The organism is Saccharopolyspora sp. NPDC002376, from assembly GCF_053593195.1.
In genome coordinates, this window is sequence record NZ_JBSFBZ010000063.1 from 1 (window position 1) to 43,591 (window position 43,591).

44 protein-coding genes and 2 pseudogenes are annotated in these 43,591 nt (G+C 66.4%); 26 read left to right on the top strand and 20 right to left on the bottom strand.

Annotation, left to right across the window (positions count from 1 at the left end; all coding sequences use genetic code 11):
• Positions 1-99 precede the first annotated feature (99 nt).
• Positions 100-468, top strand: a complete 369-nt coding sequence (locus ACWCO2_RS30785) for a hypothetical protein (RefSeq protein WP_450131295.1) — start codon at positions 100-102, stop codon at positions 466-468.
• 58 nt (positions 469-526) lie between these two features.
• A complete protein-coding gene (locus ACWCO2_RS30790; protein ID WP_450131296.1) occupies positions 527-1,015 on the top strand; it encodes a DUF309 domain-containing protein in 489 nt (162 codons plus the stop codon).
• A 58-nt stretch (positions 1,016-1,073) separates the two neighbouring features.
• Here ACWCO2_RS30790 and ACWCO2_RS30795 read toward each other — a convergent pair whose 3' ends face one another.
• Positions 1,074-1,730 (bottom strand): phosphate signaling complex PhoU family protein, encoded by a 657-nt coding sequence (locus ACWCO2_RS30795; protein ID WP_450131297.1) that lies wholly within the window; start codon positions 1,728-1,730, stop codon positions 1,074-1,076.
• A gap of 100 nt (positions 1,731-1,830) precedes the next feature.
• On the opposite strand from ACWCO2_RS30795, the gene ACWCO2_RS30800 reads away from it, so the two are divergent.
• Positions 1,831-2,058, top strand: a complete 228-nt coding sequence (locus tag ACWCO2_RS30800; protein WP_450131298.1) for a hypothetical protein — start codon at positions 1,831-1,833, stop codon at positions 2,056-2,058.
• An 11-nt stretch (positions 2,059-2,069) separates the two neighbouring features.
• On the opposite strand, the gene ACWCO2_RS30805 is transcribed toward ACWCO2_RS30800, so the two are convergent.
• Both ACWCO2_RS30805 and ACWCO2_RS30810 read right to left on the bottom strand, forming a co-directional pair.
• Positions 2,070-2,570, bottom strand: coding sequence for an Asp23/Gls24 family envelope stress response protein (locus ACWCO2_RS30805; protein ID WP_450131299.1), 501 nt, complete (start codon positions 2,568-2,570; stop codon positions 2,070-2,072).
• Between the two features lie 477 nt (positions 2,571-3,047).
• Positions 3,048-3,239: a hypothetical protein gene (locus tag ACWCO2_RS30810; protein ID WP_450131300.1), complete on the bottom strand. Its 192-nt coding sequence runs from the start codon at positions 3,237-3,239 to the stop codon at positions 3,048-3,050.
• 33 nt (positions 3,240-3,272) lie between these two features.
• Here ACWCO2_RS30810 and ACWCO2_RS30815 point away from each other — a divergent pair, with 33 nt between their 5' ends.
• Positions 3,273-3,548 carry a GlsB/YeaQ/YmgE family stress response membrane protein gene (locus ACWCO2_RS30815; RefSeq protein WP_168588640.1) on the top strand — a complete coding sequence of 92 codons (276 nt, stop codon included), beginning with the start codon at positions 3,273-3,275 and terminating at the stop codon, positions 3,546-3,548.
• Between the two features lie 518 nt (positions 3,549-4,066).
• On the opposite strand, the gene ACWCO2_RS30820 is transcribed toward ACWCO2_RS30815, so the two are convergent.
• Together ACWCO2_RS30820 and ACWCO2_RS30825 are read right to left on the bottom strand one after the other, a co-directional pair.
• Positions 4,067-4,294 carry a hypothetical protein gene (locus ACWCO2_RS30820; protein WP_450131301.1) on the bottom strand — a complete coding sequence of 76 codons (228 nt, stop codon included), beginning with the start codon at positions 4,292-4,294 and terminating at the stop codon, positions 4,067-4,069.
• A 92-nt stretch (positions 4,295-4,386) separates the two neighbouring features.
• Positions 4,387-4,563 (bottom strand): hypothetical protein, encoded by a 177-nt coding sequence (locus ACWCO2_RS30825; protein ID WP_450131302.1) that lies wholly within the window; start codon positions 4,561-4,563, stop codon positions 4,387-4,389.
• A 582-nt stretch (positions 4,564-5,145) separates the two neighbouring features.
• Here ACWCO2_RS30825 and ACWCO2_RS30830 point away from each other — a divergent pair.
• From ACWCO2_RS30830 to ACWCO2_RS30880, 11 genes are all read left to right on the top strand, one after another.
• The gene (locus ACWCO2_RS30830; RefSeq protein ID WP_450131303.1) at positions 5,146-5,763 is read left to right on the top strand and encodes an RNA polymerase sigma factor; all 618 of its coding nucleotides are present in this window, start codon (positions 5,146-5,148) and stop codon (positions 5,761-5,763) included.
• The gene (locus tag ACWCO2_RS30835) at positions 5,760-6,392 is read left to right on the top strand and encodes an Asp23/Gls24 family envelope stress response protein (RefSeq protein WP_450131304.1); all 633 of its coding nucleotides are present in this window, start codon (positions 5,760-5,762) and stop codon (positions 6,390-6,392) included. Before ACWCO2_RS30830 ends, ACWCO2_RS30835 begins: the two co-directional genes overlap by 4 nt.
• A gap of 205 nt (positions 6,393-6,597) precedes the next feature.
• A complete protein-coding gene (locus tag ACWCO2_RS30840; RefSeq protein ID WP_450131305.1) occupies positions 6,598-7,104 on the top strand; it encodes an Asp23/Gls24 family envelope stress response protein in 507 nt (168 codons plus the stop codon).
• A gap of 14 nt (positions 7,105-7,118) precedes the next feature.
• Positions 7,119-7,424 (top strand): hypothetical protein, encoded by a 306-nt coding sequence (locus ACWCO2_RS30845; RefSeq protein WP_450131306.1) that lies wholly within the window; start codon positions 7,119-7,121, stop codon positions 7,422-7,424.
• A 13-nt stretch (positions 7,425-7,437) separates the two neighbouring features.
• Positions 7,438-7,626 carry a hypothetical protein gene (locus ACWCO2_RS30850; protein WP_450131307.1) on the top strand — a complete coding sequence of 63 codons (189 nt, stop codon included), beginning with the start codon at positions 7,438-7,440 and terminating at the stop codon, positions 7,624-7,626.
• Positions 7,623-8,084, top strand: a complete 462-nt coding sequence (locus tag ACWCO2_RS30855) for an Asp23/Gls24 family envelope stress response protein (protein WP_450131308.1) — start codon at positions 7,623-7,625, stop codon at positions 8,082-8,084. The genes ACWCO2_RS30850 and ACWCO2_RS30855 overlap by 4 nt, the downstream gene beginning before the upstream one ends.
• The gene (locus tag ACWCO2_RS30860; protein WP_450131309.1) at positions 8,081-8,626 is read left to right on the top strand and encodes a DUF6286 domain-containing protein; all 546 of its coding nucleotides are present in this window, start codon (positions 8,081-8,083) and stop codon (positions 8,624-8,626) included. The genes ACWCO2_RS30855 and ACWCO2_RS30860 overlap by 4 nt, the downstream gene beginning before the upstream one ends.
• On the top strand, positions 8,626-9,198 hold the full coding sequence (locus tag ACWCO2_RS30865) for an alkaline shock response membrane anchor protein AmaP (protein WP_450131310.1): 573 nt from the start codon (positions 8,626-8,628) through the stop codon (positions 9,196-9,198). Before ACWCO2_RS30860 ends, ACWCO2_RS30865 begins: the two co-directional genes overlap by 1 nt.
• 246 nt (positions 9,199-9,444) lie before the next feature.
• Entirely contained in the window at positions 9,445-10,728 is a 1,284-nt protein-coding gene (locus ACWCO2_RS30870) for an ATP-binding protein (protein ID WP_450131336.1), read from the top strand.
• A gap of 819 nt (positions 10,729-11,547) precedes the next feature.
• Positions 11,548-12,153 (top strand): reverse transcriptase domain-containing protein, encoded by a 606-nt coding sequence (locus tag ACWCO2_RS30875; protein WP_450131337.1) that lies wholly within the window; start codon positions 11,548-11,550, stop codon positions 12,151-12,153.
• A 220-nt stretch (positions 12,154-12,373) separates the two neighbouring features.
• Positions 12,374-12,526 (top strand): hypothetical protein, encoded by a 153-nt coding sequence (locus ACWCO2_RS30880; protein WP_450131311.1) that lies wholly within the window; start codon positions 12,374-12,376, stop codon positions 12,524-12,526.
• Positions 12,527-12,657: 131 nt separating this feature from the next.
• On the opposite strand, the gene ACWCO2_RS30885 is transcribed toward ACWCO2_RS30880, so the two are convergent.
• Positions 12,658-13,248: an isochorismatase family protein gene (locus tag ACWCO2_RS30885; protein WP_450131312.1), complete on the bottom strand. Its 591-nt coding sequence runs from the start codon at positions 13,246-13,248 to the stop codon at positions 12,658-12,660.
• Between the two features lie 118 nt (positions 13,249-13,366).
• Positions 13,367-13,573 carry a tyrosine-type recombinase/integrase gene (locus tag ACWCO2_RS30890; protein ID WP_450131313.1) on the bottom strand — a complete coding sequence of 69 codons (207 nt, stop codon included), beginning with the start codon at positions 13,571-13,573 and terminating at the stop codon, positions 13,367-13,369.
• A gap of 94 nt (positions 13,574-13,667) precedes the next feature.
• On the opposite strand from ACWCO2_RS30890, the gene ACWCO2_RS30895 reads away from it, so the two are divergent.
• Entirely contained in the window at positions 13,668-14,606 is a 939-nt protein-coding gene (locus ACWCO2_RS30895; RefSeq protein WP_450131314.1) for an IS630 family transposase, read from the top strand.
• 1,686 nt (positions 14,607-16,292) lie between these two features.
• Here ACWCO2_RS30895 and ACWCO2_RS30900 read toward each other — a convergent pair.
• Positions 16,293-17,129 carry a terminase large subunit domain-containing protein gene (locus ACWCO2_RS30900; protein ID WP_450131315.1) on the bottom strand — a complete coding sequence of 279 codons (837 nt, stop codon included), beginning with the start codon at positions 17,127-17,129 and terminating at the stop codon, positions 16,293-16,295.
• On the bottom strand, positions 17,036-17,635 hold the full coding sequence (locus ACWCO2_RS30905) for a phage terminase small subunit P27 family (protein ID WP_450131316.1): 600 nt from the start codon (positions 17,633-17,635) through the stop codon (positions 17,036-17,038). The genes ACWCO2_RS30900 and ACWCO2_RS30905 overlap by 94 nt, the downstream gene beginning before the upstream one ends.
• 728 nt (positions 17,636-18,363) lie before the next feature.
• Here ACWCO2_RS30905 and ACWCO2_RS30910 point away from each other — a divergent pair.
• Together ACWCO2_RS30910 and ACWCO2_RS30915 are read left to right on the top strand one after the other, a co-directional pair.
• Positions 18,364-18,921 carry a hypothetical protein gene (locus ACWCO2_RS30910; protein WP_450131317.1) on the top strand — a complete coding sequence of 186 codons (558 nt, stop codon included), beginning with the start codon at positions 18,364-18,366 and terminating at the stop codon, positions 18,919-18,921.
• Positions 18,922-19,934: 1,013 nt separating this feature from the next.
• Positions 19,935-20,198: pseudogene (locus tag ACWCO2_RS30915) on the top strand (transposase); the annotation flags it as partial.
• A 59-nt stretch (positions 20,199-20,257) separates the two neighbouring features.
• Here the strand turns inward: ACWCO2_RS30915 and ACWCO2_RS30920 are convergent.
• From ACWCO2_RS30920 to ACWCO2_RS30950, 7 genes are read right to left on the bottom strand one after another with little or no spacing between them, the layout of a single operon-like run.
• Complete coding sequence (locus tag ACWCO2_RS30920) at positions 20,258-20,923, bottom strand: SRPBCC family protein (RefSeq protein WP_450131318.1); 666 nt, start codon at positions 20,921-20,923, stop codon at positions 20,258-20,260.
• Positions 20,920-23,304 (bottom strand): xanthine dehydrogenase family protein molybdopterin-binding subunit, encoded by a 2,385-nt coding sequence (locus ACWCO2_RS30925; protein ID WP_450131319.1) that lies wholly within the window; start codon positions 23,302-23,304, stop codon positions 20,920-20,922. Before ACWCO2_RS30925 ends, ACWCO2_RS30920 begins: the two co-directional genes overlap by 4 nt.
• Positions 23,301-23,804 (bottom strand): (2Fe-2S)-binding protein, encoded by a 504-nt coding sequence (locus tag ACWCO2_RS30930; protein WP_450131320.1) that lies wholly within the window; start codon positions 23,802-23,804, stop codon positions 23,301-23,303. The genes ACWCO2_RS30925 and ACWCO2_RS30930 overlap by 4 nt, the downstream gene beginning before the upstream one ends.
• A complete protein-coding gene (locus tag ACWCO2_RS30935) occupies positions 23,801-24,694 on the bottom strand; it encodes an FAD binding domain-containing protein (RefSeq protein WP_450131321.1) in 894 nt (297 codons plus the stop codon). The genes ACWCO2_RS30930 and ACWCO2_RS30935 overlap by 4 nt, the downstream gene beginning before the upstream one ends.
• Positions 24,691-25,497, bottom strand: a complete 807-nt coding sequence (locus ACWCO2_RS30940) for a CoA-transferase subunit beta (protein ID WP_450131322.1) — start codon at positions 25,495-25,497, stop codon at positions 24,691-24,693. The genes ACWCO2_RS30935 and ACWCO2_RS30940 overlap by 4 nt, the downstream gene beginning before the upstream one ends.
• Positions 25,494-26,459 carry a CoA transferase subunit A gene (locus ACWCO2_RS30945; protein ID WP_450131323.1) on the bottom strand — a complete coding sequence of 322 codons (966 nt, stop codon included), beginning with the start codon at positions 26,457-26,459 and terminating at the stop codon, positions 25,494-25,496. Before ACWCO2_RS30945 ends, ACWCO2_RS30940 begins: the two co-directional genes overlap by 4 nt.
• Positions 26,456-27,409 (bottom strand): LLM class flavin-dependent oxidoreductase, encoded by a 954-nt coding sequence (locus tag ACWCO2_RS30950; protein WP_450131324.1) that lies wholly within the window; start codon positions 27,407-27,409, stop codon positions 26,456-26,458. Before ACWCO2_RS30950 ends, ACWCO2_RS30945 begins: the two co-directional genes overlap by 4 nt.
• 330 nt (positions 27,410-27,739) lie before the next feature.
• Here ACWCO2_RS30950 and ACWCO2_RS30955 point away from each other — a divergent pair, with 330 nt between their 5' ends.
• Together ACWCO2_RS30955 and ACWCO2_RS30960 are read left to right on the top strand one after the other, a co-directional pair.
• The gene (locus ACWCO2_RS30955) at positions 27,740-29,407 is read left to right on the top strand and encodes a PucR family transcriptional regulator (RefSeq protein ID WP_450131325.1); all 1,668 of its coding nucleotides are present in this window, start codon (positions 27,740-27,742) and stop codon (positions 29,405-29,407) included.
• A gap of 409 nt (positions 29,408-29,816) precedes the next feature.
• Complete coding sequence (locus ACWCO2_RS30960; RefSeq protein WP_450131326.1) at positions 29,817-30,983, top strand: NRAMP family divalent metal transporter; 1,167 nt, start codon at positions 29,817-29,819, stop codon at positions 30,981-30,983.
• A 23-nt stretch (positions 30,984-31,006) separates the two neighbouring features.
• On the opposite strand, the pseudogene cofH reads toward ACWCO2_RS30960, so the two are convergent.
• A pseudogene (gene cofH, locus ACWCO2_RS30965) lies at positions 31,007-33,551 on the bottom strand (5-amino-6-(D-ribitylamino)uracil--L-tyrosine 4-hydroxyphenyl transferase CofH).
• Between the two features lie 20 nt (positions 33,552-33,571).
• Positions 33,572-34,267, bottom strand: a complete 696-nt coding sequence (gene npdG, locus ACWCO2_RS30970) for an NADPH-dependent F420 reductase (RefSeq protein WP_450131327.1) — start codon at positions 34,265-34,267, stop codon at positions 33,572-33,574.
• A gap of 549 nt (positions 34,268-34,816) precedes the next feature.
• On the opposite strand from npdG, the gene ACWCO2_RS30975 reads away from it, so the two are divergent.
• From ACWCO2_RS30975 to ACWCO2_RS30985, 3 genes are read left to right on the top strand one after another with little or no spacing between them, the layout of a single operon-like run.
• Positions 34,817-35,575, top strand: coding sequence for a LamB/YcsF family protein (locus tag ACWCO2_RS30975; protein WP_450131328.1), 759 nt, complete (start codon positions 34,817-34,819; stop codon positions 35,573-35,575).
• Positions 35,576-35,580: 5 nt separating this feature from the next.
• Positions 35,581-36,207 (top strand): 5-oxoprolinase subunit PxpB, encoded by a 627-nt coding sequence (pxpB, locus tag ACWCO2_RS30980; RefSeq protein WP_450131329.1) that lies wholly within the window; start codon positions 35,581-35,583, stop codon positions 36,205-36,207.
• Positions 36,204-37,085, top strand: coding sequence for a 5-oxoprolinase subunit C family protein (locus ACWCO2_RS30985; RefSeq protein ID WP_450131330.1), 882 nt, complete (start codon positions 36,204-36,206; stop codon positions 37,083-37,085). The genes pxpB and ACWCO2_RS30985 overlap by 4 nt, the downstream gene beginning before the upstream one ends.
• 43 nt (positions 37,086-37,128) lie before the next feature.
• Here the strand turns inward: ACWCO2_RS30985 and cofC are convergent, their stop codons facing one another.
• Positions 37,129-37,746 (bottom strand): 2-phospho-L-lactate guanylyltransferase, encoded by a 618-nt coding sequence (gene cofC, locus ACWCO2_RS30990; RefSeq protein ID WP_450131331.1) that lies wholly within the window; start codon positions 37,744-37,746, stop codon positions 37,129-37,131.
• Between the two features lie 294 nt (positions 37,747-38,040).
• Positions 38,041-38,955 carry a LysR family transcriptional regulator gene (locus ACWCO2_RS30995; protein WP_450131332.1) on the bottom strand — a complete coding sequence of 305 codons (915 nt, stop codon included), beginning with the start codon at positions 38,953-38,955 and terminating at the stop codon, positions 38,041-38,043.
• Between the two features lie 91 nt (positions 38,956-39,046).
• Between ACWCO2_RS30995 and ACWCO2_RS31000 the strand changes: the two genes are divergently transcribed.
• From ACWCO2_RS31000 to ACWCO2_RS31010, 3 genes are all read left to right on the top strand, one after another.
• Positions 39,047-40,174: a diaminopropionate ammonia-lyase gene (locus ACWCO2_RS31000; RefSeq protein ID WP_450131333.1), complete on the top strand. Its 1,128-nt coding sequence runs from the start codon at positions 39,047-39,049 to the stop codon at positions 40,172-40,174.
• 579 nt (positions 40,175-40,753) lie between these two features.
• Positions 40,754-42,016, top strand: a complete 1,263-nt coding sequence (locus tag ACWCO2_RS31005; RefSeq protein ID WP_450131334.1) for a diaminopropionate ammonia-lyase — start codon at positions 40,754-40,756, stop codon at positions 42,014-42,016.
• 58 nt (positions 42,017-42,074) lie between these two features.
• Positions 42,075-43,490: a purine-cytosine permease family protein gene (locus ACWCO2_RS31010; RefSeq protein ID WP_450131335.1), complete on the top strand. Its 1,416-nt coding sequence runs from the start codon at positions 42,075-42,077 to the stop codon at positions 43,488-43,490.
• The last annotated feature ends 101 nt before the right edge of the window (positions 43,491-43,591 follow it).

The following is a 43,591-nucleotide window of genomic DNA, read 5'->3' on the forward strand; positions in this document are numbered from 1 at the left end:
GCGCACACAACCCATCCAACTCCCCAACAGCAACATCAACCACCACAACAACCATGATCCACAACGAACCAATCGAACTGCCGTTGCAGTACTAGGACGGTGTTCGTCTCGGACGCTTTGCAGGCGCGTCTGGACGGCTACCGGGAACAGCGCGCTGGCTGGACCACAACGTTGGTGGTGTTCGCGGCCCTCGAGGACCTCCGCGGAGATCTTGCCGAGTTGCTGCGCACCGCTCGGGTGCGTCCGGCGTCGCCGTTTGCGGAGCCGGCAGGGCAAGTGCGCTACCTGGGGGCGGGGCAGGTGCAGATTCGGATCCGGCCTTCGCATGTTCAGGCGGAGGTGCTGGAGCAGGTTTCCGTCAAGCTCGGTGTGCCGGTGGCGACGTGGGTGCCTGTGCTGCTCAATGCTTACCTGCCCGGGCGCAAGGAACCGGAGAACATGCCCTGGCTCGTGCTGGATGAGAGGTAGAAGACCCTGGTGTGAACGCGCCCCGGGGCAAGGGCCGGTGGTGAGGCACAATGCGGTCGTGCGTCACCGCGACCGGGATCCGCAGGGCCGCGCCCGTAATGCCCGCCCTCGGGACGGGCTTGGGCGTCCGCTGCCGTACGGCAGCCCCGGGGTTGAGCGCATAGATGAGGAGCTCATCCTCACTCCGCAGGAGAGCCTGGAGCTGGCTCAGCGGCTGCTCGATGAGGGCCGACCGTTCCACGCGCACGAAGTGCTCGAGGCCGCCTGGAAGAACAGCCCCGCAGGCGAGCGCATGCTGTGGAAGGGTCTCGCTCAACTCGCCGTCGGCCTCACTCACGTCCGGCGGGGCAACCCCGTCGGGGCGGTGGCACTGCTGCACCGGGCAGGCGAGCACCTCCAGCCCTACGCCGAGCAGCCCCCGCATGGCGTGGCTGCGGACCACCTCATCCGTGCTGTCGCCGACCTCTGCGACCGGATCGAACGAGACGGCCTGCCGGGGATCACAGACCAACAGCTGTCCCCACCGCTACGCGCCACCACCGGCTGAGTAGAACAGCCCCTCACCGGTGATCTCTGTCCGTTTCGCGGCACGGTCAAGGCTGCAGTTAGCTGCGAGTGGGCAGGGTGCCGGTGGTGATGAACTCCAGGCGTTGGGCGACGTGTACAGCTTGGTCGGCGAAGCGTTCGTAGAAGCTGGCCAGCAGGGCGATGTTGATGGCCGTGGGGATGCCGTGAGGCCAGCTTTCGTCGGTGACGGCAGCCATCAGCTCGGCGTGCAGGGCGTCGACGGCGTCGTCGGTGCGATCCAGTTCGGTAAAGCCTCCCTCGTGGCCGCTGCCGATGATCAGGTTGGCGAGGTGCCCGGCCATGTACGCATCGAGCTCCCCGAGAGTGCGGAAGTCGCGTTCCATACGGGTGGGTACGACCGGTCGCGGGTGGTTGCGGCGGGCGGTGTCGGCGATGTGTGCGGCGAGGTCACCCATGCGTTCGAGCTTGACGGTGCAGTACACCGCTGCCAACACGGTGCGCAGGTCGGTGGCCACCGGTTGCTGCAATGACAGCAGTCGGTGGGAGTGGGTGTTGCAGACGTTGCGCGCCCGGTCCATGCGGTCATCCACGGACACAACGTGCTCGGCCAGCTGCAGGTGGTCGACGTCCAGCAGCGCTTGGGTTGCCTGGCGCATGGCCTCGGCGGCCAGTTCGCACATGCCGCCAAGCTCGGTGCCCAGCTGCGCAATCTCCCCGTGAAAGGCCTCCCGCATACGGCCTCCCCGCAAATGTCCACTGTGTCTTGATCTGGTGAGGATCGACGGTGTGCTGGCGAACCGAAGTTGGTGTTGCCCGGCGATTCCGTGGTGCGTCATGGCCGCCGACGGCAGTTCCGCAGCGCCGAGGCTGATCGCCACGGCACACCGCGCCGCCTACAGCGTGCTTCTCGCTGTAGCCCGCGACCCACGGCGCGAACACCAACAGGGCGCCCAAGACATGTGGACCCATGCGCTGATCCGCGATCCCGCCGATTTTCACTGTGCCGTTGGCGGCGGCGAGTCTTGTCGCCATTGCTGTCACGGCATCGTCTCCACCTCCTGAGCAGCCTGCGGTCACTCGACGCGCGCCGCACTCGGCTGCTGTTCTTCCTCGCCCGGCACATGGATGTCGTTGACGGCGATGTTGACCTCCACGACTTCCAGGCCAGTCATGCGCTCGATCGCGGTGATGACGTTGCGGCGCACCGCCCGCGCTAGGTCCACCAGCGCGGCCCCGTAGTCGGCCACGATCTCCAGATCGATCGCAGCCTGCTTCTCGCCGACCTCCACAACCACCCCCGAGGTCTGCGAAGCACTCGCGCCGGGTATGCGTTCCCGGATCGCACCGAACGCCCGCGTGATGCCCCCGCCCATGGCGTAGACCCCGGAAATTTCCTCGGTGGCTATGCGGGCGATCTTCTGCACCACCACAGGAGCGATCGTCGTGCGACCCGTTGAGGTTTCCGCGACGTCCCCCGCCGGTGCCTTCTCAGCGACACGCCCTGACGTGGTCGTCCAACTCGACTCTGTGCTTTCGTCCTGCTTACTCCGTGTTCCCGTCTCCTGCTTGTCCATTTCCATCCCTCCGCTCACCGCTGGCAAGCATGTCCAACACCTATGGGATGCGCCGCCACCGACTCCCATGCCTGCCACCGCTCGAACGAGCGATTCCGACTGGTCACCGATCTGCGACGTCGCGCGAGCCGATGCCGTGCTGCATACGAGGGCGATTTCCGTGCACAGCTGGCCGTCGGTGAGCGTGCACCTGCTCCGATTCCGCATGACGAACACCCCCTATCCCGCGCGGCGATCTTCTGCGGTGTCACGTCATCCTCTGAACAGGACGCGGGGAAGGTGCGGAGCAACCTCGCCCTGCGGCCACGAGATGCACCCACACCCACGTTAAGCGGCCGCACAAATCGAAGCGACCGCGAACCACCTGTCGGCAGCGGAACCCCGTTGAGCGGCGGCTCCGCGGCCGGCTTCGGCTTTTCGCCGCCTTGTGGGCCGCGAAAGCGGCAGCTGCGCTGGCTCGCGATGGGAGACGTCGGCTCATGACAACGGGCGCTGCGCAGCGCGGTAGTCGCCCTCCCGAGTACCAATGCTGTGATCTTCCGTTTCGTTGATCACTTCGACGAAGCGATGGTTCGCAGCGGTGAGGCTGGAGCGGAGTGAAATGCATTGACGCGACGGATAGGAGACGAGCATCATAAAATGCTGAACATGTTTCTGCCGTGCGCTCAACGGGTCGACGGAGCGCAACGGAAGGAGTGGGGAATGGGTATTCTCAGTTGGATCCTGTTCGGCCTCATCGCCGGCGTGATTGCAAAGTTCATCCTGCCCGGCAAGGATCCGGGCGGCATCATCCTCACCATCCTCATCGGCATCGCTGGAGGCCTGCTCGGGGGCTGGCTGGGCAGCTCTGTGTTCGGCAGCACCGGGGTCTCGGGGTTCAACCTGATGAGTTTCGTGTGGGCGGTGGTCGGGGCGCTGATCCTGTTGGTCATTTACCGGTTGGTCTTCCACAAAGGCTCGAGGCTGACTCGGGGCTGACGCCATACGTGGGGTTCGGATCGTCGCACTGCGTGATGTCCGGGCCGCCTAGTTGCCGCAAGACAAACGACGACGAGGCAAGCTCTGCTGCTTCGGCCGCACCTGTTGGGTCATCACCAACTGATAAGTTGGATCGGTCAGATCGAGGCCGGTACGATCCAGTTCGTCCATATTGGACATTTGTGTGCAACGGCTGGTTTCTGTGTGGGGGCTGTGTCTACGTCCAAGTGCACGGCCTCCACATTGCTTGGTGCGCGCTACTCCTTGCTTGCCCACAACGCTCTGGATGTAATCGCTTTGCGCGGGTGCTGATCAGCTGACGAGGCCTTCCCGCCTGAGGATGCCATCCCGGCCACAAGGGACGACGCACTGCCCGCGACAAACGAGAACGCCCGAGGCGCCTGAAGATCTCCGAAAATCGTGACTAGCGCTGGTAGAACGTCGTGATCCTGCCCAGTAGGCATTCAATCCCCGCCATACGCCAACTGTTGATCTCACAGGCGGTGCGGCTGCCGTCGCTACCGCTGCTCGAGCCGGACCACAGGTGCGACCCAGCCGTCATCGGCCATGGTCCATTCGCTACTTCGGGACCAGCCAGCGAATCGCAATGCGCTGCCGGCCTGCTCCGGCTCGGATGCTGCCCCCGGCAGCTGCAACTCTGTGACGGCACCGCCTCGGTCATCCCTGATGATGACCACCGGGCTGGTCTCGTCGCCGACTGCCTTGAAATGCGCGGTATTGGTCATCTCTGTCTCCGTGTTCCTCACCTCTACAGACAACCTGGAGATGCCCGGCCAGTAAGGCGACGGTCGTGTACTTGCCAATGCCGCATGCGCGGCTACGAATCCATGACGACGGTGACCCGGGCCGTTTCTCGTGGCGATGCCTGTTCGGGTAGCTGCACGCTGCTGCCTTGGTGGGTGCGGCGGGCCTCGCGGATCATGTCGCGGACCTCACTCATGAGCAGGAATTGAGCCATCGTCGCCCAGTACAGCGCGTCATCTTTCGGCCTCATCCGTGGGGCCACCGCCCGCGCCAGTGCAAGCGCCTCCTCCGGGGCGGCGACGGTCTTTCTGATCTCAGGTCCTTGGCCATGTCTGGTACCTACCCTTCAACGCGATCATTCACACCCCCATCCACGCTGGTCGTAGCGCGTGACGCGTCAGACTTCGCCAGATGAGTCGCTTGCCACCGTTCAGGCATTACGCCACCGACAGATCGTGCACTCGACCTGGTTCTTTCCGTCGGTGTTCTCTTGGGAGCGGGGTGGAAGCCGATGCCTCGAAGCCGGCAGGAGGCCCGGAAACTGGGACGTAAAGCTCCTGCGCTCGCAGACGCACGGTGTCCGGGAAGATGACTGGTTGGCGGCCGCATGCTGCAGCCGGACGTCGGCAAGGCAGAGATGCGCGCTCACCGAGACCGGAATCTGAAGTGCCTCGGGTGGCCCCCGGTTGTGGATCATTTCGATGAGGTTCGTTAGGAGAGCACCTGTATGGGTATGGCGTGAGTTGGGCAACTTGCGGTGCCCAGGGAGATGGGCGCGGCAGGGGTGAAGCGAACTTCTGGTGTGCGTCATGGAGTCGGCGGCCGTGCGGTGATGAGCGAGGACCTGGGGCGACGTAGTCGGGCGGGGCGTCATCCCGGCTCGGGGTGGTCTGTGGCGGCGGCGCCGTCCCAGGACGAGGAAGCGGACCTGTGGCTGGTCGGCAAGGCGCGCGGTGGTGATCTCGAGGCGTTCGAGGTACTTCTGCGTCGTCATCAAGGCCGGATCTACCGGATCGCGCTGCGCATGCTGGGCAACCATCAGGATGCCGAGGACGTCGTGCAGGAGGTTTTCATCCAGCTGTGGACGGCGTTAGCGGCTTTTGCTGGGACCAGTGCGTTCACGACGTGGCTTTATCGCATCGTCGTGAACCGGTGTTTGAATCACCGGCGTTCCCGGAATCCGGGAGTTTTCTCATTGGATACCGAGTGCCCGACGCCGGTTGCAGCCGGCGCGGAGGATGTCGCGATGGCCCGCGAGCGCGTTCGCGCCGTGTATGCCGCGATCGACGATCTCGTACCTCAGCAGCGAAGCGTGCTGGTGTTGTGTCAATTGGAAGGATTGAGTTATCGGGAGACTGCGGTAGTTCTGGGCATTTCCGAGGCGGCGGTGCGGAGTCGGCTGTCGCGAGCGCGCCGCGTCGTGCTGGATCGTATGGAGGACTGGACATGACGACTGGTCACGGTTCCCGGTACCGCTTCGGCGAACGGTTGCCGTGTGGAGCGGCTGTGGATGACGTGCTCGCACAGGTCGCGGACGGACATGCGGCCCGGCGCAACACCCATCAGGCCGGATGCCCGGACTGCCAAGCCGCGCTGGCGGAGTACGACCGGTTGTGGGCCCCGGTCCGCGAGGTCGCCGATGCGGCGGTGCACGCGCCGGAATCGCCGCTGCAGGCCGCTCTGAGCCAAATCCGCGGGACGGTCCACAACCCAACCTACGGAGTGGTGGCTGATGACGACGGGCAGACCCGAATCGCGGCCCGGGTCGTGGTGGTCACCGCGAGGGAGGCCGCCCAAGACGTCCCTGGAGTGCGGGTCGCCTTGAGCCGCCTACACCTGCCCGGTGGCGGCCAGGTAGGCCAGGAGAACGCGGTGCGAGTCGGCATGGCTGGCCAGAGCACGGCGATCGTGCTCACTGTGGCCGCAACTTACGGCACGGACCTGCATGAACTTGCGGAGCGCATCCGTATTGCGGTCGATGAACAGGTGCGCGCGGTGACGGGGCTGGAACCCGTGGCCATAACCATCGCCATCGACGACGTGTTCGCGGCACACACCGACATCGCCCTCGCCGACTAGGCGACCGGTGATGCTCCCTGCGGCCAGGTGCGCGAGAGCCCTCAGCTGTTCGCGGCATTGCTTCAACGCACGTCCCCCATTCGGGGGGCATTGGGTTTGGGGTCGCGAGGAATCGGCGCGGGCACGTGTCCTACGAGAGTAAGTGCCGTTAGCGCCGCAACATGCGGTGAGCTCGGCCTTTTCGATAGTGAGGGAGAACCGGGCCATGACTACACCGCCTGGTCAGCAGCAGAGCCAGAGCGCACCGACCGAGGGCGTTGCTCCGGCGACGCCGTCGCCGCGCAGCCCGGCCGTATCGGGCGACTCCCAGCTGGAGGGAAGCCGGGGCAAGACCTCTATCGCCGACGTGGTCGTGTCGAAGATCGCTGGGATGGCGGCGCGCGACGTTTCCGGGGTGCATGGATTCGGGGGTGGCGCCGCCCGGGCCGTCGGAGCGTTGCGTGAACGCATCCCTGGTGCTCGCGCCTCGACCGCGCAGGGCGTGACGGTCGAGGTCGGTGAGAAGCAGGCGGCGATCGATCTGGTCATCGTCGTCGAGTACGGCGTCTCCATCGGCGATCTCGCCCGGGGTGTGCGCCGCAATGTCATCGGCGCGATCGAACAGATGACTGGTCTGGAGGTCGTGGAGGTCAATATCAACGTCACAGACCTGCACCTGCCCGGTGACGACACCGGCGGCGAGCAGCCGTCGACGTCCGGGCGCGTGGAATGAACACACCTGCTCCGGTGTGCGAAGTGGACCACCTGGCCGATGCGGTCACCACGGCTGTGGCGGCGTGTCCGCTCGTGGCCGGGCTGCACGGCGGCCGGTATGGCCACATCGCCACCTATATGCCCGGCCGCCGAGTTGTCGGTATCCGTCTGACCGAGACCGAGTTGGCCATCCACATCGTGGCCCGATACCCATTCGTCGTAGCCGAGGTTGCTGATCAGGTCCGCGCGGCCGTCGCCCCGTACGCGGGTGGACTCACGGTCACCGTCGTCATCGAAGATCTCGAAGTTTCCGGACAACACCAGCTTCGGGAGCAATAGGGGAGTATTGATCATGAACGTCACCCTCATCGGCCTGGCCGTGGGCCTCGTGCTGGGCCTGGCCGCCGCTTTCGGCGGGTTCTCCGCCTTCGCCATCGTGGCCGTCATCGGCGCCCTCGGATTCGGGGTCGGACGCTACCTCGACGGCCACCTCGACCTGGCCGACCTCTTCGGCACCGGACACGAGCGAGTGCCTCGATGAACCCGTCGACCGTCGCGCGGCCGGGCGAGACGGCCCCCCACCCCAGAACCGCGTCCAATGCGGAGGCAGTTTCCAACGCGGGTAAACGTGGCGAGCAGGTTGCGCCGGAGGAGCGGGGCTCGACCACCGTCGCTGACCGGGCGATCGAGGCCATGGCTGCCCACATCATCGCCGAGGTCGACCAAGTCGGCGGGGCAGCCCGCCGGGTATTTGGCGTGACTGCAGGCAGTGAACGCGCCGAACAGCAACCCCGTGTCACCGCCGAGGTGCACGGCAGTGTCTGCGCGTTGCGTGCACGCTTGTCGGTGTGCTATCCGGCCCCGGTCGCCCAGGTCACCGAAGAGGTACGCCAACTCCTCATCGACCGGCTCGCCGTGTTGGCCGACCTGCAGGTGCGCACTGTGGACATCACCGTCACCGCGCTATACCGGCCGGCCGTTCGCCGGGAGATCCGATGATTCGCCGACCCCGCCGCAGCGTGCCCGCCACCGTGGTTGCGGTGGTGCTGCTAGGTCTGTCGTTGCTCGCCGCCACCGCCGCCATCCAGCACTTGCTCGGATACACCCCGGTCGTGTCGCCGCAGGCCCTGGCCGTCTCCGTCGTGGGCCGCGCGTGGAACGACCCCGTCACCATCACTGCTGGCGTCATCACGACCCTGCTCGGACTGATCCTGCTCGCCACCGCGCTTCGGCCTGGAACGCCCATCGTCCTGCCTTTGGCCGACGACCCAGGCACTGGACCTGAACACACCGACACCGGGGTCTCCCGCCAGAGCCTGCGCAGGGACCTCACCTCCACCGCCGCCGCGGCCGACGGAATCAGCGCGGCCCGGCTCAAGGTCGGCCGACGTCGCATCACCGTCACCGTGCGCACCCTCTTCGTCGACACAGCCGGCATCCCCGAGCAGGTCCGCGGCCTGCTGGCCGACCGGCTCGACGACATCAATCCGGCACGCCAGCCCGCGCTGCGCATCAAGACCTCCACGGAAAGGGGCAGCTGATGGCCAGTCCCAACCGGCCCGCTCGTCTCAACCGCATCCTGCTGGTGCTTATTGGTGTTGTGCTGCTGGCTGGCGGCGTGTTCATCCTGGCCAGCGCATTGGGTGCGATGCCTATGCTGGTTCCAGATGCTCCGGTTGTGTCCACCACGCCACCGCTAGCGAGGTGGGTGCCGTGGGTGGTCGCCGTCGTGGCTGTGATCGTGGGGCTGTTGTGTCTGCGCTGGCTGGTTGCCCAGATCCTGCGCCGCGGGAAAACCGGCACCTGGCAGCTGAGCCAGAACCCCCGCCGAGGTGGAACCCGCCTTGACGCCGATACCGCTGCCGCACCGCTAGTCGACGAGATCGAGACCTACCCCGGGGTCCATCGGGCCCGGGCCCGCCTGGCCGGCACCCGCGCCCACCCGGTGCTGCACCTGGTAGTAACCACCGAGGACCGCGCCGACATTCGCGAGGTGCGGCACCGCATCGACGCCGAAGCCATCCCACGGATGCGTCAAGCCCTCGAACTCGAGCACCTCGCCTCCGACCTGCTGCTGCGGCTGGGGACCGCCCGCAGCGCCCGCACCTACTGAAACAGACGACCGACCCCGGCCCGTTGACCAAGCACTGCGCGCTTCCCCTTGATCGTGGGCCCAACCAAGAAGTGTTGCGCCAGCTTGGGGATCACGCGGTGGATGTCATCCGCAGCGGGCCTCGGGGAGAGCTCATCGTCGGGATGTCTGGCGCCTATCAGGCGACAGGTAGTGCCGAGAGAATCGGGATGTAATCGCGGCGAGGGCGAGGCGTGTCGGAGGGGATGGTGGTGAGAGGCGATGAGGATGTGGCGGTTGCGGGAGTTTCATGATGAGGACCTGGATCAGGCGATCCGGGTGTGGGATCAGAGCCGGAAGTCCGACGAGCCGTCTCCGGTGTTTTCGGTTTCGGAGGTGATGGCGGCGGCCCGAGCCGGCCAGCCCGTAGTAGTGGCGGTAGTTGGCGACGAGCTGGTCGGCATGGCCGTGGCGCAGGCTCAGGGCGAACGGGCGTGGGTGCTGCTAGTGGCACTGGCTGCCCGTTGGCGCAATCGGGGCATTGGGAGTGCGCTGCTCACCGAGCTGGAGCGGCGGCTACGGGGGCTAGGGGTGCGACGCGTCGGCGCGCTGTTGCCCGCCGACGCCACCGGGACGAAGGCGCTGGTCAACTCGGGATACCAGCCTCGCGCTGGGTTTACCTACTACGAGAAGGTCGAGCCCCATGGCGCTGCCGATGCGGTCCTGCTGACCGAGCTCGGTGGCCAGGTTTTACCGGCTGACATGTGGGACGCGGTGGCCGGGATGGTGCGGGAGAAACAGATCATCGAGAGGCGGATCGTGCTGCCGCTGGCGCAACCGGCAATGGCCGAGCGGTACGGTGTGCTCCCGCCCAAGGCTGCGATCCTGTTCGGGCCGCCGGGCACCGGCAAGACCAGTTTCGCTAAGGCGGTGGCCTCCCGGTTGTGCTGGCCGTTCGTCGAGCTGTTCCCGTCCCGGCTGGCCACCGATGCCACCGATGCCCCTGGTGGCCTTGCGGCATCGTTGCGCGAGGAGTTTGCCGAGCTGGCCGAACTGGAGGCGGTGCTGCTGTTCATCGATGAGGTCGAGGAGATCGCCGGTACTCGTTCCGGGATGGCTGTCGATCCCGGGCACGGGGTGACCAACGAACTGCTCAAGCTGATCCCGAGCTTCCGCGAGCATGACGACCGGCTGCTGATCTGCGCCACCAACTCGGTGCGCTCCCTGGACACGGCGTTTTTGCGCCCCGGCCGGTTCGATTACGTCCTCCCGATCGGCCCACCGGATCCGGACGCGCGCTCCGCGATCTGGTCCCGTTACCTCGGCACTGCAGCCGAGGCCATCGACGTATCCCGTTTGGTGGAGGCAAGCGAGATGTTCACCCCCGCGGATATCGAGCTGGCCGCTCGCAAGGGTGGTCAGGCAGCGTTCGAACGCGAAATGCAGTACCGCCAAGGCGAGCCTGCTACCACCGATGACTACCTCAGCGCCATCGCCGACACCCGCCCCACTCTCACCCGGCAGGCCCTTTCCGACTTCGAAGAAGACATCGAGCACTACGCCCGGCTGTGAGGGGCGGCCCGTTATCCATCGCGTACAGGTTGGGATTCATGATCGGGCGTCCAACTTGTACGGACGGCTGCGGGTCGATCAGGCCGGTTGCTCTGTTACGCCAAGAGTCAGGCGTCTGTTTAGTTTCCCTGCCCAGCCTTGTGTGAGCCTGGCGGGGACCCGTTTACTGGCCAGGTGGTGTCCGGCGTGTAGGCGGCGTGAGCCTGGTCTGCGGCTCCTGCATGGAACGTGGGAAGGCGGGTGCCGACTCTGCTGCCCTGCTTCGGCGGGGTGGCGAGAGGGAGCGCGCCAGACGGAGGAAACCGGAGGCGCTGAGTACTGTCGCGGCGCTCGCTGGCGGACCGGCTCGTAGTAGCGGTGAAACGCTGGTAATCGGGGTGGAGCGAAGGGGGCGGCTCATTGATGATGTGTTCGCACGAGCAACCGGGCCTTGTGGCCTGGGAGGAGACGGGTGGGCAGGTCAGGTCCGAAGGACAAGCCGTTTGCGATACCGAAGCAACTGGTGTGGGAGGCGTACAGACGGGTCAGGGCCAACAGGGGTGCCGCCGGGGTGGATAGGCAGTCCATTGAGGACTTCGAGGCCGATCTGAGGAATAACCTCTTCAAGATCTGGAATCGGATGTCGTCGGGGAGCTATTTTCCGCCTCCGGTGATGGCGGTGGAGATCCCCAAGGTGGGTGGCACGAGGATGCTCGGGGTGCCCACTGTGGCGGATCGAGTGGCGCAAACAGTGGCGGCGCTGGCACTTGAGGCCCGTAGGAGTCGATCTTTCATCCCGACTCCTACGGGTATCGGCCACGCCGCTCCGCGTTGGACGCGGTGGCCAAGTGCCGTCAGCGGTGCTGGAAGAAGAACTGGGTCATCGATCTGGATGTCCAGAAGTTTTTCGACAGCGTGCCGTGGGAGTTGATGTTCAAGGCGGGGGAGGCCAACGTGACCACCGAGCAGCGTTGGGTGGTGCTGTATGTGAAGCGGTGGCTTCAAGCTCCGTTTCGGCTACCCGATGGCACCCTGGTCGAGCGGGACCGAGGAACCCCGCAGGGATCTGCGATCTCGCCGGTGTTGGCCAATCTGTTCATGCACTACGCGTTTGATCTCTGGCTGGCCCGGGAGTTTCCGGCGGTGGAGTTCGAACGCTATGCCGACGACGCAGTGGTGCACTGCGTGACCGAGCGGCAGGCTCGAGAGGTGCTGGCCGCGCTCGTGGAGAGGATGGACGGTGTCGGGCTGCGTTTGCACCCTGACAAGACCAAGATCGTGTACTGCAAGGACGAGGGACGACACGGCTCTCACGAGCACACGTCGTTTACGTTCCTGGGGTATGCGTTCCGTCCTCAGTCGGTCCGGAACAAGGACGGGCGCAAGTGTGTCTCGTTCTCGCCCGCGGTCAGTCCGATGTCGAACCGTCCACAACGGAGTCCCTGACCTGCGGGATCTCCATTTTCGCAGGTCAGGGCGATGTTGATGCCTACCTTTTTTGACACAGTGCGCGGGTCTGCATCCGCAAGACCCGGCCACCAACCAACGCCGCTCCGCGCCACGATGACGTGCTGGATCACGTTCAACACACGTTGGCGGTCCGCCTTGATCGGGCGTCGGTGGTGCCCGGCGAGTCCGGCGCCACCGAAGGGCTTCCGCACCGCGCATGGCCGATGGGTCCGTGCCGCACGCCGCAGCCGGGAACGAACTGGCTGCCAGGGCTGGGGTGGACATTGAGCGCGCGGTGGCATGCGTGGTCGGTGGCGGCGGCCTCGGGGACATCGCGATCGCCTCCAGCCACCAGCGATTCGCAGTGTGATCATTATCGGGATGGTGCAGGCGGCGCGGTTCACCGGCAACTGGCTGGCGCGCAAAGCGCCACCGTAGTGACGGCGGTGCGTTCCGGACCAGTCGTCTGCGCACTGTGCTGCTTTGTGCCCTGACGGCTGGTCAGTCGTTCGCGAGCACCGGGCTGCCGGTGAGCTTTACGCCTGCCGTGCGCAGGTCGTCTACGGCCGCGTCGGTGGTCTTCGCGGCGACGGCCGCAGTCAGGTCGAGCAGGACCTGCACGTCGAAGCCCTCGCGGACCGCGTCCAGGGCCGTGGCCCGCACGCAGTGGTCGGTGGCGATGCCGACGAGGTCCACCTGACGGACGTCGTGCTCGCGCAGCCAGTCGGCCAGCGGGCTGCCGGGCTCGTTCACGCCGTGGAACCCGCTGTAGGCCGCTGCGTAGTGTCCTTTGTAGAAGACCTCGTCGACGGCCCCCGATGCGACAACGGGCGCAAAGTTCGGATGGAACTCGCTGCCTTCGCTCCCCGCAACGCAGTGGCGAGGCCAGGAGTGCACGAAGTCAGGTCGCTTGGAGAAGTGATCGCCCGGATCGATGTGGTAGTCGCGCGTGGCGACGACGAAGTCGTAGCCGGTCTGCCGGTCCACGAAATCGGCGATGGCGCCAGCCACATCCGCGCCGCCGGTCACCGGAACGCTGCCGCCCTCACAGAAGTCATTCTGCACGTCGATGACGATCAAAGCTCGGCTCACGGGGTATCCGCCTTTCATGGCAGGGGACGGGTCGGTGCGGGTTGGACGTGACGGGCACGTCCGCGCGATACCGGGACGGGCAACGCTCGGACCACAGCGAACAAAATCTAAAGGAAAACTACGTATGGTGCTGAACAAGATGCACTAAGTAGTTGAACGCCCCGTGGGTCTGGAGACGGCGGAGGAAGTCGCGGATGTGGTCGGGCAGGATCTCATTCATCCGCATCGACCTGAACTCCTCAAGCAGATACTTCTGGATGATCTGCTGGTAGCCCTGCCGGGTGTGGAGTTCCATAACGTGGTTCGGCAGCCACACCTCGGTCACCTAGTGCCGTGTCAGTCAGGGTTTGCCCTGTTTGATCGCGACGCGCCGTGGTAGGTGCCGCGCAGGTTGGTGTGATCGTTTCAGACTGTGGATCATGGCTGAGCGGGTGCGGGTTCGGGAGCTCGATGATGATGAGGGCAACCGGTTGTTACGGATCATTCGTCGTGGCAGTGGGTCGGTGGTGACCTGGCGGAGGGCGCAGATGGTGCTGCTGTCGGCGCAGGGCATGCCGGTGGGCAAGATCGCGACAGTGGCGTTCACCAGCGAGGATCGGGTTCGGGATGTGATCCACAACTTCAACACTGACGGGTTTGACTCGCTGTACCCGAAGTACAAGGGTGGGCGCCCGCCGACGTTCACGCTGCCGCAGCGGCGGGAGATCAAGAAGATCGCTAAGTCCAAGCCTGCCGAGCACGGTTTGCCGTTTTCGACTTGGAGTCTGACCAAGCTGGCGGATTTCCTGGTCGCTGAGGGGGTGGTCGAGGACATCAGCCATGAGGGCCTGCGCGCGATCCTGCGCGCGGAAGGGGTGTCGTTTCAACGGATAAAGACCTGGAAGGCCTCCCGGGGCCCGGAGTACGCGGTGAAGAAGGCCCGCATCGAACACTTGTATGCGATCGCCGACGGCGAGATCGCCGGCGAGCCCGATGATCCGGCCGTGGTATTCAGCATGGACGAGTTCGGGCCGCTGAACCTGCAACCTCACCCAGGTCGGCAGTGGGCCGAACGCGGCGGCAAGCACAAAGATCCCGGCCGTGATCCCCGCCCTCGCCAGCGTGCCACCTACACCCGTACCGAGGGGGTCCGTCATCTGTTCGCTGCCCTGGATCTGAGCACTGACAAGATGTACGGGCATGTGAAGACACGCAAGAAGCGCGTGCAGTTCCTGGAGTTCTCCCGTTACCTGCGCAGTCTGTATCCGCCGGAGGTGCGGATCGCGATCGTTTGCGACAACACCAGCGCACATCTCAGCACCCGAATTGACACCAGGGTCGCCGACTGGGCCGAGGCCAACAATGTCGAGATCGCCTAAACCCCAACGAATTCCTCGTGGCTCAACCGCATCGAGGCCCAGTTCACCGCCCTGCGCTACTTCACCCTCGACGGCACCGACCACGCCAGCCACCGCGAACAGGCCAGCACGATCCGCCGCTACATCGCCTGGCGGAACCGCAACACCGACAACCCCCGACTACACAAGATCGTTCAACAGGCAAACGTAGCCTGACACGGCACTAGCGGCCGAAGCACTGCCGCCCAGTCGCCAGGTTGACGAATCTGCCGTCGGCGATCTGCGCCTCCGCACGCCGCCAGGCCCGCTCCGCGTCACGCTGCCGAGCGAATGTCCCCGCAGAGCGTTGCCGACCACGGAGGTCCCAGTAGTAGGCGGTGTAGCGTGCGTCGCCGCAACTTTTGTAGCGTAAACGTGTGTACCCCATGACAATCACCTCATCCGGTCAACTTCACTGGCGCAGGTGGCAGCGGTACCGGTCGAGTGTGGGGAACGAGCAGGGCTTGGAGTAAGGGCTGGGCGCCCGTGTTTATCCGGCCTTGGCTCGGTTCGGAATTGGCGCGCGAACTACTGCCGCAGCGGACGGGCCGCGGCGCCGCCTGTCCGGGCAGGGCTTGGGACTTTGGGCCTCGGTGTCCAGGGGGGAGCGACAACTCGGGAGGATTTTGGGAGGATCGATGTGCGCTCAACTGCATCGAACTGCGTTGAACCGTCCACAACGGAATCGCCCTGACCTGCGGAATCTCCAAAACCGCAGGTCAGGGCGATGGTGATGTCTACCTTGACACGGTAGTGCTCAGATTCGCTGTTTTGGCTGGTCAAGTGTGCGCCAACGGTGGGTCAGTGCGGGGCGGGGACAGGTTGCTGCGCCGCCGGACGCGGTGTTGCCAGTTTCGACCGGTGTCGGTGTCTGGATGGGTGGAGCGGGAGGGAGCGGGAGGTAAATGGGAGGGGCGTAGGGGGTTGAACCGCGTTGTACTGCACTGAGCGGAAGTGAGCTGCACCGGTTTGTGCTGAGGTTTCTGGGTTTTCGCAGGTGAATGTCTCTTGTGGACTACTCTGGGGGTCAAGGGGTCGCAGGTTCAAATCCTGTCATCCCGACGGAGCGAAAAGCCCGTTGATCAGCACGTAAGTGCAGGTCAACGGGCTTTTTTTGCATGCTGTTGTGGATCTTCAGTGATCGCTCTGGAAGGTCGTGTCTCGAATTTCGGCGATTTTTGGGAGGATTTTGGGAGGCTGGCCTTTGCCTGGCTGAAATGGGGTCGGGTTGATCATGATCGGCTTGACGCCCGTTTGGATGAACTGGACTGTGTCATGGGTCACTTCCGATCTGGGTGGTGGTGCTACGCGCTGCGAGCTTCCTGATGAGCTTGCAAGTGTGACCGCGTAGCTCGCTGGCGACTCCGTGGTGATGGATGCGGGCCGACAGGAGACGACACTCGCCGCATCGAACACCGGTCAGAGATCAATGGACCGTAGTCGCGACGGAGACTAGACGTTGTGATCGTCGCTCGCTCTTGGCCTCTGCCTTGCCTCGGCGGCAGCCGCGACCCATGACGCGATGCGCGACGAAACAGCAACATTGTGATGGCGCGGCGCTGTGGTCGGGCGGCTCACAAACACTCTTTGAGATAAGGGAATTACGCCAGAATTCTGGTGTTCGAGGGGGGACGTGCACACTATCCACCCGCCTCGTTCTCCCCGACGTCAGCTGACGCGATAGTGAGAGGCCGTCCCGTGTGTCCCGCCGAGTCGATTCCCGGGACAGCTCGGTGGGACAGGTGGAAATCGTCGATGACCTGCAAATTCTGTTGACGTAGGTGGCGGGACGGCGGGTGTCTGGGTGTCCTGAACTGTCCACGGGCCGCTGTCCAGGTGTGGATGACGATCGGTGTTAGGAGTCTTGGCGCGGTCGGGGTCGTCCATGATGCGCACGCATTCGTCGTGCCCGGATCGCGCGAAGCTCGCTGGGTCGTCGCCGGCGGTCGTGCCAGCGATCATCATCGGCTGCATCCGTGTGCCCATGCCGGTGCGCATCGCGTCCCAGAGCCGGACGTCGCGCTGAGACAGCACCTCGTCGAAGACCACGCCGTGCGGGTTGTGTCCGAGGTTTCCGGCCGCGTCGTCGGCGACGACTTCGTAGTAGGAGCCGGTGCGCTCGTCAATGCTCCGCTTGATGTGGTCCTTCACGATCAGGCGGGCGGAGAGCGTCGGGGAGAGCTTGACCATCCGGGCTGCGACATCGAAGACCTTGGCGGCCTGGCCTCGGTCCATCGCGCGGCCGTAGATCTCCGCGCCTTCCACGCCGTCGCCGACCAGGAGGTGGAGCGCGATGACGGCCAGCAGTTCGGACTTGCCGTTCTTGCGCGCCAACTCGATCCAGCCGATCTGGTACCGACAGACGTAGGACTCCCACTCCGGATCCCACGCGACCTCGCCGAACAGTGGCTCTATGATGTTGCGGCGCTGCCAATCGGCGAGAACGAACGGTCGCCGCGCCCACTTGTCCTTGGTGTGCACGCACAGCTCGGCGCAGAACGCCACCGCGTGCGCCGCCCTCGGGTGGCAGAAGTGATCGCCGCGCTTGCGGCAGGTCTCGCCGCCGAGGGCGACCCAGCACTCGGGCAGCTCAGGAGAGCAGGCGCTCGGCACCTGGTCGGTCCCTTGGCGGCACCGCCCATGTCCACCTTCAGCTGCGTGCGGTCGGACGGGGTGAGCACGAACCTCGCGCCGTACTGCGCGAACATGGTCTCGGCCTCGTGCTGGACCGTCAGCGCAGGGTTCTCCACGAAGCCGTTCGGGTCCTGCACCAGCAGCGCGGAGCCGTTGACCAGCTTGGTCGCCTGCTTGTACCGGGCCAGCGCCTCACACACCACCACGAAGGCGTCCACATCCCACGAGGTGAGCACGCCGACCGTGATCAGGCTGGGCGCCAGCCGATCCCACGCGGCACGGGCGTCCTCGGACAGATCCTCCAGTGGCGTGACCTCGCCCTCTGGCGGGATCGGCTCGGCGTCGTTTATCCGGTCCTTGCGATCGCCGTGCAGCACGCGAAGTGCCGTGGGTTTCGGAGCATTACCGCGTTTGCCCATATGACTGCCTCCAGTCAACAGCCGCGCCCAAGTATTTGTACATGAGTAGACTTACTGGCATCCATTGGATGCAGACGAAAGTGGTCACTCAAAATGGTTATTGAAAAGCGTCGGCACTGATGACACGACGCGATCGTGTTCACAAGAAATAAGCAGAGCAAGCGAAAGAGTCGATTCACGTTCCGCTTCGCTGCGATCGCGGCAACCTCGCTTGCCCTCGGTGGAATTATGGCCACGCATGCCAGCGCCGGATCCAGCGATATCGACACAAAGGCCGTGAATGCTTGGTCATGCTTCGACGGATCCGCAATTCCGGACTCGATTGTCGCTGAATATGGGCCGCCGAGTGGGGAGAGGATTCGAATGCGGTGCGGTAGCCCTGGCGGTATCGGCGTTCTCCATGTCGACACCGAACATGAGATCCTGGAGGAAACTGCCCACGCTTTCCAGAACTGCCTTATTGACACAATGGTTCACGGGCGCTGGGATCGCCCCGGCAGCAATCCGGCCTATTCTGTGTGGTCCTGGAAATTTGGTCCTGGCCCCAACGATGTCGCCGAGTTTGTTTACCAAAACAGCGACGGAGAAGGAGTAACCTTCTACACGAGGGGGCCTGTCAGCAACGATTGGGTGCGTTGCGATGCCGCTAGCTAGCCTGAACGCGATCTTTCCAATATAATGCCACCATGGAAGGTGATTCTACGCTTTCGGAAAAGTTCGATATTGCACTGACTATCAAGAATGGATGGTGTGAGCTCTCGGTCGAAACTGATGAGCAGGCTCATTCATTTAAAGCTACGTTCATGCGGAATGCTCTGAATAATCTTGTCGACGCTACGCTCGCTTTGGCAGAGGGGGCCGATGTTGCGTGCGTCCTGTGGGGAGGGGAAGGAAACGCCCCCGGAGCAAATGTCTTTCTGGATATGTCGTTGGACCACTACGGCAATATGGGCGTTGCCGTACACGAAGCCGAGCACTGGACGTGGCTTCAGCCGGCGACGAAGTGGACGCCGCGCAGGGGAAAGTGTTTGCTTGAAGCATACGTACCCTTCTCGGGATTCCTAGTTGGACTCACGAGAGAGCTTCAGCGCATTCGAGCCAATGATACGGACGCGTCTGCCTTTATTACGCAATGGCGCCACTCATTTCCTGCGGTCAAGTTTGAAGCTCTCGAACGCATTGGTGGACGCCATGGCTATATTCCGCGCTCCAAAGAGGAGTTGAACAGGCTCAGTAATCCATAAACAGAAGGAGTTAATTTTCGAATGCGTGTAACTGGGGTAACTTTCGGGGTGTTGGCGCTCACTTTGGCGCTTTCTCCTGCTGCGGCGGCTTCCCAGGGCGGCTCAGTCGCATCCCCTCTGGCGCCCGCCTGCGTCAACAACTGGAAAGTTCAGGAAGGGGGCGTCTTTTATTGGACGATGCGCATCCACAATGATTGCAGGACTCCTCAGTGCGTGAGGATTGATACAACCCGTGCGCCGGATACTGCTTGCGTCAACATTTCTCCACTTCAGTTTGCAGATGTTGAGATGGCTGCGCCGTCCAGTGGTGATCCGAATGACGGATACATTCGCGGCATAGTCTTGTGTGAATAGTCGTGGCCAAGATTGGGTGCGCCAGCGACTGGCGCACCCAATCTTTTACGTGTCGGAGCTGCGTCCGCCAGCTGCGCCCGCCGCCCGACGGCTGCGGAACATGCCGCCCGCAACCCGGCGGACCGCTCCACCTGCAAGTCGGAACCGCATGGCCTCCTCCTTTCTCCTCACTCGTCGTCTATGTTCACGCCGAGTACGCGGGCCACGGCCTAGCCGTCCATGTACTTGTCGCCGATGGCCAGCAGCCCGGCGTTGCGGAGGAACTTCTCCCTGTCCTCGCGGGACTTGAAGCACACCGCGGACCCAGTACTCCGAGTCTGCTTCTGGCACTCGTGTCCGGTCCACGCTCATCTTCCGAAGAGCAACAGGGACTGGTGGCAGCGCAAGCTGGAGGGTGTGGTGCGGCGTGATCGGGATGCGGATGACGAGTTGACGGAGGCGGGTTGGTTGGTCGTGCGTGTCTGGGAGCACGAGGATCCAAAGGACGCGGCTGATCGGATAGCGCACTTGGTGAAGGAACGCCGATCGCGCGCCGTCGCGGCAAAAACGGCGACACCACCGAGCACGCGGTCCGACGCGACGAAACCCGCCGCCTTGCGCTCGCCCTCCGCGACGCCGGTCACGTGCTGACCGACAACAAGCAGCATCTGACCGAACTGGTGACCGCGTTTTCCCCACTATTACTGGACAAATTGGTTGTTGGGCCGGTCAGCGGCGCCCAGGCGATCGTGTCCTGGTCACACGCTGGGCGTTGCCGCAACGAAGCGGCCTTCGCCGCTCTTACCGGCGTCAGGCCGCTGCCTGCCAGCAGCTGCCGGACCACTCGGCACAGGCTCAACCGCGGCGGCGACCGGCAACTCAACAGGGCGTTTCACGACATCGTCTTTACCCGATGGCGCATCTGCCCACGAACACACGACTACATAGAAGCGTCCTTGACGCACCCCATGCCTTCCCGCTGATCACCGGCGCTGCGCGGTCTTCAGCGGGGACGTACGCGGATGCTCAGTTTCTCCAAGGAGTCGGCGAACCGTTCTCTGGTGACCGTCCACACGAGCGACAAGACCTTGATCTCGCCCGCCTTCTGCGCATTGCCGGCTGGGGCCTGCTTCGCCGGCGCCGTGGTCGCCGCCGGCATCGTGCTGGCGGACCGACCGGATAGGAGCGGGGTGGGCGCAGGTGCTGTCGTGCCGGCGCCCGGCTCGGGTTGCTCGATACGGTTGCTGAGCTGGTCGGCGAATTCCACGAACATTCGATTGGAGACGTCGCGGACTCCGCGCCCCAGCGACGCGATCCGGCCGCTCAGGTGGACGTCCGAGATGACCTCGATCCGGCTGCCTTCGTCGGCGGACGTGACTTGGAGCCGCACGTTGGCTTGAACGGCGCCGGAGCCGCGCTTGTCGCGGCCGGTGGCGTTGAGCGCCATCCGGTGGTCCTCGGCGTTGCGCTCCACGACGAGGACGTCACCGGCGTAGTTCATCTTCAGCGGCCCGATGGCGATTCGCAGCACGCCCTCGTACCGGTCGTCGCCGAGTTCGTTGACGAGTTCAGCGCCGGGCAGGCACTTGGCCACGGCGCGGGTGTCCTGGAGGAACGCCCACACGTCTTCGGCGCTGGCGCTGACCTCGGTCTGGTGCTGCAGCTTCACGTGTGCTCTCCTCTCTCCGCGTCCGTCCGGGCGCGCTGGTCGAGCAGGGCCATGACCCGCTCGGCAGTGATGGGCAGTTCGGTGGGCCGGATGCCGATGGCGTCCTCCACGGCGCTGGCGATGGTGGCGGCCGGCGGTCCGATCGGGGGCTCGCCGACGCCGCGAGCGTTGAGCGGGCCCCGGCCTTCGCCGCTCTCGACCACGGCCACCCCGATGTCGGGCAGGTCCATCGAGGACGGGATGAGGTAGTCGGCGAACAGCGAGGACAGCGGACGTCCGGCTTCGGTCGCGCAGTCCTCCATCAGCGCGTAGCCGATGCCCTGCGCCGCGCCACCGATGATCTGCCCCTGGACCCGGACCGGGTTGATCGCGCGGCCGACGTCGTGGCACGCGGCGTACTTCAGGAGCCGGACGTCGCCGGTTTCGAGGTCCACCTCGACCTCGGCGGCGTGGGTGCCGAAGGTGTAGTCGGGGAAGGTGTGCCCCTGCCCCTCATCGGGGTTGAAACCGCCGGACCGGGCGCGCCAGGTGTTGAGCACCGAGGTGTCCACCCCGGCGTCGGTCGCGGCGCGCACCAGTTCGGGCAGGCTCAGGCCGGTGTCACCGTCCTCGGTGCGCACCATCCCGTCGACCCAGATCAGCTGGTCCTCAGCGACGCCGAGGGTCTTGGCCGCGACCGGGGACAGCTGGTCGCGCAGCTTCCTCGCCGCTCGCAGGATCGAGTTGCCCGACATGTAGAGCTGACGGGTGGCGAAAGTGCCACCGGCGGGCGGGTTGAGCGCGGTGTCGCCGATGTAGACGCTGATGTCGGCCAGCGGCACACCGAGGATCTCCGAGGCGATCTGGCACAAGCTCGCCGCTTGCCCGGCCCCTAGGTCGGTCACGCCGCTGCGGATCAGCAGCGTCCCGTCGGCCTGCAGCGTCACCCATGCCGAGGCGTGGTCGCGGAACCAGATGGTCCGCCCGTAGGGCTGCATGCTGCTGCCGAAGCCGCGCCCGACCACCGTGTGCGGGCCGCTGGGCCGGCTCGGCTCACCGAGCATCTCGAGCGCGGCTCGACGGGTCTCGTGGACGGCGACCGCGGTGGTCACCGGTTCGCCGGCGGCGGTGAGATCGCCCTTCTCGATGTGGTTGCGGTTGCGCACTTCTTCGCGGCTCAAGCCGAGTTTCGCGGCTAAAGCGTCCATTTGGGACTCATAGGCGAAGACCACCTGCATCGCGCCGAAACCGCGGAAGGCGCTGGTCGGCACGTTGTTGGTGAACACCGCGCGGGAGCGGGCGCGCACGACCGGCACCTTGTAGGGGCCGGTGGACAGCGCCGCCCCGGCGAACAGCACCCGGGCGCTGAGGCAGGGGTAAGCACCGGCGTCGCCGACGATGTCCGCGTCGACGGCCAGGATCTTGCCCTCCTTCGTCGCCGCCGTCCGGTAGCGCATCGTGAACGGGTGCCGCTTGGTGCTGGCCAGGATCGACTCCTGGCGCGTCCAGACCATCCGCACGGGGCGGCCGGTCCGCCACACCAGCAGGGCGATGTAGGGCTCGACGGTCATGTCCTCCTTGCCGCCGAAGCCGCCGCCCATGTACGAGGCGATGACGCGCACCTGGCTCTGCGGCAGACCGAGGATCGAGGCGATCTCGGTGGCGTGCTCGATCACCTGCGTCGAGATGCGCAGCGTCACCACGTCGTTCTCGATCCAGCCGACGCCGGCCTCGGTTTCGAGGTAGGCGTGCTCGACGTGCTGGCTGCGGTAGGTGTCCTCGACGACGACGTCGGCCTCGGCGAACGCGGCATCGAGATCCCCGCGCTCGAGGCGCCAGTTGACCAGCACGTTGCCCTCGTCGTGCACGAGCGGAGCGCCCTCGGCCAAGGCGTCTTCCGGGCTGTAGACACCCGGCAGCGGCTCGTACACGACCTCCACGAGATCCGCCGCTTCGGCCGCGATCTCGGGGTCGGTGGCGGCCACGACCGCGACCGGCTCCCCGACGTACCGGACCCGGTCGACGGCGAGCACCGGTTGCTCGACGGTGAGTTCGCCGAGCCCGCCGCTGGCGTGTTCGACGATCGCGTTGTGCGGGACGTCCGCCGCCGTGAGCACGGCCACCACGCCCTCGAGCCGTTCCGCGGCCGAGGTGTCGATGCTGACGATCTTGGCGGGGCCGGTGTCGGATCGGACCACCTTGCCGTGCACCATGCCCGGCAGGCTCCAGTCGGCGGCGTACAGCAGGGTGCCGCGGACCTTGTTGACGAAGTCGTGGTGCGCGGGGGACTGGCCGACGACGCGGAAGTCCCGCTCGCGCTCCAGCGGACCCGAGTCGGCGTCCGGGTCGAGCTCGGTCGGCCCGGTGGTCTCCGGGGTGGTCCCGGGGTCGACCGTCGTCACTGGGCACCTCCGGTCTCGGCGGTCTGCTCCGCCGACGCGTGCAGGTAGTCGTCGACCGCGTCCACGATCGCCTGGTAACCGGTGCACCGGCACAGGTTGCCGACCAGCTCGTGTCGGATCTCCTCGCGGGAGGCCTCCGGGTTGCGCTGGGCCAGGGTGGCCGCGGTGAGCAGCATCCCGGCGGTGCAGAACCCGCACTGCGAAGCGCCGCGCTCCAAGAAGCGCTTCTGGAGCGGGTGCGGCTCGTCCTGGGGATCCGACCAGCCGCGGAGGGTGATCACCTCGTGGCCTTCCGCTTGGACGGCGTACATGCTGCAGGCGCTGACGGGCTCGCCGTCCAGCAGCACCGTGCACGTGCCGCACACGCCTTCGGCGCAGCCGTAGCGCACGTCGGGCATGCCCAGGTCGTCGTGGAGCACGTCGAGCAGGGTGCGGTCGTTGCGAACCCAGATCTCGTGTTCGCGGTTGTTGACGCGCAGCGTGAGCTGGGTCCGGATCATGCTGTGGCCTCCTCGCGGAGCGCCTGTTCGAGCAGGCGCCGGGTGTGCACCGCCACCAGTCGCCGTCGGTAGTCGGCAGTCGCGTGCAGATCGGTGTCGGGCTCGAGCGACGCCGCGATCGCCTCGGCGCTCTCGCGGGCGCGGTCCGGGGAACCGGGGTCGGCGAGCGCCGGCTCGAGCAGTTCGCGGTCGACCAGGACCGGCCGGTCGGCGACGCCCCCGAGCACGACTCGCAGGTCGGCCTCGGACCGCGCGACGACGCTGACGCTCACGGTCGCGAAGTCCGAATAGCGCCGGACCACCTCGTGGAAGCCCCACCGCAGGTCACCGCCGACCGGTAATCGCGCTGCTGTGATCACTTCTTCGGGCCCCAGCGCCGTGGTCAGGTAGGTGATGAAGAAGTCCTCGGCGGCCACCGTCCGGGGCCCCTCCGGTCCGAGCACGTCGAACTCGGCGCCGAGCGCCAGCGCGACGCACCCGATCTCCGCAGTGGGATCCGCGTGCGCGAGAGATCCGCCGAACGTGCCGCGGTTGCGGACCCGGACGTTGCCGACGAGGCGGACCGCGTGCGCGAGCATCGGGGCGTGCGCCCGGACGACCTCGGAAGAGGTCAGCACGCGGTGCCGGGTGTTGGCGTCGATGACCAGGCAACCGTCTTCGACCCGCGGGTCGCCTGCCGGCACCGAGTTGACGTCGATCAGCGCGCCGGGGAACGCCAGCCGCAGGTTGAGCATCGGCACCAGGCTCTGGCCGCCGGCGAGGATCTTGGCCTCCCCATCCCAGATCTCGAGCAGCTCCACGGCGTCGGCCCACGATTCGGCGCGCTGGTACTCGAAGCAGGTCGCCGGCGTGCGGTCGGCGGCGGTCGGCACGATTTCCTGGATGCTCATGGGGATTCCTCCGCCCGACCGACGAGGTTGCGGAGCACCTCGAGTTCGACGTCCGCAACCGGCTGCAGGTAGCCGAGCTCCTCGTGGACCAGCAACTCGAAACCGGTGGCCGCGTGCACTTGGTCGAGGGTCGCTCCGGCCTGGAGCGCTCGAACCCGCATCCGGTGGGAGTGCGGGGCGAAGTCGAGCAGCGCCAGGTCGGTGACCACCCAGCTCGGTCCGCCGTGCAGCAGCCCGCTGTCGTGGCGGCTGGTGCCGCCGGTGAGGTAGCCGGGGCTCGTCACGAAGTCGACCTGGTCGACGAACCGTCGTGGTTCGTGCTGGGTGACGATCACAACCTGGTTGCACATCGACGCGATGTCGTTGGCACCGCCCGGGCCGGGCAGCCGGACGGTCGGTTTCGCGGGGTCGCCGACGATGCTGGTGTTGACGTTGCCGTACCGGTCCACTTGCGCAGCGCCGATGAAGCCGTAGTCGAAGAAACCGCGCTGGGCCATCAGGAAGATGTCCGAGGCGCTGGTCAGCATCTGGGCGCCGACCGCGGCGCGGACCTCGTTGGTCGAGGCAGGCACCTCACCGGGCTGCAGCTCGATGCCGATCATCCCGCCCTCGAGCAGCACGGTCAGCTGCGGCGCCTGTCGGCGCTTGGCGATCGCGGCGGCCACGAGCGGCTGGCCGATGCCGGCGAACAGCACCTTGCCGTCCTCGAGCAGTCGGCTCGCGGCGATGGTCATGATCTCGTCGGGCCGGGCCTGCGGGTGCTGCGGCGCGTGCACCCGCTCCTGCATCAGCGAGTCGATCATCGCGGCATCATCTCCTCGGCAGTGCGGCGGATCGCCGCGAGGCTGCGGGGATCGACCGAGCCGATGTACGCGTCGTGATCGGCGTGCGCGACCAAACCGGCGGCGTACGCGCGAGCTCCGTCGAGCCCATCGGCCCGGACCGCCTGCACGTACGCGCCGAACTCGTCGAGATCCGCTTCGTAGTGGCCGTAGCACTCGTGCGGGTAGGCGCCCATCGGCTGGTGCACCACGGCGTCGACGGCGAAGGCCGGCACCAGGGTCCGTGCTGGGTCGAGGCGAAGCTGGTCGGTGGGCACGATCTCCTCAGCCGTGAGAATCACGCGACGGGAGGCCAGCACCAGGTCCGCATCCATCAGCTCGTATCCGTCGATCTGCGCGTTCCCCGCGGCGTCGGCGCGCTGAACGTGAACGAGCGCAACGTCGGGATTGAGACTCGGCACGGCGTTGAGCACCTGACTGGTGTAGGGACAGGTGATCGTGTTCAGCTCCAGCTGCCGGTTGATGTCGGACCCGAGCATGCTGATGGTGGGCAGGAACGGAACCCCCATCGCGCCGGCCTTGTAGCGCAGGCCGATGCCCAGGTGGCTCCACTCCTCGAAGGCCGCCTCGCCGCGTTCGACCAGGCGGCGCAGCACCGGGGCCAGACCCCAGCCGTGGCCGATGCCGACCCAGCTGGTCATCACCCGGTCGGCCGCGCCGGTCGCCAGCATGACCTCGGCTTCGAAGCACGACAGCGGGCGGGTCATCGTCAGCCCGGTGCGGCCTTGGCGCAGCACCTCGATGAGCAGTGCCATCGGCGTGCGCGCGTGGTTGGTCCCGCCGACGCCGATCACCGCACCGTCGGTCACCAGCCGCTGGACCGCATCGGCGGCCGTCGTGCGCTTGTCCTCGGCAGCCCGGCTGTGCCCGCTGAGGTCTGTGCGGGCAGCCTCGGTGCCTGGCGTGATGAGCCGCGCGCTCATGGCGCCCCCACCAGGCTGCCCAGCAGCGGCCGGACCTCGCTGGCGAATCGCTCGACCTGCTCGGAGTCGTATTCGTACGGGACCAGGCAGATCTCCTGCACGCCCGCGTCGAGGTGGGCGGCGAGCTGCTCCGCGCAGTCCTCGGGCGTCCCGCAGATCGCGCTGTCGGGGGTCGCGCTGCTCCACTCCGGCGTGTCGAAGTAGGACGCCAGCCACGGACCGACGCGCGCTTGCGCCTCCTCCTTGGAGGATCCGATGCAGATCGGGAGCTGGTTGAGCGAGTGGAGCTCGCCGGGGTCGCGCCCCGCCTCTTCGGCGAATCCCCGGATCTTGCCCCAGGACTCGGTGAACGCCTCGGCGGTGTAGAAGTAGGTCAGCCAGCCGTCGCCCAGCGTGGCGACCCGCTTGAGCACGCGGTCGACGTACCCGCCGATGAGGACCTGGGGGCGGGGCTGCGGGAGCGGCAACATCTTGACGCGGCGGAAGGACAGGTCGTCCCAGGTGCCGGTGACCTCGTCCTGGGTCCAGAGTTCCTTGCAGATCTCGAGGTTGCGCTCGAAGGTCCGGCCGCGGCCTTTGAACGGTGTGCCGGTGGCGTCGAATTCGCGCTCGTACCAACCTGCCGCGAGCCCGAGGCGGAGCCGACCCTGGGAGATCGACTGGATCGTTGCCGCGGTCTTGGCCAGCAGCGCCGGGTCGCGGATCGGCAGGACCAGGATCCCGGTCCCGAGCTCGATGGTCGTGGTGTGCGACGCCAGCACCGCCAGCGTGGTGAGGACCTCGAGCTGCGGGAAGGGTTGTCGGCTGCCGAGGAAGAGGTGGTCCCACGCCCAGAGGGAGTTGAATCCGAGTTCCTCGGCCCGGCGAGCCGTGGCCAGCAGGTCCTCGATTTGAGGTGTTTTCTGCGCCGAGGTGAAGTTTTCCACGGCTAGCCCGAATTTCGCTGGCATGTCGTCCTCTCCTGTGCGAGAGCTCTGCTGCGGCCCACTGTATGAGCGGGTTTCGCCGGTTCCTATGTCATGAGTTGACACCGGAAACTCGGCCATTTGTCATCGAGTGACATGGAGTCCCGGGGACGGCGGGGCGACCGAACGTGCTTGTCACTGCTCGCGAAGCGCGGTCCGAACCACTGGTGGCACCGCCTCCGAGACGGCACCCCGCGGATCTCGTTGCGGCGACGTCGAAACTCGCCGCAGGCATGGTGATTGCCCGTCTCGCATGGCAGCATTCCCCAGCAACCGCCAGTGGTCATTGGCAGAAGTTGGCGAGGAGCGTGTGCCGTGAGCGATTCCCCAGAGGCGGACTTCGGACACATCACCGGCGAACTCTCGGTGCGCGACCTGCTGAACATGGAGATCTTCGAAGCCGCGGTGGTGTCCGCCGGGAAGGCCGGGCTGCACCGGCGGATCCAGCGGCTGAACGTGATGACGGTGCCGGACATCCTCCCGTGGATCAAGGAGAACGAGTTCCTGCTCAGCACCGATTACCCGCTGCCGGAGGACGAAGCCGAGCTGACGCGCTTGGTGACCGAGTTCGCGGCGCGGGACATCGCAGCGTTCGGCATCAAGTACAGCTCCAGCGGTCGGCGGTTGCCGCAGGTCGTGCTCGACACTGCCGACCGCGTTGCGCTGCCGATCGTGGAGATCCCCAACGATGTCGCCTTCGACGACATCCTCAGCCGGGTGTTCTCCGACATCGTCAACCGGCAGGCCGCCACGATCGCGAGGTCCAAGGAGATCCACGACGCGTTCCTCCAGATCGTGCTCACGGGCGGAAGGCTGCCCGACATCGCCGCGAAGCTCTCGGAGCTGCTCGGCGCTGCGGCCGTGGTGGCGACGGACAGTTCCGGCCGGGTCCTGGCCGCGGTGCATTCGCCGCACGAGGAGCAGCGGCTCGCCGACCTCGGCCTCCTCGACCGGAACGACCGGCTGCGCATCTCCCACCTCAGCCCCGGTGTGCACGAGCTGGCGCACGACCTCACCGGCATCATCGCCCCGATCCGGGCGGGCGATCTCTCGCACGGCCACCTCACGGCGTTCGGGCACTGGGACCCGATGGGGATGGACGTCACGATCGCCGTCGACCAGGCCGCGGTCGTCGCGGCCCTCGACGTGACCCGCCAGCTCGCGGTGACCGCCGTGGAGCGCCAGTTCGAAGCCAACACCTTGCACGACCTGGTGACCGGTACCCCCGTCGACATCGCGGATGCGCTGGCACGCGGCGCCACCTTCGGTTGGGACTTGCAGCGCCCGCTGGTCGTCGTGGTCAGCCGGGCGGAACATGCGCTGGCGAGCAGTGCGGAGCACGCGGGCAACCCCGACCTCGGACAGCAGCGGTACATCGACCTGTGGTGCGCTGAGATCCGCAACCACGACCGGCATTCGGCGGCGGCGGCGTTCGCGAGCAACCTGGTTGCGGTCGTAGGCGCGGGCGACGACCCTGCGGCGATGCCGAAGGCGGTGTGGCACGGGCTGAAATCGACCACGCGGCAGGAGTTTTCCATCGGGGTGAGCTGTCCGGTGGACGATCCGCAGCGGATTCCCATCGCGTACGAGGAGGCTCGCAAGGCGCTCCACATGGGACGGCGGTCCCAGGGGCCGGGCAAGATCACCATGTTCGGCGACCTCGGGCTGTTCCGACTCCTCAGCCTCATCGACGATCCCGACGAGCTGCGCGAGTTCGCCCAGGATGCCCTGGGACGACTGCTCGAGCTCGAACCCCGGGAGCGCACTGAGCTGGTGAAGACCCTCGCAGTCCTGCTGGACTGCCACCTCAACGTGGCCGAGGCGTCCCGCATCCTGCACTTCCACTACAACACGATGCGCTACCGCATCGTCAAGTTGGAGCGCCTGGTCGGCCCGTTCATGTCCGACGCCCGACTCTGCCTGAAGCTGTCCGTCGCCCTCCAAGTGCTGGAGATGCGCGACGTGTCCGACGCCGCCCGCTGACCAGGAGTCCACGACGAACGTTGCCAACTTCGTCGCGCGCCTCTGGTCGATTCGTACCACTGGTTCCTCGGCGGGGATCGCCTAACTTCTCCGGCAAGGGTCGGAGCGCGAGCGAACCGGCTTTCGCGCGAGGACCGGCGACGTTCGCCTGCCCCGGGGCGGGCCGGGCACCGCACGCCGAGCACGACCGGCAGGCTGCTCGGCACCGTGCTGGTGATCTTCCTGGGCGGCCGTACTTCCAGGACAACTTCAACGGCTTCCTGCTCCTGCAGGGCAACCCCCAGGGAGGGCGACGATGGCCTAACCGCACGAGACGGACAGCGCGACCAAGGGACCCCTCAGCGCCGGTGACACGGCCTCGGATAGCTCGGTTCCATCGACTCGCCGCACGGTGAACCGAGCGCTCGCCATGGGGGGCGCGATCATGCTGATGGCGATGTCGGCGGCAGGCCCCGGCTTCATCACCCAGACCGCTACCTTCACCGGCAAGTACGGTGCCTCGTTCGCCGCTGCGATCGTGGCGAGCGTGATCATCGACGTGTTCATCCAGCTCAACGTCTGGCGCGTGATCGGGCTCAGCGGCATGCGGGCGCAGGACCTCGCGAACAAGGTCCTGCCGTATTCCGGGCACGTGCTCGCCGTGCTCGTGACCATTGGCGGTTTGATCTTCTGCCTGGGCAATGTCGCCGGTGCGGGGCAGGGGCTGCAGAACCTGGTCGGGCTGGACGTCCGAGTCGGCGCTGTGATCAGCGCGGTGGTGGCCATCGGGATCTTCACCTACAAGGCCATGGAGGGCACTTTCGACAAGGCGGTGCTCGCACTTGGGGTTGTCAAGATCGGGTTGATCGCGTTCATCGCCTTCCGGACGAGCCCGCCGGTCGGCGAGGCGATCGCGCGCACGTTCACCCCGCAGAACCTCGACTTCCTGCCTGTCCTCACACTGCTCGGCGGCACCGTCGGCGGGTACATCACCTACGCGGGTGCGCACCGGCTGATCGAAGCAGGCGCCACCGGGCCCGAGCATATGAAGTCGATCAGCCGCGGCTCGGTCAACGCGGTCATGGTCACCGGAGTGCTGCGGGTCCTGTTGTTCCTAGGCGTCCTCGGCGTCGTCGCCACCGGGGTGACGCTCAGCGCCACCGACCCCGCGGGTTCGGCGTTCTTCGCAGCCGCAGGCGATGCCGGTAGGCGGATCTTCGGCCTCGTGCTGTGGACGGCCGGCATGACGACCATCATCGGCGCGTCGTTCACCTCGATGTCGTTCCTCAGAACCCTGATTCCGGCGGTCGACAAGCGGTTCAACCTCTGGGTCTCCGGTTTCATCGCGGTGTGCACGATCGGGTTCCTGGTCATCGGCAAGGGGCCCAAGGCGCTGCTGGTCTTCGCGGGTGCCTTCAACGGCCTGATCTTGCCCTTCGGGCTCACCGTCATCCTGTGGGTCGCTTGGCGCCGCCGCGACCTCCTCGCGGGCTATCGCTACCCGAAGTCCTTGCTGACTCTCGGTGTGCTCTCCTGGCTGTTCACCGTGTACGCGGGTTGGGAATCGCTCGCCGCGATCCCGGTCATCTTCCAGTGACGCATGGACACGATGCGCATCGGTTAACTGTCCCCGGAGAGCTTGCCCGGACGGCACGAGCCCGGCCTGGTATCGGTTCCTGTGCTCTGAATCCCTCGTGCCGGAAGCGGATCGTGGAGCGGTTGATAGGCGGTCGTTCGCTGCACCGCCGGTCGGTTGACGCCAGCGGCGAGCTGAACCAGCTCGGTCGTGGTCTTGGCTGATCCGTGCTCGGAACCCGCCATGCGGGAGATGGTTTCCTCCATGAGGGTGCCGCCGAGGTCGTTCGCACCAGATCGGAGCATGGCTCGCGTACCCTCGACGCCGAGCTTGGCCCAGCTCGTCTGGATGTTGTCGATGCGACCGTGGAGCAGGATCCGGGCCAAAGCGTGCACCGCGAGGTTGTCGCGGTGGGTGGGGCCGCGGCGGGCGATGCCGGCGAGGTAGATCGGTGCTGAGTTGTGCACGAACGGCAGCGGTACGAATTCAGTGAATCCGCCGGTCTGGTCCTGGATCCGGGTGAGAACGCGCAGATGCGTGATCCAGTGGCGGGGGTTGTCCACGTGGCCGTACATCATCGTGGAACTCGACCGGAGTCCGACTCGGTGGGCGGTGGAGACGATGTCGATCCAAGCAGCGGTCGGGAGCTTTTCCTTGGTGAGCACCCAGCGGGCCTCGTCGTCGAGGATTTCGGCTGCTGTGCCAGGGATGGTGTCCAGGCCCGCATCGCGCGCCTTCGACAGGAAGTCGGAGTAGGACAGCCCGGTGCGAGTCGCGCCGTTGACGATTTCCATCGGTGAGAACGCGTGCACGTGCATGCGCGGGACGCGTTGTTTGACCGCGCGGGCCAGGTCGAAGTAGCCCGTGGCCGGCAGTTCGGGGTCGATGCCGCCCTGCATGCACACCTCCGTCGCGCCCAGTCGCCACGCCTCCTCGGCCCGGTCGGCGACCTGCTCGAGGGAGAGGGAGTAGGCGTCCGGGTCGGAGCGGCGTTGGGCGAACGCGCAAAACCAGCAACCGACGTAGCAGACGTTGGTGAAGTTGATGTTCCGGTTGACCACGTAGGTGACTTCGTTGCCGACCGCATCGCGTCGCAGCTCGTCGGCCAGTCGGCACACCTGGTCGAGCAGGTCGCTCTCCGCGGTGATCAGCGTCAACGCGTGGGCGTCGGACAGGCCGCCCGGATTCGCCTCGGCCGCGCGCAACGCCGCGAGGCTGTCTGTCGAGGCGCGCGGGGGAGTTCGGGAAGTGCCCGGGTCGGGCACGATGGCGCGAACCTCGTCCCAATCGCCGTAAACCGTGTTGAAGTCCGCTCGCCGGTCAGCGGTGCGGCCCTCGGTGTCGACCTCGTGGGCCAAGTCGACCCGTCCGGAGCCGCCCGCGTCCTGGAGACCGCCGTCGGGTTCCTGCCAGGGCAAGCCGACGGGTCGCACTCCCCCGCGCAGCAGTCCGTCCGGGGCGGCCAGCGCGGTCACGTGGGCGGACAGGCGCGGGTCGATCCACTGCTCGCCGCCCGGTGGCCGGGGCCGTTCCGGATTCACGTGGTCCGGTGTCAGCGGGGAGACCCCTCCCCAGTCGTCCACTCCCGCCAACGTACCCGGGGTGAGCGGTGAGCCGGGCCCGGAGCTCGAACCCAGCGGCGTCGGTGATCGCGCGGAGGCGTTCGACAGGTTCGGCGGTGCCTGCACCCGCATCTTCGGCCCCAGCACCGCTCGGGTGACCGCGATGGCCGCGAGGTACTCGGCCATCCCGAGGTCGTCGACCCGCTGCATCGCGGTGCGCGGCTTGGCGCGGAAGTTCTGCACGATCACTTCTTGCACGTGCCCGTAGGTCCGCGCCACCCGCCGCAGTGCGGAGATTGACTCCGCCCGCTCGAGCAACGTTTCCCCGATCCCGAGCAGGAGTCCGGTCGTGAACGGCACCGACAACCGGCCCGCGTCCTCCAGCACGCGGATCCGCACCACGGGATCCTTGTCCGGAGAGCGGAAGTGCGCTTCGCCCGGGGTCTCGAACAACCGCCGCGATGTCGTCTCCAACATCATCCCCAACGACGGAGCCGCCGGACGCAACCGCACCATTTCTTCCCAGCTCATCACCCCGGCGTTGATGTGCGGCAGCAAACCGGTTTCCTCGAGCACGCCGACGGCGAGCGACCGCACGTAGGCCAGGGTGGAGTCGTACCCCTCCTCCTCCAACCACTTCCGGGCCTGCGGCCACCGCTCCTCAGGTCGATCGCCGAGCGCGAACAACGCCTCTGCGCATCCCCGCCGCGCGCCTTCCTCCGCGATTGCCAACACCTCGTCCGGCGACATGAACGGCGCGCGTCCCGCACGCGCCGCCTGGCCGGGGGGTCTCCGCAAAAGTGCAATAATGGCACCGGTCTTGGCACAACCGCGTTACCGGCAGGAATACCTTCGGGGAATAAGTGATCGTGCGTGGGCGAGCAACGCCCTCCAGACAGGCGTCGCGTATCCGCGCCGCAGCTGTGCACAATCTTTCCAGGTCTTGGCCCTGCGCGTGCAGCAATACCGCCGCTTCGGCCACGTCCAATTGCGCACCGCGCTCCAGGCGCGCCAACGCACGTCGCATCGCATGTGGGGTCGCCGCGGTCATCGGCGCACCGGGGGACCGTCGGGCACGCCGGCCAGGGCGATGCCGGAGTGGGTCTTGTAGCGCCGGTTGATGCTGATCAGCGCGGCTGTGAGGGGTTCGAGGTGGCGGTTGAGCCGCAGAGGTCCGATGCAGACACCCCGGGCGCCGGTCACTGCACTCGCCAGTTCGGCGACGTGGTCCGCGGCGTCTTCGTCGTCAGCGGCGACCATCACGCTTTGGCCGCTGAGATCGGCGTCCGGGTCGTTGAGAGCGACCGCCGAAAGGTGGTGGAACGCGCCGACCACCGCGGACTCCGGTAGCAGCGACGCGGCCATCTCCGCTGCCGAGCTGTCGCTGGGCAGCAGGCCGATCGGCCCGCGTTTGTCGAAGGTCAGCGGATTCACGCAGGTGACAACGATTTTGCCGCTGAGGTGGGGGGAGAGTTCCTGCACGAGTTGGTCGTGACCGTCGTACGGGATTGCCATCACCACCAGGGAAGCACGGGCGCAGGCCTCGACGTTGGTCGCTGCGGTGATGTGGGAAGCTCCTCGTTCGCGCAGTTCAGCTGCTTTCGCCTCGGCGCGTTCAAGAGACCGCGAGCCGAGTGCGACCCGGTAACCGGCGCGGGCGAAGCGGAAGGCGAGTCCGGAGCCTTGGGGACCGGTTCCGCCCACAATCGCGATCACGTCCTGCATCGCCTGTGTGCCTGTCAATCTGTTCGCCTCCTTCGTGCGGCGGGCGCCGGCGTCATCTGGTCGATGATTGCCGTCGATCGTCACATCGGAGCCTATGGGCGGGGCGCCGAGGATCGAATGGCTATATCTGCCAATGCAAGCGGCATTGTTTGGCACGACCTCCCAGAATCGGAGCGTGCGGTAGCGCTGTTCCCGCTGGCGGTGTATCCCAAGGCGGGTGCGCCTGCCGAGTCGGTCCGCGTGACCTGGGGAAAGGCATGTTAAGGCCGTGATCGACGGGTTTCCACGTCAGAGCGAGACAGTGTGGGCAGCGGCACTTTGTCACCATGTGCCAGTGCGGTGATGGTTCATTCGTAACATGGTGTCAGGTGTTAACGCCGGCTTGATGTGGGTTCTGGCGCGGTTCGGACTGGTCGCCCGGGTGAAACAACTGAATGTTCTTTCTATTCGGTGGAAGTTCTGCCGAATCGTGTGCGCTGAGAATTGCTTTCACGCGGCCGGTCCGCGCCTCGCACGGGTAAGACCTACCAATTCGGCATCAGCGAAGTTCGAGCAGGAGGGTGCATAATGCCTCAGGTGGCACTCACGACCGACATCGGCGAGGGGTACGGCCGGTGGACGCTCGCAGATGACGAGGCGTTGCTCGACGTGGTCACCGCGGCGAACATCGCGTGCGGCTTCCACGCGGGCGATCCGGGCATCATGCGCCGGACCTGCGAGCTCTCGGTGGAGAAGAACATCGCGATCGGTGCGCAGGTCAGCTACCGCGATCTGCACGGGTTCGGCCGCCGCTTCATCGCCTACACCAGGCAGGAGCTGACCGACGACCTGCTCTACCAGATGGGTGCCCTCGAGGTGTTCGCCCGCCTGGCAGGGGGGAAGATCGACTACATCCGCGCTCATGGTGCGCTTTACAACGCAGCGGCGACCGTCACCGAGCACGCCCAAGCGATCGTCGACGCCACCAAGGAGTACAACGCGGATCTGCCGCTGCTCGCGCAGGTGGGCACCGAGACCTGGCGGTTGGCCCGCGACGCCGGACTCGACGTCGTGGCCGAGGCTTTCGTGGACCGGGCCTACACCCCGGAAGGCCTGCTGGTCCCGCGGACGGAGCCGAACGCCATGCTCTCGGACCCCGAGCAGGCGTCGGCGCGCGCGGTCGAGATGGTCACCGAGGGCGTGATCACCGCGATCGACGGCACTCGCATCTCGATCGAGGCCGAGGCGATCCTGGTGCACTGCGACACCACGAGCGCTGTCGACATCGCCCGAGCGACCCGCAAGGCCTTGGAGGCGGCGGGCGTGCAGGTCACCCGAATCGGCTGATCCAGTTGGCCGGGGAGCTCATCACCCGCAGGTGCGGCGACACCGGCTTGCTCGTCGAGCTGGGCGACAACCGCCGCGTCCACGCGTTCGCTGCGGCGGTCCGCGCCGCGGATCTCGACGGGGTCGTCGACCTGGTGCCGGCACTGGACACCTTGCTGCTGGTCGTGGATCCCGCGCGCACCGATCCGCCGACAGTCGAAGGACTGCTGCGCGATCTCGAGGTCGGTGCGGTGGTGCGGGCGGAGACCCGCAGGGTCGAGATTCCGGTGCGCTACGACGGCGAAGACCTCAGCTGGGTCGCGGAGCACTGCGGCCTCGACGAACGGCAGGTGGTGTACCGGCACACCGCAACCCCGTGGCAGGTCGGCTTCTGCGGCTTCGCGCCCGGCTACGCCTACCTGGTCGGCGGTGACCCGACTTTGCGGGTGCCGCGCCGGAAGGAGTCCCGGGTCGCCGTGCCCGCCGGTTCGGTCGCCATCGCTGGGCAGTTCTCCGCGGTGTACCCGCGCCGCTCTCCAGGCGGTTGGCAACTTCTCGGGCACACCGAAGTCTCGCTGTGGGACACCGAGGCGGATCCGCCCGCGCTGCTGCTGCCCGGGGACGAAGTCGTCTTCTGTGAGGTCACATCGTGATCACCACCAACCCGGAGTCGACCGCGGAGCTGACTGTTGTCGACTCCGGGTTGCTCGCGCTCGTGCAAGACGTGGGCCGACGTGGTTGGGCGCATCTCGGTGTCGGCGGGTCGGGAGCGTTCGACCGGCCCGCCATGGCACTGGCGAACCGCCTGGTCGGCAACGACGAGCGCGCCGCCGTGGTCGAGGTGACCAACGGCGGCCTGGCATTCACCTGCGACAGCCCGACGCGGGTGGCGATCACCGGCGCGCCGCTGCCGGTGCGGGTGGGCAACCGCTCGCACTGGACGCACCAGGTGATCGCCGTGCCCGCGGGAGGAATGGTCCGCCTCGGCATGCCCGAGCGCGGTCTGCGCAGTTACGTGGCCGTCCGCGGCGGGATCAGAGCCGAACCGGTCCTCGGCTCCCGCTCGACGGACCTGCTGTCCAGACTCGGTCCGCCACCGCTGCGCGCGGGTGACGTGCTGCCGATCGGAAGACCGCGAGGTCCCGTCCCGGTTTCCGACGTCGTGGTCCCGCCGCCGGTCCTGGTCGAAGACGAGTTCCTCCCGGTCTCGCTCGGACCGAGGGCGGACTGGTTCGAACCGGCAGCGGTCGAGGCCCTGCTGCGAAGCCGTTTCGAGGTGACCGCTGACTCCGACCGGATCGGTGTCCGCCTGGCCGGGCCGGCGCTGCCTCGCCGGATCCACGACGAACTGACCAGTGAGGGCGTCGTCGAGGGCGCGCTGCAGGCGCCGCCGGACGGTCGGCTGACGCTTTTCGGACCGGACCACCCGGTCACAGGCGGCTACCCGGTGATCGCGGTCGTCCGCACCCGGGCAATGCCGCTGGTGGGACAACTGCGACCCGGCCAGGGCGTCCGTTTCACGCGCGGCTGAGCGCGAAACGGACCAGCAGGTGTGCGCTGTCATCGGGTACGCGCTAGGGAGCGGCCTCGGAGTAGCGCTCCAGCGGGAGTTCACGAATGGCAGCTCTGGTCGCCCGTCCCACCCCGTAGCCCACCGCAATCCACAGGTCGGGCAAGGAGTCCACGTCGCAAGCCAGTTCCGCTCGTGGAGGCGTGATTTCACGTGCCCCAGCGGCGAGGTGGCGGGAGAGCGACCCTCGGCCGAAGCAGAGGGGCGCCGTTTCACCGGGTGCGGCGGTCAGCATCGTGGTTCCTCCGCCCGCCCGGTCGGCGATCACCGCGAGCGGGTGCGCAGCCATCTGCTGCAGGGCGACGGAAAGGAGTTCGGGGGCAAGACAAGGCAGGTCTCCCGGTAGATATGCCGTCCAGTACTTCCCACCTGCGTCGGCAGCACCACTCCGAAATGCTGCGTTGAGCCCGTTGCCCGGGTCGGGAACCACTCCCGCACCGTGCGCGCGTGCCACAGCTGTCAACTCCGGGCAGGCGGTGACCAGCGTGGTGCGCTGAACGCACGGGGTCGCGGTTGCAGCGGTGAGAACGTCCTCGACCATGGCCAGCGTCAACGCAACTCGGCCGGACTTCCCCGCACCGGCCAACCGGGTCTTGGCCACGCCGAGCTGCTTGGAACACACGACCACGTGCCATCGCGTTTCTCGCGCCGGGGTGGACTCGTGCAAGGGGCCTCCCAATCTGGTCCGAAGGGGGCTTCACATCGCTGTGATACCGAGGATTCCCAGGAGGAAGCGGGCGCCGCGCCCTGTTCCAGTGGGTGTGCTGGTCGAGCGTAGGACAGCACCGCACGCCCATGGCATGTCCATTTCTACGAACAACAGGAGGAGGTTCTGTCAGAACGTGCCAGATCGCCGCTGACGGATTGCCATCTGGAATTCGGCGTTGGCCGGAGTCGCCGAGCTGTTGGGGCCTCGCTACCGATGCGGATCCTCGGCGCTGTCGCGGCCGACGGCCAGGGCGGCTTGACAGGCCCTGATGGCCGGATGTTCTGCATTGTCCTTGCGGTAGGCGGCAACGATGCGGCGAGCATGGGGACCGCCGGGGATGTCCAGCAGCACCGCGTCGGACGGATCGTCGGACAGGATGAGTTCGGGCAGCACCGCGACGGCGTGGCCGTGCTCCACGAAGCGGCGGTGGACGAGGAGGTCATCGGTGGTGTAGCGGATGTCGGGTTCGAAGCCGGCGCCGCGGCAGAGCTCCTGAATCCACTTGTGGGAGGCCGATCCTGGTGGTTCTGCGATCCACGGGCGCTGGGCGACGAGCTCCCAGACCTGAACGGGATCGACCTCGTGGTCGGTAGGAGGCAGCGCGAAGCACATGTGATCCAGGTGCAGTTCCCGGTACTCGACCTCCGCGGGGCGAGGTAGGGGATGACCGGGGTACTCCTCGGCGATGACCAGGTCGAAGTCGTGCGCGAGCATCTTCGGCAGTGCGACCTCGGGTTCTGCTTGGAACAGTTCCACGCGCAGCCCGGGGTGGTCGGAGTTGAGGTCCGCGAGAGTAGCGGGGAGAAGGGTGAGCAGGACGCTCTGGAATGCGGCGATCCGCACGGTACCGGTCAGTTCTGCCAAAGACCGCGCGATTTCCGCTTCGGCCGCTTCCAGCTGCCGCAGCATGGCATCGGTGTGCACGACCAGGATCTCGGCCTGCGGTGTGAGTCGCACGCGCCGTCCGATCGGTTCGAGCAGTTTCACGCCGACTTCGGTTTCCAGGAGCGAGAGCTGCTGGGAGATCGTGGACGGGCTGTAGTTCAGCGAGGCGGCAACGGCGGAGATGGTGCCGCGGTGCTTGAGCTCGAGCAGGAGTCGCAGCCGACGAAGATCGAACATGGCGCCTCATCTGATCTTTGGGCGATGTCGAACGGTAACGCTCGACATCGCTAACTTTACCGCCACGCCGTGGTGCTGCGATCGTAACCGCGTGACGTCGAACATCGTTGTGAACTCCGGTTCCTGGTTCTTCAACCCGGGCGCCAGGGACTGGGCATGCCCTCCTGCGCCTGCCGAGGTGGCCGCCTTCCACACGAGATTGGCCGACTACGCATCGACGCCCTTGCTGGACCTGCCCGCGTTCGCCGCCGAATGGGGGGTGCGGCGTGTCGTGGTGAAGGACGAGTCGGTCCGATTCGGACTGCCCGCCTTCAAAGCACTGGGCGTGTCCTACGCGATCTACCGCGTCATCTGCGAACACGCCGGCGAAACCGTGGGGCCCGCGGATTGGAACGGCCTGCGCGCGGTGCTCGCCTCGCTGCCCCCGTTGGAAGTGGTGACCGCGACCGACGGCAACCACGGACGAGCTGTGGCCCGCTTCGCGCGGCTGCTCGGGATTCCTGCGCACGTGTTCGTTCCGGACGTCGTCGGCCCCGGGGCGATCGCCGCGATTCGCGCCGAGCAGGCAGCGGTAACGGTGCTCGGCGACGACTACGACGCGACCGTGCAGCGCGCGGCCGAGGAAGCTGAATCCCGCCCCGCAGCAGTGCTCCTGCAGGACACCTCGTGGTCCGGCTACGAGAAAATTCCACAGTGGATCGTGGACGGGTATTCGACGATGTTCGCCGAGCTGGACGCACAGTTGTCGGCGATCGGACCAGCGCTGGTGGTGGTCCCGATGGGAGTGGGATCGCTGGCCCACTCCGTGGTGACGCACTACCGCAGTCGCGACCGCGAACAGCAGGCCGCTCTGCTGGGGGTGGAGCCGGACACGGCTGCGTGCATCCAAGCCAGTCTGACCGCCGGACGATCATCCGCGGTGCCGACCGGGTCGACGATCATGGCCGGCCTCAACTGCGGCACCCCGTCCTCCCTGGCCTGGCCGTACCTGCGGGATGGGCTGGACGCCGCCATCGCGGTGTCCGACGAACAAGCCGCCGATGCAGCGCGCGAGCTGGACGCCCTCGGGGTCTCTTCCGGACCGTGCGGGGCGGCAACCCTGGCCGCAGCGCGCGCTGCTCTGGCCGAACCGGGCAGTCGGGCCGATCTCGGATTGCCGCCCGACGCCACTGTCGTCTTGTTGAACACCGAAGGCGCCCACGAGGAATCCGACTGCTGAAAGGAAGGAAAGCGATAAGCGTTGCCGAGAAGAACCTGGGCTGACTCGAGTTGAGCCTCCCGCCGGTCGCGAAGCCCGTCGCGGCGTAGCTGCCCGCTGTCCAAAGCGGACCGCGCGGCTGCGCTTCTGGACAACTCCCGCTGGTGCGCGGGACGTCGGTCGAGTTGGAGCTCCAAGTCGCGTTTGCGGCCTGATCGCAGCGAACCACGGCTGCGCGTTCGCAGTTCGGCGGTGGCATCATCGATGCTGGACTGATCAGTGCTCTGCCAGCGGAACGGTGGTTTGCCGAGTCCACGGCGAACATTGACAACTCGGCTGCGAGCCTCTCATTGATACTTGCTGATGGTTCCTCGCCGGAGGTCGCCTACCTTCTCCTTCAGAAGTCGGCGGACGAGCCCACGGCTTCGGCGGAGGATTGGCCTTCCGCTGCCACCTCGCACCTCTCGATCCAACTGTCGGACAAGGCGATTTCGACCCCGCCACCGGGTAGGGACAGCCTTCCCACCACACCTGCAGAACTCACGCGACCGAGGTCGACGTGCGAGGTCAATGCCGGCTCTGCCGGAGCAGGAGGTCGTCATGAGCCAGGAGGTGCGCATCCCGGTGTCAGCTTCCCGCGACCTGTTCGTCAACGAACGCGTCGATGGCGTGCTGCAGGAGGTCGGGCCTGATCGCGCGCCGATGGACTTCCACCGGCGCCTACCAGGGTACGAGCGCACTCCCGTGGTGGAACTTCCCGACATCGCAGCCGAATTGGGCGTGGGCCGGCTTTGGGTGAAGGACGAGAGCTCGCGGTTCGGGCTGACGTCCTGCAAAGTGCTCGGTGCTTCGTATGCGATCTACCGCGCGTTGTGCGAGCGGTTGTGCGCTGAACCATCGTGGACCGACGTCGACGAGCTGATCGCGTTGGTGGACGAGTTGAAACCTCTGTCCCTCGCAGTCGCGACGGGTGGCAACCGCGGACAGGCGGTCGCGCGAATGGCACGCCTTTTCGGATTCTGCGCCCGCATCTACGTTCCGGCGAACACGGCCGCTGCGCGCATCGAGGCGATCGAGCGAGAAGGCGCCGTGGTCACAGTGGTCGACGGCGACTACGACGATGCGGTGCGGCGGTCGGCCGAAGACGAGTCGGACAGGTGTCTCGTGGTATCCGCCCCCTCCGGGGCCGCTGGCGAGCAGATTTCTCGGGCGTTGATCGAGGGGTGCTCGACGATCTTCTGGGAGATCGACGATTTCTTTCGGGAGCACAACGCGAACGGTCCTGACGCGGTGATCGTGCCGGTCGGTGCTGGAACTCTCGCCGCTGCTTCCGTGCGCCACTACCGGCGCGCGGAAGCCAATCCCGGGATGCTGCTCGTAGGCGTCGAGCCGCTCGCTGCGAATTGCGTGCTCGAGTCGCTGCGGGCTGGGCGACTCGTGAGCGTGCCCGGTCCGCACAACTCGGTCATGGCGGGTTTGAACTGCGGCACACCTTCACACCAGGCCTGGCCATGGCTGAGCAGCGGGATCGATGTCGTCGTCGGAGTCGGCGACCACCGAGCGCACGAGGCCATGCGGCGGCTCGCTGCCGCCGGGATCGTCGCGGGGGAGACCGGGGCAGCAGCGTTGGGTGGTCTCCACGAGCTCCGCTCGGAATCCGGCGCGGCGATCGGGCAAATCGGACTGCACGCCGATGCCGAGGTGCTCGTCGTCGTCACCGAGGGCGCCACCGACCCCGTCGCCTACGCCGACATCGTGCACACCACCGAATCGACTGCAGGGCTCCGGCCCGGAACAACGGCCGCAAAGCCGGCTGCGCGGTGTTCATCATCGATGAGCGCAATTCATCTCAACGGACGGTAAATGCCCCTCCGGGCGCCGCGTACCTCCCCTGGGCGCCGGAAGTCGAAAGGTGCGGAGAATGTCGCAGAAGAGTGGCGACGGTCAGATAACACTGGCCGTGGAGCGGCACGGGATCGAGCACGTGGAGACCAGTCGCCGCTACGGCAAGGCGAGCAGCCAGTTCACCGCTCGATTCGCGCCCGTCATCTACTTGGCCGGAATCTTCGTCGGGGCGACCGGCGGTCAGGCCGGCCTCGGCCTGACCGGCAGCATCACGGCGATCATCGCGGCGAACCTCCTCGGGTCCATTGGAACTGGCCTCTGCGCCTCGATGGGCCCGAAGCTGGGGATGCCGCAGTTACCCATGGGGCGCGCGGCCTTCGGCTACATCGGCAACTACTTGCCGGCTGTCCTGTCCTTGCTCGTGTACGTCGGGTACTACTCCGTTGGCACGGTCCTTGGCGCGGAGTCCCTCGCGAAGCTTTTCGGTCTTCCGTACACGCCCATGGTGGTGGTGGTAGCGGGGCTGAGCATCCTGATCGGCATTTACGGATATCGGATGCTCCACTCGTTCGGAAAGTGGATCACTCGAATCAGCATCGTAGTTCTCGCTGCGGTTTCGATCGTGATGATCTCGCGTGGCGTCGGCCCGGGCGCGACGTCCACGTTGTCCGGCGCCGAGTACGCGACGGCTTGGCTCCTGCAGTTCACAGTGGTGTTCGGGTACACGGTCAGCTGGGCGCCCTACGCATCCGACTACTCGCGCTACCTTCCCGAGTCCACGAGTTCGCGGAGCATCTTCGCCTGGGCGGCCTCAGGCCTGTTCGCGGCAACCACGTGGATGATGATCCTGGGATCAGTCCTGATCACCGTCAATCCTTCCGGCGACGTCATCGACGCCTTCGGCTTCGTGCTGCCCGACTGGCTGGTCTTTGTAGTGCTCCTCACACTCGGCCTGTCGGCGATCCCGCACAACTCGGTCAACCTCTACAGCGGAGCCATGGCGACGCTGACCTGTGAATTCAAGGTCAGGCAGGCCGTGACCGTGGTGGCCGCCGGAGTCATCGGAGGGTTGATCGCGCTCGCGATCGGCGGCGAGAAGTTTGAGGACTCCCTCAAACTGTTCCTCCACCTCATGAGCTACTACATCACGCCGTGGCTCGCCGTCCTGCTGGTCAACTACTTCAAGGTGTACCGAAATGGCGAGGGGTATCCGCACATCAGCGCGTTCTACGACCGCAACGGTGCTTTCGGGCGGGTGAACCTCGCCGGAATCGGTGCCCTCGTCATCGGCGTGGCCGTGTCCGTTCCCTTCATCGGAACCGAGGTCTTCAGCGGTCCGATCGCCGATCTGCTCGGCGGTGCTGACCTCAGCTACTTCGTGTCCGGCATCGTCGCGGGCGCGATCTACTCGGCGTTCGAGAAGCCGGTGAACGACCTGCTGTCTGGGATGGCGGAGCCGTCGAAGAAGAAGAGTCCCAAAGAAACGTCCTAGTGTGCTGAGTCGTTAATTCGGCTGCAGTATGCGGCGAGAGTTTCGAGGATCTCGTCGGCGGTTTTGGTCCAGACGAAGGGTTTGGGGTCGGCGTTCCATTC

Excerpts from the sequence above, each read along its gene's own strand:
- ACWCO2_RS30795 (WP_450131297.1), bottom strand. The coding sequence starts at position 1,730 with ATGCGGGAGGCCTTTCACGGGGAGATTGCGCAGCTGGGCACCGAGCTT.
- ACWCO2_RS30800 (WP_450131298.1), top strand. The coding sequence starts at position 1,831 with ATGGCCGCCGACGGCAGTTCCGCAGCGCCGAGGCTGATCGCCACGGCA.
- ACWCO2_RS30805 (WP_450131299.1), bottom strand. The coding sequence starts at position 2,570 with ATGGACAAGCAGGAGACGGGAACACGGAGTAAGCAGGACGAAAGCACA.
- ACWCO2_RS30815 (WP_168588640.1), top strand. The coding sequence starts at position 3,273 with ATGGGTATTCTCAGTTGGATCCTGTTCGGCCTCATCGCCGGCGTGATT.
- ACWCO2_RS30820 (WP_450131301.1), bottom strand. The coding sequence starts at position 4,294 with ATGACCAATACCGCGCATTTCAAGGCAGTCGGCGACGAGACCAGCCCG.
- ACWCO2_RS30825 (WP_450131302.1), bottom strand. The coding sequence starts at position 4,563 with ATGAGGCCGAAAGATGACGCGCTGTACTGGGCGACGATGGCTCAATTC.
- ACWCO2_RS30830 (WP_450131303.1), top strand. The coding sequence starts at position 5,146 with ATGAGCGAGGACCTGGGGCGACGTAGTCGGGCGGGGCGTCATCCCGGC.
- ACWCO2_RS30835 (WP_450131304.1), top strand. The coding sequence starts at position 5,760 with ATGACGACTGGTCACGGTTCCCGGTACCGCTTCGGCGAACGGTTGCCG.
- ACWCO2_RS30840 (WP_450131305.1), top strand. The coding sequence starts at position 6,598 with ATGACTACACCGCCTGGTCAGCAGCAGAGCCAGAGCGCACCGACCGAG.
- ACWCO2_RS30850 (WP_450131307.1), top strand. The coding sequence starts at position 7,438 with ATGAACGTCACCCTCATCGGCCTGGCCGTGGGCCTCGTGCTGGGCCTG.
- ACWCO2_RS30855 (WP_450131308.1), top strand. The coding sequence starts at position 7,623 with ATGAACCCGTCGACCGTCGCGCGGCCGGGCGAGACGGCCCCCCACCCC.
- ACWCO2_RS30860 (WP_450131309.1), top strand. The coding sequence starts at position 8,081 with ATGATTCGCCGACCCCGCCGCAGCGTGCCCGCCACCGTGGTTGCGGTG.
- ACWCO2_RS30865 (WP_450131310.1), top strand. The coding sequence starts at position 8,626 with ATGGCCAGTCCCAACCGGCCCGCTCGTCTCAACCGCATCCTGCTGGTG.
- ACWCO2_RS30870 (WP_450131336.1), top strand. The coding sequence starts at position 9,445 with ATGTGGCGGTTGCGGGAGTTTCATGATGAGGACCTGGATCAGGCGATC.
- ACWCO2_RS30880 (WP_450131311.1), top strand. The coding sequence starts at position 12,374 with ATGGCCGATGGGTCCGTGCCGCACGCCGCAGCCGGGAACGAACTGGCT.
- ACWCO2_RS30895 (WP_450131314.1), top strand. The coding sequence starts at position 13,668 with ATGGCTGAGCGGGTGCGGGTTCGGGAGCTCGATGATGATGAGGGCAAC.
- ACWCO2_RS30910 (WP_450131317.1), top strand. The coding sequence starts at position 18,364 with ATGGAAGGTGATTCTACGCTTTCGGAAAAGTTCGATATTGCACTGACT.
- ACWCO2_RS30930 (WP_450131320.1), bottom strand. The coding sequence starts at position 23,804 with ATGATCCGGACCCAGCTCACGCTGCGCGTCAACAACCGCGAACACGAG.
- ACWCO2_RS30935 (WP_450131321.1), bottom strand. The coding sequence starts at position 24,694 with ATGAGCATCCAGGAAATCGTGCCGACCGCCGCCGACCGCACGCCGGCG.
- ACWCO2_RS30940 (WP_450131322.1), bottom strand. The coding sequence starts at position 25,497 with ATGATCGACTCGCTGATGCAGGAGCGGGTGCACGCGCCGCAGCACCCG.
- ACWCO2_RS30945 (WP_450131323.1), bottom strand. The coding sequence starts at position 26,459 with ATGAGCGCGCGGCTCATCACGCCAGGCACCGAGGCTGCCCGCACAGAC.
- ACWCO2_RS30950 (WP_450131324.1), bottom strand. The coding sequence starts at position 27,409 with ATGCCAGCGAAATTCGGGCTAGCCGTGGAAAACTTCACCTCGGCGCAG.
- ACWCO2_RS30960 (WP_450131326.1), top strand. The coding sequence starts at position 29,817 with ATGGGGGGCGCGATCATGCTGATGGCGATGTCGGCGGCAGGCCCCGGC.
- ACWCO2_RS30975 (WP_450131328.1), top strand. The coding sequence starts at position 34,817 with ATGCCTCAGGTGGCACTCACGACCGACATCGGCGAGGGGTACGGCCGG.
- ACWCO2_RS30995 (WP_450131332.1), bottom strand. The coding sequence starts at position 38,955 with ATGTTCGATCTTCGTCGGCTGCGACTCCTGCTCGAGCTCAAGCACCGC.
- ACWCO2_RS31005 (WP_450131334.1), top strand. The coding sequence starts at position 40,754 with ATGAGCCAGGAGGTGCGCATCCCGGTGTCAGCTTCCCGCGACCTGTTC.
- ACWCO2_RS31010 (WP_450131335.1), top strand. The coding sequence starts at position 42,075 with ATGTCGCAGAAGAGTGGCGACGGTCAGATAACACTGGCCGTGGAGCGG.